Origin of the sequence: Streptomyces sp. NPDC126499 (genome assembly GCF_040302485.1) — a bacterium.
GTDB lineage: Bacteria > Actinomycetota > Actinomycetes > Streptomycetales > Streptomycetaceae > Streptomyces.
In genome coordinates this window covers 1-56,750 of the sequence record NZ_JBEOUO010000020.1, presented here as the reverse complement: position 1 = coordinate 56,750, position 56,750 = coordinate 1, and the positions used below count along the sequence as shown (strand labels likewise).

The window sequence follows — 56,750 nt, the reverse complement described above, 5'->3', positions numbered from 1 at the left end:
CTTGGTGGCGCGTACCGTCTCGGCCCGGGCCTCGTCCTCCGTGCACTCCCCCGCGAGCGCCGCGAGCACCTGCTGGTAGCCGAGCGCGCGGGCGGCCGTGCGCCCCTCGCGCAGGCCGCGCGCCTCCAGGGCACGGACCTCGTCGACGAGTCCGGCCTCCCACATGCGGTCGACCCGGGTGGTGATGCGCTCGTCGAGCTCGGGGCGGGCGACGTCGACGCCGATCTGCACGGTGTCGTAGACGGAGTCGTGGCCGGGGAGGTTCGCCGTGAACGGCTTGCCGGTGATCTCGATGACCTCCAGGGCGCGGACGATGCGCCGGCCGTTGCTGGGCAGGATCGCGCGGGCGGCCTCGGGGTCGGCGGCGGCGAGCCGGGCGTGCAGGACGCCGGAGCCGCGCTCCTCCAGCTCGGCCTCCAGACGGGCCCGGACGTCCGGGTCGGTGCCGGGGAAGTCCAGGACGTCGATGGCACCGCGGACGTACAGGCCGGAGCCGCCGACGAGGACCGGGGTGCGGCCCTCGGCGAGCAGCCGGTCGATCTCGGCACGGGCGAGGCGCTGGTACTCGGCGACGCTGGCGGCCTCGGTCACGTCCCAGATGTCGAGGAGGTGGTGCGGGACGCCGCCGCGCTCCTCCAGCGTCAGTTTGGCGGTGCCGATGTCCATCCCTCGGTAGAGCTGCATCGAGTCGGCGTTGACGACCTCGCCGCCCAGCTGCTGGGCCAGAAAAACACCCAGATCGGACTTTCCGGCCGCTGTGGGACCGACGACGGCGATGACCCGCGGGGCGGGAGCTGCACTTCTCACTTCCCCAGTCTCGCAAACCTCGCGGCGCGTCCCCGAATGAGCTACGTGACGGCCCTCGTCCGACTTCGTTGCCTGTTGCGGAATTCCGACCCTGAGTACGCTAGGGAGCAGATATGGGTGTTTTCGCATTGTTTCGCCGGAAGAGCAAGGAATCGGAAACGGTCGAGACCACGGTCGTGACGGAGGAGACGGAGGCCGCCGCGGGTACGGCGGAAGCGCCGGAGTCCTCGGCGCCGGAGCCGGAGTCCTCGGAGCCCAGGGCAGCCGGATCCGGCGAGGCCACCGGGACCGGCGAGACCACTGCCGGTACCGCCACCGCCGACACCGACACCGCCCCCGACACGGCGGCGAAGGGCGAGACCGTGGAGATTCCGAAGCAGCAGTCGGCGGAGGAGGCCGCGGACAACGAGGCCGGCGAAGGCGCCCGCGCGTAGGAACAGGCACGGAAGCGTTCGGTACGGGACAAGAACGGTACGGGCCCCACAGGTCCGTCGGAGGGATGGTGACCCCATGGGTCTCCTGGATTCACTGAAGGCCAAGCTCGCTCCCGCCAAGGACAAGGTCTCCGACCTCGCCAAGGAGCACGGGGGCAAGGTGGAGCACGGCCTGGAGAAGGCCGCGCGGGTGGTCGACGAGAAGACCAAGGGCAAGTACAGCGACAAGATCGAGTCCGGTACGGGCAAGGCCAAGGACGCCATCGAGCGGCTGGCCCACAAGGACGAGGGCACGCCCCCGACTCCTCCCCCGGCCTCGCCGCCGCCGGCCGCCTGACCGACGCCCGGTGTCACCCACGGTCCCTTCGCAACGGCGGACGGCCGCGGAGCAACGCGCTCCGCGGCCGTCCGCCGTTTGCGTCCCCCAGTGGTCGTGTACGGGGCGTACGTCTCAGCTCCAGGCGGCGACGAAGTACCCGACGCCGTACGGGGCGTCCTCGTAGAGCAGCCGTCCCGCCAGGCCCGCGCCCTCCGCGGCGCCCGCGAGCACCTGCCAGGGCGCGCGGCCGGCCGCCTTCAGATCGTGCGCCAGGCCCTCGTCCAGGGCGAGCAGCGCCGCCGGATCCGCCGCGCCGAGGGCACGGGCGGCCTCGGCGTCGAAGGGCTCGGCGCGCTCGTCCAGATAGCCCGGGGCCTTCACGGTGCGGCAGGCGCTGCCGTCACCCATCACGAGCAGGGCGACCCGCTGTGCCGAGGCGGCGATCTCCCGGCCGGTCCCGGCGCAGCGGGCGGCGTCCAGCGTCTCGTCGACCCCGAGGCCCTCGATCGGCGCGTCCGCCCAGCGGGTGTGCTCCAGGAGCCAGGCGCCCACGGCGAGGGAGGCGGGCAGCGGCCGGTCGCCGCCGGGCCCGCTGCCCAGCCGTACGGTGAGGTCGACGCCGAACCCGGCGAAGGACCCGGCCGTACCGCCCGGGTGGACGCCCCGGGCGCCTTCTTCCGCCGGTCCGACGACGACGAGCCGGTCGGGCCGGGAGGCGGCCAGCACGGCGAGCGCGTCGGAACAGGCCGTACGCGCGTCGGCGAGCTCGGACGCGGCACCGGCCGCGACGGCGGGCACGAGCAGCGGGGGGCAGGGGCAGACGGCTGCGGCGACAAGCATGATCCGCAGCCTACTGCCCGGCGGGCGGACCCTCCGGGACGGCGGCTTCCTCGGCGGAGGGGCCGCCGGAGGGGCCGGCGGGCGGGTCCTCCGGGACCGTGGCTCCCTGGCCGGAAGGGAGCCTACTGCCCGGCGGGCGGACCCTCCGGGACGGCGGCTCCCTCGGCGGAAGGGCCGGCGGCGGAGTCGTGGACCAGCTCGGCCAGGCTCAGCACGGTGTCCGTCTCGGACATCAGCCCGTTCACCCGCACGAGATAGCTGTCGCCCCCGGCGAGCCGGTACACCCGGCGGCGCTTCTCACGCACGGGCTCCCGGTAGGAGAGGGCGGCCTTCCACAGCGCGTCCCTCGCCTGCTCCCGGGTGCCGGTCACCTCCCGGACCACCCGGGTCCGGTGGTTCTCCCCGGCGTCGTACTGGGCTATGACGGCCCACTCCCCCATGTTTCCCCCTGTGTCGTTGTCGGTCAGTGGCTCCCGCAGGCCGGCGCGTCCGCGACCGGCAGCGGCTCGGGGACGCCGATCTTCGGCAGTCCGAGCATCACGCCGGCCGGCTTCGCGGCCGCCGCGGCGGTGCGCTTCTCCCAGGCGTCACCCGCGCGCGTGCGGCGCACGGAGGTGGTCGGGCCCTCGGCGAGCAGGTGGTGGGGGGCCGCGTAGGTGATGTCGACGGTCACCACGTCGCCGGGCCGGACGTCCTCGTCGGGCTTGGTGAAGTGGACGAGCCGGTTGTCGGGGGCGCGGCCGGACAGGCGGTGGGTCTCGCCGTCCTTGCGGCCCTCGCCCTCGGCGACCATGACCTCCAGGGTGCGGCCGACCTGCTTCTTGTTCTCCTCCCAGGAGATCTCCTCCTGGAGGGCGACGAGACGCTCGTAGCGCGCCTGCACGACCTCCTTGGGGATCTGGCCCTCCATGGTGGCCGCCGGGGTGCCGGGGCGCTTGGAGTACTGGAAGGTGAAGGCGTTGGCGAAGCGGGCCTCGCGTACCACGTGCATGGTCTGCTCGAAGTCCTCCTCGGTCTCACCGGGGAAGCCCACGATGATGTCGGTGGAGATGGCGGCGTGCGGGATGGCGGCGCGCACCTTCTCGATGATCCCGAGGAAACGCTCCTGCCGGTACGAGCGGCGCATCGCCTTCAGGATCGTGTCCGAACCGGACTGCAGGGGCATGTGCAGCTGCGGCATCACGTTCGGCGTCTCGGCCATGGCGGCGATGACGTCGTCCGTGAAGTCGCGGGGGTGCGGGGAGGTGAAGCGGACCCGCTCCAGGCCCTCGATCTCGCCGCAGGCGCGCAGCAGCTTGCTGAAGGCCTCGCGGTCGCCGAGATCGGAGCCGTACGCGTTGACGTTCTGGCCGAGCAGGGTGATCTCGGAGACGCCCTCGGCGACCAGCGCCTCGATCTCGGCGAGGATGTCGCCGGGGCGCCGGTCCTCCTCCTTGCCGCGCAGCGCGGGGACGATGCAGAAGGTGCAGGTGTTGTTGCAGCCGACGGAGATGGAGACCCACGCGGCGTACGCGGACTCGCGCCGGGTCGGCAGCGTCGAGGGGAAGGCCTCCAGGGACTCCGCGATCTCGACCTGCGCCTCCTCCTGCACGCGGGCGCGCTCCAGGAGGACCGGCAGCTTGCCGATGTTGTGCGTGCCGAAGACCACGTCGACCCAGGGGGCCTTCTTGACGATGGTGTCGCGGTCCTTCTGGGCCAGGCAGCCGCCGACGGCGATCTGCATGCCCGGGCGGGCGGCCTTCTTCGGCGCGAGGTGGCCGAGGTTGCCGTACAGCTTGTTGTCGGCGTTCTCGCGGACCGCGCAGGTGTTGAAGACCACGACGTCGGCGTCGCCGTTGGAGCCCTCGGGGGCGCGGACGTAGCCGGCGTCCTCCAGGAGACCGGAGAGCCGCTCGGAGTCGTGGACGTTCATCTGACACCCGTAGGTGCGCACTTCGTAGGTTCGCGTCACGACGTCCTGCTCGGCCACGGCTCCGGTCCCGTCTTTGCTGCTGGTCACCTGACAAGGGTAAGGGGGCCGTGGGGCTGCCCGGCCACCTCCGCCCGCCGCCGGTCGGCGCTAGCGCGGGCCGCCGCTCGCTTCGAGGACCGCCGTGAGCTGGGCGGCGAGGGTGCCGGCGTCCGGGCGGAGGGCGCCCGCGAAGGCCGCGGAGCCGACGGTGAAGGCGTCCGCCCCGGCCTCGGCCAGGGCCTGGATCTGGGCCGGGGTGCTCAGCGAACCGGCCACGACGAGCCGGCCCGTCGTGGCGGCGCGGGCGGCGCGGACCAGGTCGAGCGGATCGGCCTCGGTGGCGCGGTGGGCGAGCAGGTCGACGCCCGCGCACCCGGCGGCCTCGGCCCGGCGGCAGTCCTCGGCGATACGGGCGGGGCTGCCAGCCAGCCGGGTGGGATGGCCCGTCGGCTCGCCCGCGAAGGGCAGGTAGCGGACGCCGGTGCCGTCGAGGAGGGCGAGGGTCTCCTCGATCCAGGTGCCTCCGAGCAGCCAGTCGACACCGAGGTCGACGGCCGTCCGTACGGAGTCGAGCGCCTGGGCGCGGCCGGTGGAGACGACCTCCAGGTGGCTGGTGGCGCCGAGTTCCCTGATCTGCTCGTGGAGCCGGTGCAGGGTCGCGGTGTCGACGCCGACGTCCTTGAAGCCGATGTGGGTGATGCCCAGCTCGCGGACGGAGTCGAGGACGCGGAGGCAGTCGGTGACGGTCCGGTCGTCGCGGGTGAGCATGAAGATGAAGTCCACGGGGATTCCCCTCACGGGTGTCGCGGGGCCAGTTCGTCGGCGTGGTGCAGGGCGGTGAGCAGGCTGGTGTGGTCGGCGGTGCCGGTGCCGGCGAGGTCGAAGGCGGTGCCGTGGTCGACGCTGGTGCGGACGAACGGCAGGCCGAGGGTGATGTTGACCCCGTGTTCCAGGCCCAGGTACTTGACCGGGATGAGTCCCTGGTCGTGGTACTGGGCGACGACGGCGTCGAACTCGCCCGCCCGGGCCCGCATGAAGACGGTGTCGGCGGGCCAGGGCCCGCTCGCGTCGATGCCCTCGGCGCGGGCGGCGCGCACGGCGGGGGCGATGACGTCGAGGTCCTCGCGGCCGAAGAGGCCGTTCTCGCCGGCGTGCGGGTTGAGGGCGGCGACGGCGATCCGGGGGCGAGCCGGCGCCGTGGCGCGCAGCGCGCGGTGGGTGAGGCGGATGGTGTCGAGCTCCCGGTCGACGGTGAGCGCGTCGATCGCGGTGCGCAGCGACTGGTGGACGGTGACGAGGACGGTCCGCAGCTCGTCGTTGGCCATCATCATCGCGTAGCGCCGGGTGCCGGAGAGCTCGGCCAGGACCTCGGTGTGGCCGGGGTGGGGCACCCCCGCGAGGCGCAGGGCCTCCTTGTTCACGGGGGCGGTGGTGAGCGCCCGGACGCGGCCCGCGAGGGCGAGCTCGACGCCCTTGCGCACGTACGCGTACGAGGCCGCGCCCGCCTCGGCGGCGACGGTGCCGAGGGCGAGGCCGGCGGCGTGCAGGGCGGGGCCTTCCGCGAGGACGTCGAGGACTCCGGGAGTGCGGCCGGCGGTCTCCACGACGTCCGTGGCGTCCACGGCGTCCACGGCCTCAGCCGGCAGGGCGCGCACGCGGAGGTCGGTGCCGGTGGTCCGGCAGGCGCGTTCGAGGGTGCCGGGGTCGCCGATGACGACGACGGGGGCGCGGCGGCGTGGGTCGGCGCAGGCTCTGACGGTGATCTCGGGGCCGATGCCGTGCGGGTCGCCCATGGTGACGGCGATGGGGCGGGTCACCGGGCGCCGCCCGCCGCGAGGAGGGCGTGGAGGCGGACGAGGGTGCCGTCGTCGCCGAAGCCCCCGGCCTTGACGAGTACGGGGAGCCGGGGCGCCGCGGGGCCGTGCAGGATGCCGCGGGCGATGCCGGGCTCGGGCTCGTCGTACAGCTCGATGCCGGTGCCGCCGAGCGCGCCCAGGACGGCGGCCGCGGTCTCCCCGCCGGTGAGGACGAGTCCGTCGGCCCGGCCGTCCTCCGTCCGCCCCCGGGTCTCCTCGGCGAGCCGGCGGATCAGCGCGGCGGGGCCGGCGGGGTCGGCGGTCCGCTCCTTAGGGGTGTGGAGGGCGGCGAGGGGTTCGCCGGTGAACCGCTCGCGCAGGGCGGCGAGCTGGCGGCGGCTCGCGGGGTTGGCGCTGCCGACGACGGTCAGCGGGTGCCGTACGGCGGGGAGTTCGGGGAGGGCGTCGGCAGGCTGCCGGGCGTGGCGGCGGGCCAGGGCGTCGGCGAGGCCCGGTGAGCCGACCCACAGGACGTCCTGGGGGCGGGGGACGGCGGCGACGACGGCGTCCAGGTCGGCGTCGGTGGCCGCCGAGCAGACGAGGATCCCACCGGCCTCGACCAGGCGCGGCAGTTCGGTGAGCTGCTCCGGTACGGGGGCGGGGCGGGGCTCGGGGCCGGGGCCGGGGACGGGGGCGGGGGCGGGGCGGGGCTCACGGCCGGGGCGCGGTTCGGGGCCGGGGACGGGGCCGAGAGCAGGGACAGGGCCGAGAGCGGGGCCGCGGCCGAGAGCAGGGACAGGGCCGAGAGCGGGGACAGGGCCGAGAGCAGGGACAGGGCCGAGTGCGGGGACAGGGCCGGGGACGGGATCACGGACGGGCTCGGGGACGGGGGCAGCAGGGCCGCGGGCGGGCTCGGGAACGCGGGCCGGGCCAGGGCCGAGGACGACGGCGTCCGGCAGGAGGCGGGCGAGGTCGGCCGAGCGGACCGGGTGGGCCGGGTCGCGGGCGAACTCGCTCGCGTCGACCCGTACGCCCCTGACGTACTGGACGCCCCGGACCGTCGTACGGCCCTCGGAGGGGAAGGCCGGGGCGAGGATCGCCGTGCGGCGGCCGGAACCGGCGAGCGCGGCCCGCAGTTCGGCGGCCACATGGCCGCGCAGGGTCGAGTCGACGGTCTTGATCAGGAGGTCCGCGCCGGCGTACGCGGCGGCCGCCTCGCGCGTCCGGGCGGCCGCGTCCGCCTCTCCCCGCAGCCGGGTGCCGAGGTCGACGGCGGTGACGCCGAGCTCGGGGGCGGCGCCCCCGGGAGCGAAGAGGACCCGTGCGCGGTGGCCGTTCCTGCGGAAGGGGGCGGCGCCGTCGGCGGCGCTGGTGAGGTCGTCGGCGAGGACGACGACGGTGGATGGCGGCATGCTGGGCGGCCCCTCTTTCAAGGAAGGAGGCGGAACAGGTGACGGGTGACCGCGCTCGCCTGACGGCCGCGAGGCCGTCGGCGCGTGACGGGATCAACCCTCGCCGCCGCGAACCCGCAGGACAAGCGATTCCTTCTCACGCGACCTGTGAGGGAATCTCACCGATAGATTCCCCTCATGCCCAGGCCCTCCCTGCCGCCCCTCGCCACCCTCCTCCCCTTCGAGGCGACCGTGCGCCACGCGAGCATGACCGGAGCCGCGCGGGAGCTCCACGTCACGCACGGCGCGGTCAGCCGCCAGGTGCAGAACCTGGAGAAGGCCCTCGGGACGACCCTGTTCGAGCGCGGCGCGCGCTCCCTGCGGCCCACCCCGCAGGCCCGGCGGCTGGCCGCCGCCGTGCGGGAGGCGCTCGACCTGATCGAGGCGGCCGCCGCGGAGGTCTCCGGCCGGGACCCGGGCGGCCCGCTCGCCCTGTCCTGCGAGCCCACGCTCCTGATGCGCTGGCTCATCCCGCGTCTTCCCGACCTCGCGGCGCGGCACCCCGGCCTGACCGTGCACCTGTCGGCGGGCGGCGGCCCGCCGGACTTCGCGCGGGACACGGTGGACGTGGCCCTGCGCCGGGACGACTTCCCGGTGCCCGAGGGGGTGAGCCGGGTGCCGCTCTTCGAGGAGTGGATCGGCCCGGTCTGCCGCCCCGAACTGGCCGAGCGGCTGCTGACCGGCGGCTTCGAGGGCGTCACCCTGCTGCACACCGGCACCCGGCCGGCCGCCTGGGACGACTGGCGGCGGCTGACCGGGCACGCCGTGGCGGCCGGCGGCGCGCCGCAGCAGACCTTCGAGCACTTCTACCTGGCGCTCCAGGCGGCCGTCGCGGGCGTGGGCGTGGCCGTCGGGCCGTACGCGCTGGTCCGGGACGATCTCGTACGGGGGCAGCTGGCCGCCCCGTACGGGTTCGTGGCGGACGGCACCGGCTACGGACTGCTCAGCCCTCGTCCGCCGGCGCGGGACGCGCGGATCGCGACGCTGCTGGGCTGGCTGCGGCAGCAGGCGGCTTCCCTGACCCCGCCACCGTGAGGGTCTCCATCGCCATCTCCACCACCATCGTGAGGACCGCCCACCGGCACCGTGTGGACCGCCACCACCACCGTGAGGACCGGCACCGCCCACCCGTCCGCCCTGGCCAGGACGCCCGACCAGCTGGCAGGATCGCGCCATGCCCGCCGCACTCTCCCGCACCGCCCGCCGCCGCGCCCTCCAGGTCTCGGCAGCGCTCCTGGCGCTGGCCGGAGTCCTGGTGTGGTGGCTGGTTCCGTTCGGCACGAAGGCGCCCAGCGGGCACATCACCTTCAGCACCGGGGTGCCCTCGGGCGTCTACCAGCGGTACGGGGCGCTGCTCCAGCAGGCCCTGGCCCGCGACCTCCCGGACGTCTCGATAACGCTGAGGAACAGCGAGGGATCCCAGCAGAACCTGGCCAGGCTCGCCTCCGGCGAGGCCGACTTCACGGTGGCGACGGCGGACGCCGTGGCCCAGTACCAGCGGGACCGCAGGCCCGGCTTCGAGCGGCTGCGCGGCTGCGCCCGGCTCTACGACGACTACGTCCAGCTGGTCGTGCCCAAGGGTTCGACCGTGCAGTCGGTGGCCGATCTGCGCGGTCGGCGCGTCGGCGTCGGCCAGGCCGGCTCGGGCGTGCGGCTGATCGCCGACCGGGTGCTCGCGGCGGCCGGGCTGACCCCGGACGTCGACATCGTCCCGGTCTCGGCCGGCATCGACACGATGCCGGGGCTCCTGGAGCGGCACCAGCTGGACGCCTTCTTCTGGTCGGGCGGCCTGCCCACCCAGGCCGTCCAGGACCTCTCCGAGCGGCTGCCGATCCGGCTGGTGTCGCTGGACGAGGCGCTGATCGAGAGCCTGCACGACGTGGGCGAGTCCACCCGCCACTACCGCTCGGCGACGATCCCGGCCGACGCCTACAGCCGGGCGCAGGACGGCAACCCGGTGGACACCCTGGCGGTGGCGAACATCCTGGTCACCACGGCCGCCGCCGACCCGGACCTGGTGGAGGGCTTCACCCGTACGGTGATCGGCAGCCGCGACCGGATCGGCAGCCAGGTCCACCCCGCCCAGCTGGTCGACCTGCGGACCGCGATCTACACCGACCCGCTGCCCCTGCACGAGGGCGCCCGGCGCTACTACCGCTCGGTGAAGCCCTGACCCCGACCATCCCGACCGGTGAAACCCTGATTCCGACCGGTGAAGCCCTGACCCCCGTGCGTGAAACCCTGATCTCCGCCTGCCCCGCCTGATCGGGTCGCGCCCCGCGGGCCGCCGTCCGAGGCCGGTCGCGGCTCGTCCCGCGGCACGGTGACGGTCACCTTGAGGCCGTGCGGCTCGTTGCGGGCGTAGGCGATGGTGCCGCCGCCCGCGGCGAGCAGGACCCGGGCGATGGACAGACCGAGGCCCGAGCCCTTGACGTTCTGGTGCCGGTTCGAGCGCCAGAAGCGGTCGCCGACCCGCTCCAGCTCCTCGTCCGTGAGGCCGGGGCCGTGGTCGGCGACCTCCACGGCGACGGTCCGGCCGCCGGGGCTCAGGAAGACCCGTACGGAGACGTCCTCGCCCGCCGGGGTGAACTTCAGGGCGTTGTCGATCACCGCGTCGAGCGCGCTGGACAGCGCCACCGGGTCCGCCCAGGCAGTGACGGCGGCGGTGTCGGCGACGATCGCCACGCCCTTGTCGTCGCCGACCGGCCGCCAGGAGGCCACGCGCTCGGCGGTGAGCGCGCCGATGTCGGTGAGCCGCAGGTCGGCGGCGGTGTGTTCGGCGAGCGCGAGGTCGAGCAGGTCGTCGAGGACCTGGGCGAGCCGCTTGCCCTCGGTGCGGACGGAGGCGATCTCCTCGTTGTCCTCGGGGAGTTCGAGGGCGAGCAGTTCGATCCGCAGCAGCAGCGCGGCGAGCGGGTTGCGCAGCTGGTGGGAGGCGTCGGCGACGAAGGCCCGCTGCTGTTCGAGGACGTCCTCGACGTTGTCGGCCATCTCGTTGAAGGAGCGGGCGAGACGGCGCAGTTCGGGCGGTCCGCCGGCGGCGGCGACCCGGGACTTCATGCGGCCGGTGGCGATGTCGTGGGTGACGGCGTCGAGGACCCGTACGGGCCGCAGCACCCAGCCGGTGAGCCGGAAGGCGGCGCCGACCGCGAGCAGCATGGCGGCGGCCTCGCCGGCGAAGATCAGCAGCCAGTCGCGCAGGATGCGGGAGCGGAGCTGTCCGGTGGGCGAGTCGGTGACCACGACGGCGACGACGTCGCCGTCCCGGACGACCGGGGAGGCGATGGTGAGCCGAGCGTCCCGCTGCCAGGGCCACACCTGCGGCGGGTCGTGGCTGCGGCGGCCGAGCAGGGCCTCGTTGAAGGCGCGCCGGCCCTCCCCCTCGTACGGGACGACCCAGTCCTCGGGGGCGGCGGCCATGGCACGGTTGTCGCGGAAGAAGATGCCGGCGCGGATCTCGTAGACGTCGTGGTAGCTGGCGAGCTCGCCGCTGAGGGTGGAGCGCCGTTCGTCGCGGCCGAAGCTGCTCTCCTCGACGAACTGCGCGAGGGCGGCGAAGCGGGCCGCGTCGTCGAGCCGGTCGACGACCACCCGCTGCTGCTCGGAGGCGGCGGTGCTGGCAGCCAGCGGGAAGCCGAGGGCGAGCAGCACGCCGGCCATCAGGACGATCAGGAGCGGGAGGAGGCGGGTGCGCACGGGCGGGCGGGCCTTGTGACTACGCGGTCGGCGCGACCAGGCGGTAGCCGACGCCCCGCACGGTCTCGATCAGGGCGGGCATCCGCAACTTCGAACGCAGGGAGGCCACGTGGACCTCCAGGGTGCGCCCCGTGCCCTCCCAGTTGGTGCGCCAGACCTCGCTGATGATCTGCTCGCGGCGGAAGACCACTCCGGGCCGCTGGGCCAGCAGGGCGAGCAGGTCGAACTCCTTGCGGGTGAGGGGTACGGCGTCGCCGTCGACGCTGACCCGGCGGGTGGGCAGCTCGATGGTGACGGAGCCGAGGCGCAGGGTGCTGTCCTCGCCGGAGCCGGTCTGCTCGTCGCCCGCGGCGCTGCGCCGGCTGACGGCGTGGATGCGGGCCAGCAGCTCACCCGTGTCGTAGGGCTTGACGACGTAGTCGTCGGCCCCGAGGTTGAGGCCGTGGATCCGGGAGCGTACGTCGGCGCGCGCCGTCACCATGATCACGGGGGTGGTGGTGAGCTTCCGGATGCGTCCGCAGACCTGGTAGCCGTCCTGGTCGGGCAGGCCGAGGTCGAGCAGGATCACCCCGTACGAGGGGCGCTCGCCGTGGGCGGCGGGCAGGACGGCCTGGAGCGCCTCCTCGCCGTTGCGGGCGTGGGTGACGGTGAAGCCGTGCCGGGCGAGGATCGCGGAGAGCGCGGCGGCGACGTGGTCGTCGTCCTCGACGAGCAGCAGTCTCATGGCCCTCCTCCGTGATCTCTCGGCGTCTCTCGACGGTGACTCCGCAGGGGGTCCGGCCTGCGGTGGCGTGGGGTTCGCGCGGTGCCCGCGGCGTTCGCGCGGCGCGGGTGATGACTATCTGTGTACCAGGGCATGAACGCCGATGGTCACGGTCACAGTCAAGTGTCCCCCCGTCACTCTCCCGTTTTTCGTTATCCACCCGGTACGGCGGTACGCACCCCCTTCACGCAGAGTGTCCGGTTGCGACCGGATCGTTATGCTCAAACTTCGCTCAGATGTGATGACGCTTCTCGCACCCGGTCTCTAGTGTCCTCCCCAACCGAGCAGGACGGAGCGAGATGCCGATGAGCGGAGTGTCAGTGACCAAGGGTTCGGAGGGCGCCGTGCCGGCCGCGGACGACCTGGTCGTGCTGTCCGACGTGAACAAGCACTTCGGCGCGCTGCACGTGCTCCAGGACATCGACCTGACGATTCACCGCGGCGAGGTCGTGGTCGTCATCGGACCGTCCGGGTCGGGCAAGTCCACGCTGTGCCGCACGATCAACCGGCTGGAGACGATCGACTCCGGCAGCATCACCATCGACGGGAAGCCCCTGCCCCAGGAGGGCAAGGAGCTGGCGCGGCTGCGGTCCGACGTCGGCATGGTCTTCCAGTCCTTCAACCTCTTCGCGCACAAGACGGTGCTCGAGAACGTGATGCTGGGTCAGGTCAAGGTCCGCAAGACCGAGAAGAAGGCGGCGGAGGCAAAGGCCCGCGCCCTGCTGGACCGGGTCGGGGTGGGCACGCAGGCCGACAAGTACCCGGCGCAGCTGTCCGGCGGCCAGCAGCAGCGCGTGGCGATCGCCCGCGCGCTCGCGATGGACCCGAAGGTCATCCTGTTCGACGAGCCGACCTCCGCGCTCGACCCGGAGATGATCAACGAGGTCCTGGAGGTCATGCAGCAGCTGGCCCGGGACGGCATGACGATGGTGGTCGTCACCCACGAGATGGGCTTCGCCCGGTCCGCCGCCAACCGCGTGGTCTTCATGGCGGACGGCCGGATCGTGGAGCAGGCCACGCCCGACGAGTTCTTCAGCAACCCGCGCAGCGACCGCGCCAAGGACTTCCTGTCGAAGATCCTGCACCACTGACGGGTGCCGCCGGCGCCCCGCCGCGGCAACTCCTGAGACTCCACAGCCGACGTGCTGCACACTGACGATCAACTACCCACGACCTGAGGGATGTTCACGATGAAGCTCCGCAAGACCGCGGCCGTGGCCGTTGCCGTGCTCGCGCTGACCGCGACCGCCTGTGGCGGCAAGGAGGGCTCGGCCGGCGACAAGCCCGCCACGAAGCCCGGCGACGCCAGCGCCCCCAAGCTCCCCACGTACACCGTCGCGAGCGGCGTCGACCTGAACTCGCCGACCTTCAAGAAGGCCAAGCAGCGCGGCAAGCTGATCATCGGCTCCAAGGCCGACCAGCCGTACCTGGGCTTCGAGGACCAGGCGACCAAGAAGCGTTCCGGCTTCGACATCGAGATCGCCAAGATGATCGCCGCCGACCTGGGCTTCTCCGAGGACCAGATCGAGTGGAAGACGGTCGACTCCAAGCTCCGCGAGACCGCGATCTCCACGGGCCAGGTCGACTACTACGTCGGCACCTACACGATCAACGACAAGCGCAAGGCGCAGGTCGGCTTCGCCGGCCCGTACTACCAGGCCGGCGCCGACCTCCTGGTCCGCAAGGACGAGACCGCGATCACCGGCCCGGAGTCCGTCAAGGGCAAGAAGGTCTGCTCGATCACGGGCTCCACCCCGCTCCAGGAGATCAAGAAGCCGCAGTACGGCGCGGAGACCGTCGAGCTCGGCAAGTACTCCGACTGCGTCCAGCAGCTGCTGACCAAGCAGGTCGACGCCGTCACCACCGACGACTCCATCCTCAAGGGCTACGCCGCCGCCAACGCCGGCAAGCTCAAGGTCGTCGGCAAGCCGTTCACCAAGGAGCCGTACGGCGTCGGCATCAACAAGGACGACAAGGTCCTCCGCGACAAGGTGAACGACATCCTCGAGAAGTACGTGGGCGACGGCACCTACAAGAAGATCTACGAGGCCACCCTCGGCCTCTCCGGCTCGGCCTACACCGCGCCGCCGGCGGTCGTCCGCTACTGATCCGCCTCCGCGTGAGCGCCCCGTACGCCCTGTGCGCTACGGGGCGCCCCGCCCCCTGCCCGTACACCTGCCGCTGACTGCCGACGCGGAGTCCTCATGAACGTACTGCTCGACCATTTCCCGGAGTTCCGCAACGGATTCATAGGAACCGTGTCGATCACCGCCGTCAGCTCGGTCATCGCCCTGGTCCTCGGCATCGTCATCGCCGGCTTCCGTGTCTCGCCCGTCCCGCCGCTGCGCCTCTTCGGCACGGCGTGGGTGACCCTGCTGCGCAACACGCCGCTGACGCTGCTCTTCCTGGTCTTCTTCTTCGTCGTCCCGGAGATCCTCTTCCCGGGCATGAGCCCCTTCGTGCTCGCCTCGCTGGCGCTCGGCTTCTACACCTCCTCGTTCATCTGTGAGGCGGTCCGCTCCGGCATCAGCACGGTGCCGCTGGGCCAGGCCGAGGCCGCCCGCTCGCTCGGGTTCACCTTCTCGCAGACGCTGCGCCTGATCGTGCTGCCGCAGGCCACCCGTACGGTGCTGCCGCCGCTGAGCTCGATCTTCATCGCCCTGACCAAGAACTCGGCCATCGCCGGCGCCTTCAGCGTCACCGAGCTCTTCGGCTGGCAGACGCTGATGAGCGAGCAGGGCTACGCGATCATCCCGATCTTCTGCTGGGTCGCCGTCGCCTACCTCGTCATCACCTTCGCCATCAGCGGACTCTTCCGTCTCCTTGAGCGCAACCTGGAGGTCGCCCGATGAGCGCCAGCGTTCTCTTCGACGCCCCCGGCCCCAAGGCGAAGATCCGCAACCGGATCTACGCCGTCGTCGGCAGCCTCGTCATCCTCGCCCTGCTCGCGGTCAGCGTGCTGCGGCTCGCCGAGAAGGGGCACCTCGCCCCCGAGATGTGGGACATCTTCAACTACGCGGGCATCCGGCAGAACATCGCCGACGCGCTGCTCGCCACCCTGAAGGCCTTCGCGCTCGCCGCCGTCGGCTCCCTCGTCCTCGGCGTGCTGCTCGCCGTCGCCCGGCTCTCCGACCACAAGGCGATCAGCTGGCCGGCCACCGCCTTCATCGAGGTCTTCCGCTCCCTGCCGCTGCTCATCACCATCTACGCGGTGTGGGTCGCCTTCCTCACCGACTACTCGATGTGGGCGCTCGCGATCGGCCTGTCCATCTACAACGGCTGCGTCCAGGCCGAGGTGCTGCGCGCCGGCGTCAACTCCGTCCCGCGCGGACAGCGCGAGGCCGCGTACGCGCTCGGCATGACCAAGACCCAGGTGATGACCACCGTCCTGCTGCCGCAGGCGGTCCGGGCCATGCTGCCCACGATCATCAGCCAGCTGGTGGTCACCCTGAAGGACACCTCCTTCGGCTTCGTCATCCTCTACCCCGAGCTGCTCTACTCGGCCCGCCTGATCGCCTCCAACACGCTGGTCAACGGCTCGTACCCGTACGTCTCCGTGATCGTGGTCTTCGGCGCCATCTACATCGCGCTGTGTCTGGCGCTGTCCGCGCTCGCCACCTGGATCGAGAAGCGCGGCCGCCGCTCGAAGACCGGCGTCGTCGCCCCCGGCACCGACGCGCAGGCCGTCGTGGGCGCCACCGAGGCGGGCACCGCCGGTGGGACGGCCGGGACCGCCGGCGGCGGCTCCGACGGCCCTGGCATCACGAAGAACTGACGGCATGTGACATCATCCGGGGGCAGTGGCGACGCCGCTGCCCCCGTCACTTGACGCACGCACCCCCAGTGGGTTGCATACGTTCTGTGATCAAGCTCCGGGCCCGCGCCACACCCCGCTGTGCTTCCCGCACGACCGTACGGCCTCGCACGCCCTCAGGAGCCGCGCCGTGGACCCGGTGATCATCGTGGGCGCGGGGCCGGTCGGCCTCGCGCTCTCCCTCGCCCTGGCCGCCCAGGACGTGCCCAGCGTCGTCCTCGACGAGAGCGCGGGCAAGGAGGAGCCGCGCCCCGCGCGCACCGTCGTGCTGCGCGCGGACATGGCCGCCCTGGTGGAGCGGCTCGGCTGTGCCACGCTCCGTGACGAGGGCGTCCGCTGGGTCGGCTGGCGCTCGATGCGCCGCCGGCAGCAGATGCGGCACATCCCGCTGGACCTCGGCCTGTCCGGGGACGCCGGCGCGGAGGGCGGCGCCGCGGTGCCGGCGGCCCCGCTGCACATCCCGCAGCACGCCCTGGCCCGCGGGCTGCGCGACGCCATCGCACGCCAGGACCTCGTCACCCTGGTCACCGACTCCCGGGTCGACACCGTCGAGCAGGACGCCCGCGGTGTCAGCGCCCACACCCGCGGCCCGGACGGCACCTGGTGGCGCGGCAGCCATCTCGTCGGCTGTGACGGCGCGCGTTCCACCGTGCGCAAGCTGCTCGGTGTCCGCTTCCCCGGGCGTACGGCGGTGGAACGGCACGCGGTCGCCGCGCTGCGCACCGAACTCCCCTGGGCCGGCGAGGCCCTGCTGCACCGTCAGCCGCCGTGGCGCACCGGCGGCGAGGAGGTCGCGGCCCGGCCGCTGCCCGACGGCGTGTGGCGGATCGACTGGCTGCTGCCGCCGCGCGGCGAACTGGTCACCCCCGACGCGCTCGTCACCCGCATCCGCGAGACCCTGGCCGGCTGGTGCGAGGGGGTGACCCCGCCGTACGACCTGATCGACACCGGCGTCCACACCGTGCACCACCGGCTCGCCCGGCGCTGGCGGGTGGACCGGGTCTTCCTCGCCGGGGACGCGGCGCACCTGCTGGGCGCGGTCGGCACCCAGGGGCTCGACGAGGGCCTGCGGGACATCGACAACCTGGCCTGGAAGCTGGCCTTCGCCTGGCACCACCGCGACGCCCCGGACACCCTCCTCGACAGTTACCAGAGCGAGCGCCGGGCGGCCGTCGCCGGGCTGCTGCGTGCGGCCGACCAGGTGCTGCCCGTGCTGCGCGGCGGCAGGGGCCTGCGTACGTATCTGCCGGGCGGCGGTCGCGGCCACGACGCCCTGCTGACCGACGGGCACCTCGGGCGCGGCCCGCTGGGCGCGCTTCCCGCGTTCCCGCACTCCCCGTTGGCGCCGGAGCCCTCCGAGGGCCGCATCCCGGTGGCCACGCCGGACGGCGCGCCGGTCGACGACGTCCGGGTGACGGCGCCCGACGGCACGACCGTACGGCTGCGCGACCGGCTCGGCTGGGGCCGGCTCCTGGTGCTGCTCGTGGCCCCGGGCACCGGGGTCTGGGACCGGCGGCACTGGGTGAGCGCGGGGGTGATGCCCCGGCTCGCCGAGGCCGTGGACGGGCTGCCCGCACCGGCCGAGCTCCTGGTGACCGAGGCCTATCCGGGCGCCCCGGCCCACGCGGTGCTCCTCGTCCGCCCGGACGGCCATCTGGCCGCGGCGTTCGCCGGTGTGCGGCCGGAGGAACTGCACGCGGCGGCGGAGGCGGTACGGGGCGGGGTGCCGGCGCCGGACGCGGAGGGGGACCCGGGGGCGGGCGCGAAGGCGGACGCGAAGGGGAAGCAGGCCACCGCTCCGGGGGCGGAGCCGGTGCCAAAGGACGTGGCCGCGGAGGTCAACTGAGGGCCGATTGACCGCCACCGGCGTCCATGGTGTACTCCGGAACGTGACCGGCACCGATCTGCGCCTGTGGCGGAGGGTCCATATGGACCTCGTCCGCTACGCGGGCTGCGTGTGTCGCCCGTCCTGCTGAATTCGCCCCCCTTTTTCCAGCGCGCGCTTCGCCGTGCGCTCTTTCGCGAACCTCAGGACGGTCACCCGTGCCCCAGACGCAGCACGTCCTCTCGCCCGTTTCCGGCCCCTCCCCCTCCCCCGCCTCCCCCGCCTCCCCCACCACCGCCTCTCCTACGGAGGCCGATCTGCTGGACTTCGTCCGGCGCACGGCCGCCGATTCCGCACTGATCGCCTCGCTGCCCCTGGATCCCGAGGGCCGCACCTGGGTACGGCTCGACGGACCGGGCGGCAGTGAGGCCTGGCTCATCGGCTGGCCGCCCGGGACGGGGACCGGCTGGCACGACCACGCCGAGTCGCTCGGCGCCTTCGCCACCGCGCGCGGCACCCTGCGGGAGAACTCCCTCGCGGTGCGGCTCCCGGCGAGCGGCTGGAAGACCCTGGAGCTGGCCGACGGCGTCGACCGCGGTCGCGAGCTCCCGGCCGGCCGGGGCCGGGCCTTCGGCCGGTACCACGTGCACGAGGTGCTCAACGAGTCCCGCGCCGAGCACGCGGTCTCGGTGCACGCCTACTATCCCCCGCTCCCGCTGATCCGGCGCTTCAGCCGGACGGGCGCGGTGCTCCGCCTGGAGCAGGTCGAGCGCCCGGAGGACTGGCAGTGAGCGCGGAACGCGAGGACGAGGGTGCCGGTGTGGGTGGCGATGTGACGGTGGGTGCCGGTGTCGGTGTGGGTGGCGATGTGACTGTGGGTGCCGGTGTCGGCGTCGGTGTCGGCGAGCGGGTCGGCATCGACGTGTTGTTGGAGCGGGTGCGGGCCGGCCTCGACCGGATCGACGCCCGGACCGCGTACGAGGCCTACGAGGCCGGTGACGCCCTGCTGGTCGACACCCGCTACGCCGCCCTGCGCGAACGGGACGGTCTGATCCCCGGCGCGCTGGTCGTGGAACGCAACGAGCTGGAGTGGCGGCTCGACCCCCTGGGCAGCCATCGCGCTCCGCAGGCCGACAGCCACGATCTGCGGGTGGTGGTGCTCTGCGACGAGGGCTACGCCTCCTCGCTCGCCGCCGCCTCCCTGCGCCGACTGGGCCTGCACCGCGCGACGGACGTGATCGGCGGCTTCCAGGCCTGGAGGGCGGCGGGCCTCCCGATCCTGCTGCCGGCGAAGCGCCCGTCGCCGGGAGCCGGCCCTGCGGCGGGGTCGGCGGGAGGCTAGAAGGGCTCGTCCAGCCCCTCGGTGTCCTCGCCCTCTTCCTCCAGGGCCTGGCGGACCACCCGCAGGGCCATGCCCTCCGGGTATCCCTTGCGGGCGAGCATGCCGGCGAGTCTGCGCAGCCGCCGGTCGCGGTCGAGGCCGCGGGTGGCGCGCAGCTTGCGGTCGACGAGCTCGCGGGCGCGCGACTCCTCCTGGTCGGAGTCGAGCCGGTCGACCGCCTCCTGGATCAGGGTGGGGTCGACCCCCTTGGTCCGCAGCTCGCGGGCGAGGGCCCGGCGGGCGAGGCCCCGGCCGTGGTGGCGGGACTCGACCCAGGCGCCGGCGAAGGCGGCGTCGTCGATGAGCCCGACGTCCTCGAACCGGGAGAGCACCTCGTCGGCGACCTCGTCCGGGATCTCCCGCTTGCGCAGGGCGTCGGCGAGCTGCTTGCGGGTGCGGGGGGTCCCGGTGAGCAGGCGCAGGCAGATCGCCCGCGCCCGCTCACCCGGATCCTGGGACGACAGCTCCTTCTCGGCCCTCGACGAGTCGGGGCTGCCGTCCGGCCATTCGGTGCGACCGGTCACCGGGTCAGCTCTTGGCCGCCGTGGCCTTGGTCGCCTTGGCGGCCTTGGCCGGGGCCGGGACGGACTTGGCCGCCTCGTCCGCGCCCGCCGCACCCGCGGCGCCCGCCGCGTCCGTGCCGCTCGCCGCGTCCGCTCCCGGCTCGGCCGAGGGCTCCTCGGGCCGGACGCCGACGCCCAGCTTCTCCTTGATCTTCTTCTCGATCTCGTTGGCGAGGTCGGGGTTGTCCTTGAGGAAGTTGCGGGCGTTCTCCTTGCCCTGGCCGAGCTGGTCGCCCTCGTAGGTGTACCAGGCGCCGGCCTTGCGGACGAAGCCGTGCTCCACGCCCATGTCGATCAGGCCGCCCTCGCGGCTGATGCCCTGGCCGTAGAGGATGTCGAACTCGGCCTGCTTGAAGGGGGGCGCGACCTTGTTCTTGACGACCTTGCAGCGGGTGCGGTTGCCGACCGCCTCGGTGCCGTCCTTCAGGGTCTCGATGCGGCGGATGTCGATGCGCACGGAGGCGTAGAACTTCAGGGCGCGGCCACCGGTCGTGGTCTCCGGCGAGCCGAACATCACGCCGATCTTCTCGCGGAGCTGGTTGATGAAGATCGCGGTGGTCTTGGACTGGTTGAGCGCGCTGGTGATCTTCCGCAGGGCCTGGCTCATCAGGCGGGCCTGGAGGCCGACGTGGGAGTCGCCCATCTCGCCCTCGATCTCCGCGCGCGGGACGAGCGCGGCGACGGAGTCGATGACGATCAGGTCGAGGGCGCCGGAGCGGACCAGCATGTCGACGATCTCGAGGGCCTGCTCGCCGTTGTCCGGCTGGGACAGGATGAGGTTGTCGATGTCGACGCCCAGCTTGCGGGCGTACTCGGGGTCGAGGGCGTGCTCGGCGTCCACGAAGGCGACCTGGCCGCCGGCCTTCTGCGCGTTGGCGACGGCGTGCAGGGTCAGGGTCGTCTTGCCGGAGGACTCCGGTCCGTAGATCTCCACGACACGGCCGCGCGGCAGGCCGCCGACGCCGAGGGCGACGTCGAGGGCGGTCGACCCGGTCGGGATGACCTCGATCGGCTCCCTCGAGCGCTCGCCCATGCGCATGACGGCACCCTTGCCGAACTGCCGTTCAATCTGTGCGAGCGCGGCGTCGAGCGCCTTCTCGCGGTCGGTTCCTGCCATGGGTTCCACCCGGTTTGCTTGAGTCGATCGCTTCATGTGAAAGACGCTAACCCCTGCCACTGACAATGGGCCCCGGCGTCCCTTCCGACCTGTGGATAACTCGGCGACAACCCCGTGATCCCAAGGCCTGGCCCTCCCATGAGAATGGATGTTCGATTTTCGTGTCAAGCGCACCACGCCGGGCCCGCCCCGGTCAGGTCGCGGCGGCCGACCCGGTGCGGACGACGGCCTGATCGCCCTGCGGGCCGAAGAGGTGGAGGATCTCCACCGCCTGGTCGCCGGCGGGGCCGAACCAGTGCGGTTCGGCGGTGTCGAACTCGGCGATCTCACCGGGGCGGAGCGTGTACTCGCGGGCGCCGAGCACGAGGCGGAGCTCGCCGGCGAGCACGTACAGCCACTCGTATCCGGCGTGGGTGACCAACTTCGGTTCGCGGCGGGACAGCACCTGCTTGAAGACCTGGACCCGGCCCGGGTACTGCGTCAGCGGCACGAGCACGCTGCCGTGCCTGCCGCGGTGGGGGCGCAGGTGGACGCGCGGGTCGCCGGTGGCGGGCGCCGCCACCAGCTGGTCCAGGGCGACGCGGTGCGCCCGCGCGAGCGGGATGAGCAGGTCGAGCGTCGGGCGCCGTTTGCCCGATTCCAGGCGGGACAGCGTGCTCAGCGAGATGCCGGTCTCCTCGGCGAGCGCTTCGAGGGTGAGCCCTCGGTCGTGGCGCAGCGCCCGCAGCCGCGGGCCTATGCCGTCGAGAATCTGAGCGAGGTCGGCGTCCATGGCCCCCATTTTGCGGTCTCCGCAAAAGCGCTGGGCCGCCGCCGACGGCCGGTTCGAGCATGACGGGACGAGATCCGGTCCGCACGACGACAGAAGGCGCACCTCATGAACACCCCGGCAGCCACGCCACCCGTCACCCCCGCAGCCACCACCGCGCCCCCGGCCGGCGAACCCCTCGGCCCCCGCCGGAGATGGACGATCCTGGCCGTCTGCGCCCTGAGCATGTTCCTCGTCGGCCTCGACACGACCATCGTCAACGTGGCCCTGCCCGAGATCGGGCGCGGCCTGGGCGTGGACACCAGGGGCCTGGAATGGATCGTGGACGCGTACACCGTGGTCCTGGCCGGCTTCCTCGTCGTCTCCGGCGCTCTCGCCGACCGCTTCGGACGCCGCCGGGTCTTCCGGTGCGGCCTCGTCGTCTTCGGTCTGGCGTCCCTGGCCTGCGCCCTGGCGCCCTCGCTCGGCCTGCTCGTCGCGGCACGGGCCGTCCAGGGCATCGGCGCCTCCATGCTGAGCCCCGTGGCCCTGGCGATCGTCGTGAACGCCATGCCCGACCCGAGGGAGCGGGCCCGCGCCATCGGCATATGGGCCTCGGTCTTCGGCCTCAGCATGGCGGCGGGGCCGGTCACCGGCGGCGCCCTCGTCGAGGCGTTCGGGTGGCGATCGGTGTTCTGGGTCAACGCCCCCGTGATCGGCACCGCCCTCGTCCTCGTCGCGGTCTTCGTGCCCGAGTCCCGCGGCGGGCGCGCCCGGCGGCTCGACCCGGCCGGGCAGGTCCTCCTCACCCTGGCTCTCGGCGTCACCGTCGCCGTCCTCATCGAAGCGCCCCGCATCGGCTGGACCTCGCCGCTCACCCTGGCCGGCTGCGCCGTGGCCGCCGCGTCGACCGCCGCGTTCGTCCTGGTGGAGCTGCGCCGGCCCGAACCGCTCATGGACCTCGGCCTCTTCCGGCGGCCGGTCTTCACGATGGCGGTGCTCGGCGCGGTCGCGGTGTTCGTCGCGCTGAACGTGAGCCTCCTGCTCACCACGCTCTACCTCCAGCACTCCCGCGGTTGGACCCCGCTCGCGGCGGGCGCGGCGACCCTGCCCATGGCCCTCGGGGCCACCCTGTGCGCGCCGCGGGCCGGCAGCCTGACCGGCCGGGTCGGGCCACGCCGCCCGCTCCTGATCGCCGGCGCCTTCACCGCCGCCGGCGGCCTGTGCCTGGTGAACCTGGACCAGGACACCGGTCTCCCGCAGCTCCTGACGGCGTATCTCCTGATCGGGATCGGCTTCGGCTTCGCCAACGCCCCGCTCACCAACACCGCGGTCAGCGGTCTGCCGCCCGCCCGCGCCGGGGTCGCCGGAGCCATCACCTCCACCGCGCGCCAGCTCGGCGCCGCCGTCGGCATCGCCGTCGCCGGAGCCCTGGTCGCCCACGTCTCCGACGACCGTCTGGCGCAGGCGTCGAGGCCCGGCTGGCTCCTCGTGACGTGCTGCGGCCTCTTCCTCCTGCTCGTCGCGCGCGCCTCGCGGACGGCCGCTCCCCGAACGCCCTCGCCCCGGCCCGCGTGACGGAGACGGGGTGCCCTTCCGGCCGGGCAGGGCCGCCGGCCCGTGCACGCGCGCGTGGGGTGCCTTGGGCGGGCCCCGGGGCCTGGCGCTCGTCCGCGGCCCGTGCACGCTCGCGTGGGGGGGGCGCGTGCGCGGGCCGCCACGCGCGCGTGGGGGGGGAACCACGGGAGACGCGGAACGAGAACCCCGGAGAACGCGGGACCGTGCCTATCCTTCCTGCCATGGCCCTCCCCCTCCGCGTCCGCGATCCCGGCGTGGCGCTCCTGGTGCTGCTCGTCGTGACGGTCTGGACCCTGGTCTCGGCCCACTACGCCGAGGAGCCGGCCTCCCGCACCGTGCTCGGCTGGCTGCTGATCCTGGTCGGCTGCGGGGCCCTGTGCTTCCGCCGCCGGCAGCCGGTGGCGGTGGCCGTGGTGACGCTCCTCGCCTGCGCCGTGTACTACCCGCTGTCCGCGCAGGACGGACCGCTCCTGATCGCCTTCGCGCTCGCGCTGTACACCACGGCCGCCGAGGGCCGGTTCGCCGCCGCCGTCGCCCTGGCGGCCGTGACGCTCCTCGCGGTCGGCCTCGGCGAGATCGGACACCAGCCGGGCCGCCGGCAGATCGACGACACCTCGCTCGCGATGATGGCCGGCTGGTTGATCAGCCTGGTCGCCGTCGGCCGCGCCCAGCGCAACCGGGTCGCCTATCTGTACGAGGTGGAGCAGCGCGCCCTCGCCGCCGAGCGGGAGCAGGAGGCCAGGGCCCGGCAGAGCGCCACCGAGGAGCGGCTGCGGATCGCCCGTGAGCTGCACGACATCCTCGGGCACAGCATCTCGCTGATCAATGTCCAGTCCGGCGCCGCGCTGCACCGGCTCGGCAAGAAGCCCGCCCCCGAGCTCGCCCTCGCCACGGCGCGGGACGCGCTGCAGGCCGTACGGGACACGAGCAAGGAGGCGCTGCGCGAGCTGCGGGCCACGCTCGGGGTGCTGCGGCGGGCCGACGAGGCCGCTCCGACCGCCCCGTCGTCCGGCCTCGCGCTGCTGCCCGAACTGGTGGAGCGGGCCGCGAGCACCGGTCTCGACGTACGGACCCGGGTCGACGGCACGCCCGTACCGCTGCCGCCGCCGCTCGACCTCGCCGCGTACCGGATCGTGCAGGAGTCGCTGACCAACGTGACCCGGCACGCGCGCGCGTGCTCGGCGCTCGTGGCGCTGGAGTGGGGTGCGGACGAGCTGCGGCTGCGGATCGAGGACGACGGCGGGGGCGCGCCGGAGGACGGGCCGGAGGGCAGCGGCATCCGGGGCATGGCCGAGCGGGCCCGCGCGTTCGGCGGGGAGCTGACGGCGCGTAACGTTCCCGGCGGCTTCCGGGTCGACGCCCGGCTGCCCTTCACCGCCCCGACCGCCCCGACCGCCCCCGCCTCCGAGGGAGATCCCGCATGATCCGTGTCGTGCTCGCCGACGACCAGACCCTGGTCCGGGCCGGCTTCCGCTCGATCCTGACCGACGAGGACGACATCGAGGTGGTCGGCGAGGCGGCGGACGGGGAGCAGGCGGTGGCACTCGCCCGCGAGCTGCGGCCGGACGTCGTCCTGATGGACGTCCGGATGCCGGTCCTCGACGGCCTGGAGGCGACCCGCCGCATCACCGGCGACACCCGCCTCGACGGGGTGCGGGTGGTCATCCTCACCACCTTCGACGTCGACGACTACGTGTACGGGGCGCTGCGCGCCGGCGCGAGCGGCTTCCTGGTGAAGGACACCGAGCCGATGGAGCTGCTCCACGGGATCCGGGTCGTGGCACGCGGCGACGCGCTGATCGCCCCGGCGGTGACCCGGCGGCTGATCGCCGAGTTCGCGGGCCGGGCCGCCCGGCAGCCGGACCCGAGCCCGCGGCTCAACGCGCTGACGGAGCGCGAGCGGGAGGTGATGGGCCTGGTGGGGGCGGGGCTGTCCAACGACGAGATCGCCCAGCGGCTCGTGCTGTCGCCGGCGACGGCGAAGACCCATGTCAGCCGGATCATGACCAAGCTGGACGTCCGGGACCGGGCGCAGCTGGTGATCCTCGCGTACGAGTCGGGGATGATCACTCCGGGCTGGCTGGCCTGACCCCTCGCCGGGCCTCGCCCTCGCCCCTTGGCCGGCCTGCCCCTTAGGGGGTGGGGCGGGCCGGACGCAACTCCCGGTGTACGCGGGCGGGGCCCGGCGCAACCGCTGGGGTAGGGCAGGTGTCCACCACGGGCCGACGCCCCGCCCAGGGCCGTACACCGACGCTTACGGCGTGAATCCCGACGTCCTCGATCTCGCGCGGCTGCAGTTCGCCCTCACGGCGGGCGGCCACTTCCTCTTCGTCGCCCTCACCCTGGGGCTCGCGACCGTCGTCGCGGTGCTCCAGACCCGGGCGACCGTCTCCCGCTCACCGCTGGACGCCCGCCAGGTGCGGTTCTGGGGCCAGCTGTACGTCATCAACTACGCGGTCGGGATCGTCACCGGCATCGTGATGGAGTTCCAGTTCGGCATGAGCTGGAGCGGGCTCACCCACTACGCGGGCAACGTCTTCGGCGCCTCGCTCGCGGTCGAGACGATCGTGGCCTTCTTCGTCGAGTCGACGTTCCTCGGACTGTGGATCTTCGGCTGGAACCGGCTGAACCGCTGGGCGCACCTGGCGGCGATCTGGATCGTGACCCTCACGGCGTATCTCTCGGCCTACTGGATCCTGGTCTCCAACGGCTTCCTCAACCACCCCGTGGGGCACCGCGCCGAGGGCGGGAAGCTGGTCCTGGACGACCCGGTGGCCGTGCTCACCAACCCCTCCGCGCTGCTGGCCTTCGGGCACATCGTGGCCGGGGCCCTGCTCACGGCGGGGTTCTTCATCGCCGGGGTGAGCGCCTACCACCTGTTCCGGCGCACGCCCGAGTGGGAGTTCTTCGGGCGCGCCCTGCGGATCGGGGTGTTCCTGTCCTTTCCCGCGCTGATGGTGACGGCGGTCTTCGGTGGAATCCAGTTCGCGAGCCTGCGCACCCTCCAGCCCATGAAATCGGCCGTGTTCAGTCAGAAGACCGCCGAAATCGCGCAGATCCAGGCGGAGATGGTCGCCCGGTTCGGTCCGGGGGACTATGTGCCGTCGATCGCCCTGACCCGCGGGGCGGGTCTGGTCATGCTCATCTGCTTCGCCCTGATGATGTACTTCAGCTTCGCCGGCGTGATCCTCGCCTGCTTCAAGAAGGCCGTCTTCCGCTTCCGGCTCTGGCACCTCGCCCTGATGGCCGCCGTCCCGCTCCCGTACCTCGCGATGATCAGCGGCTGGGTCTTCCGGGAGGCCGGCCGCCAGCCCTGGGTGGTCTACGGGCTGCTGAAGACCGAGGACGCGGTCTCCGGCCTCTCCCCCGGCACCATGCGCCTCTCGCTCGCCGTCTTCACCACCCTCTTCGCCCTCCTGGCCGTCCTCAACGCCTGGCTGCTCGCCCGGCACGCCCGCCAAGGGCCGGTCGACGCCGGACTCGGCCACGACGACCGGGCGGCGGTCGCGGACGGGCCCGACCCGGCCGCCGCCCTTCCCGTCCCGCGCTACTGACCCGGCCCTGCCCGCGCCCTTCCCCTGACCGCCCCCGCCACTGCCCGCGCCCTTCCCCTGGCCGGGCCCTTCCCCCGCCCTGCCCCCGCCCTGCCCGCGTCCCGCCACTGCCCCGCAGAGGAGCCGACCGACCGTGGACACCCTCGCCCTCGCCCTGCTGGCCTTCTTCGCCACCGGCTGGTTCGTGCTCGCCGGCGCGGACGTCGGCACCGGCATGCTCACCCCGTACCTCGGCCGCACCGACCACGAACGGCGGCTCGTCCTCGCCTCCTTCGCGCCCTTCTTCCTGGGCAACGAGGTGTGGCTGATCGCCACCGCCGGCGTGCTCGCCGGCTGTTTCCCGGAGCTGGAAGGCACCCTGCTGACCGGCCAGCTCCCGGTCCTCCTGCCGCTCCTCACCGGCTGGATCGTGCGGGACGTCGGGCTGTGGACGCGCGGACGCGGGCCGGGGCCGCGCTGGCGGGCGCTGTGCGACGGCGCCGTGACGGCCGGCAGCTGGATGCTGGCCCTGGCGACGGGCTGGCTGCTCGCTGCGCTCCTCACCGGTCGCCCGTACGAGCCGGCCACCGGGCCCACCGCCGTCCTCGCCGCCCTCGCGGTGGCCGCGCTCTTCGCCGCGCACGGCCTCGGCTTCGCCACTCTGCGCCTGACCGGGCTGCCGTACGAGCGCGCCCGCCGGCTCGTCGGGCGGGCCCGCCGCCCCTGGCACTCCTTCGCCCTCACCGCCGTGCTGCTCGGCGCCCTCCCGCTCGCCGGAGGCAGCGCGCTGGCGCCCGGCTCCCACACCGCCGACCCGGGCACCCTCGGGCTGCTCGTGCCGGCCCTGCTCGCGGTCACCGTGCCGCTCGTGGGCGTCCAGGCGTGGATCTGGCACGCCTTCCGGCACCGGGTGAGCGGCCCGTCCTACCTCTGACCGTCGCTCACGCGGCCGTCGCTCACGCGGCCGTCGGCGGCGCGCTAATCACGCCCCGGCCCCTGGTCGTGCCGCCGTGCCTGCCGCTCCGCCTCCTGCTTGCCCTCCTTCTCCTTCTTGTGGTGCAGCGCCTTGTGGAGCCGGGCGACGACGGCCTCCCCGTACCGCCGGTGGCCGTGGACGCGCGGGTCGTCGGTCACGTCGTACCGCTTCACATACGCGCCGAGGAAGGCCTGGAGGGTCGCCACGGCGGGAATGGCGATCAGGGCACCGACCGCGCCGAGCAGCGCGGTGCCGGCGATGACGGAGCCGAAGGCCACCGCCGGATGGATGTGGACGGTCTTGGAGGTCAGCTTCGGCTGCAGGACGTAGTTCTCGAACTGCTGGTAGACCACGACGAAGCCGAGCACCCACAGCGCGTACCAGGGGTCCACGGTGAAGGCGATCAGCATCGGCAGGGCCCCGGCCAGATACGTGCCGATCGTCGGGATGAACTGCGAGACCAGACCGACCCAGACCGCCAGCGCGGGCGCGTAGGGCACGCCCAGGATCTCGAAGAGCACGAAGTGCGCCACGCCGGAGATCAGCGCCATCAGGCCGCGCGAGTAGAGGTAGCCGCCGGTCTTGTCGACGGCGATCTCCCAGGCGCGCAGCACCTCGGTCTGCCGGGCGGGCGGCAGCACCGAGCACAGCGCGCGGCGCAGCCGGGGCCCGTCGGCGGCGAAGTAGAAGGCGAAAAGGAAGATCGTCAGCAGCTTGAAAAGACCGCCGAGGAGCGTGGCGGACACGTCCAGGACTCCGGCCGCGCTGTTCTGCACGTACTTCTGCAGCCAGTCGGAGCGCAGCACGCTGTCCTGGACCGCGACCCGGGACAACTCGGTGCGGAAGTGCTGGTTGATCCAGTTGATCAGCGAGTCGAGGTACTTCGGGAAGTTCTCGAACATGTCGACGATCTGGCCGGCGAGCATCGAGCCGAGGAGCACGACGAAGCCGACGCCGATCGCCAGGACGGCGAAGAAGACGATGAAGGTGGCGAGCCCCCGGCGCATCCCACGCGCCGCCATGCGGCCCACGGCCGGCTCGATGGCGAGCGCCAGGAAGAAGGCGAGCAGGATGTTGACGAGGAGCCCGATGAGCTGGTGGAAGGCCCAGCTGCCCAGCTGGAAGCAGGCGTAGAGGGCGAGGGCGAGCACCAGGGCCCGGGGCAGCCACCGTGGCATCCGGGCGGCCGGGGGGACGGCCTCGGAGGGGCCGACGGGGCCGGTCGGGCCGGAGGGCCCGGAGGGTCCGGTCGGCCCGGACGGGCCAACGGGTCCGGTCGGACCGGAAGGGCCTGCGGCGTCGGAAGGGCCTGCAGCGTCGGAGGGGCCTACGGGTTGGGTGGGGCCGGTGGGGCTGGTGGGGCCGGTGGGCGAGGGTTGCGGGGCCGGGGCGGCCTGCCCGGAGGCCGGCGTCCTCCGGCCGTCGTCGTCTTCGGTGCCATCGGTCTCGTCGTGCGCGTCAATCGGGGCCACCCCGCCAGTCTCGCTCACCGCGCGGACATTCCGGTCCGGACCCGTCAGGTCATCGCTTCTCGGCCGGTACCCCGACGGCCGCGCAGACCGCCCGCCACACGTCCTTGGCCTCCCAGCCCGCGTCCAGCGCCTGGTGCACCGTCCGTCCCCCGAGCTCGGTCATCACATGGTCCCGCGCGAAGGTCTCGGCGTAGGCCGCACCGAAGTGCTCCGTCATCCGTTCCCAGAAAATCGTCAACCGCATGACCCCAGTATCCCGCCCTGAGGAGTGCACCCGGGCCGTAGACCTTGTCAGACGCGCTTTCCCGCCTACGGTCGGAACATGGCCGGAAAACCAGCAGAAACCCCCGATCCGTCCGCGTCACCCCTCGCGCGTGCCGAGCACTTCGTGTGGCTGACCGCCCGGGTGCTCGAACAGCGCCGGTTCGCGTACCACTTCCTGCGCGGCGGGGCGGATCCCGTCGAGGCCGCGCTCTCCGCGTACCTCAACGAGGACGGCGGCTACGGCCACGCCCTCGAACCCGATCTGCGCGGACCGGTCAGCCAGCCGCTGCACACCGCGCACGCGCTGCGGGTCCTCGACTCCATCGGCCGCTGCGGCGGCCTGCGGGTCGAGCGGATCTGCCGCTATCTGACGGAGGTGTCGACCCACGACGGCGCGCTGCCCGCCGTCCACCCCTCGCAACGCCCCTACCCGGCGGCGCCCTTCGTGCCCGTCGTCGACGATCCGCCCAGCGAGCTGCTGTCCACCGGCCCGGTGGTCGGCCTGCTGCACCGCAACCAGGTCTGGCACGCCTGGCTGTTCCGGGCCACCGAGTTCTGCTGGGCGGCCGTGGAGGCGCTGGAGAAGTCCCATCCGTACGAGGTCCAGGCCGCCGTCGCGTTCCTCGACGGGGTCCCCGACCGCGCCCGCGCCCAGGCGGCGAGCGACCGGCTGGGGCGCCTGGTGCGCGAGCAGGGGCTCGCCGTGCTCGATCCGGACCGGCCGGAGGACTACCCGGTCGCGGAGGGATACGCGCCGGGCGAGCTCCACTATCCGCACGACTACGCGCGCGTGCCGGACTCGCTGGCGCGCCGCTGGTTCACGGACGAGGAGATGGCCCGGTCCCTGGACCACCTCGCGGCCTCCCAGGAGGAGGACGGCGGCTGGCCGATCACCTGGCGGCAGTGGGCGCCGGGCCCGGCCCTGGAGAGCCGCCCGATCGTCACCGTGGAGGCGCTGCGCACGCTGCGCGCGCATGGACGGGCGATCGGCTGACGATCGGCTGACCGGCGGCTCCCCGGAAAGCACGGGGCCTGGGCGAGCTCAGCCGCCCAGGGCCCTGACTCCCGCCGTGACGAGGACGGCCGCGCCGACGACCACCAGGAACGGAGCCCTGACGACCAGCGCGAGGGCCGCGGCGGTGAGCCCGGCGGCGCGGGCGTCGACCGTGAGGGCGGCCTGGGTGCTGAAGGTCTGCTGGGCCGTGAGCGCGGCCAGCAGGGCGACCGGGACCAGGGCCGCGAGCCGCTGGACGAGGGGGCGCTCCAGGGTGTCGGCGGGGACGAGCAGGCCGAGGAGTTTCACCAGGTAGCAGCCGGCGGCGGTCAGCGCGATGGCGAGCCAGACGTTCATCGGGCGTCCTCCTCCGGGTGGTCGGAGCGGCGGTCGGCGGCCGGGGGCTCACCGGAGCGGCCGTCCGCGGCCGGGAACTCACCGGAGCGGCCGTCCGCGGCGGGGAGCTCGCCGGCGCCGCCGTCCGTGGAACGGCCCTCACCCGAACGGCGCTCACCGGCCTCGGCCTCGGCCCGGCCGCCCCGGAGGCGACGGCCGTGGACCCACAGGACGGCCGGTGCGGCGAGGGCGGCGGCCAGGACGGGGACGCCGGCCGGCAGGACGGGGAGCAGACCGAGGCCGAGCAGGACCGCGAGCGCGGCGGTGGCGCGCTCGGTGGTGCTCTTCAGCATGGGCGCGAGCAGGGCGAGGAAGACCGCGGGCCCGGCCGCGTCCAGGCCCCACGCGCGCGTGTCGCCGAGGGCCTCGGCGCCGAGCGCGCCGAGCAGCGTGGTGACGTTCCACAGCACGTACAGGGTCAGTCCGGTGACCGTGAAACCGATGCGGGCGGCCCTGCGGTCCGGCTGGGCGAGGGCGACGGCCGTGGTCTCGTCGATCACCGCTTGCGCGGCGAGCGGCCGCACGAGCGGGCGCAGGGCGAGCAGCTGGGAGAGCCGCAGGCCGTAGAAGGCGTTGCGGGTGCCGACGAAGAAGGCCCCGGCGGCGGCGGTGAACGGGTTCCCGCCCGCCGCGAGGGCGCCCACCAGCGCGAACTGCGAGGCGCCGGTGAACACCAGCAGGCTGAGCGCGCAGGTCTGGAGCAGGGTGAGGCCGGATCCGGCCGAGGTCACGCCGAAGGCGAAGCCGGAGAGCCCGACGGCGATGCCGACGCCGAGGGCGTCACGCACGACGGCCCCGTCGCTCCTGGGCGCCGCTGCCGGTTCGCCTCCTCGTACGGAGCTTGCGGAGGGGGATGCTGTCTGGTGTGCCACGCCGGGGACGTTACGGGGCCGGTCCGCGGCCGGTCTTGTACGTTCTTGCGGCCCTGGCCCGCTGGTAGGCGCCCGGGGGCACGCCCACGCTGCGGGTGAAGTGCCGGTTCAGGTGGGGCTGGTCGGTGAAGCCGACCGCGACGGCGGCCTCGGCCGGGGGCGTGCCCGCGTCCAGGAGCCGGCGGGCCCGCCGTACCCGGGCGTCGGTGAGCCAGGTGTGCGGCGGCATCCCGTACGCGGCGCGGAAGGCCCGCAGCAGCGCGAAGGGGCTGGTGCCGAGCTCGGCGGCGAGCCGCTCCAGGGTCGGCGGGTCGGCCATCCGCTCCTCCAGGAGGGCACGCGCGCGTGCCGCGTCCCGCGCCCCGGCCGCGAGGGGCGCCCGCGACCGCACCCGTCCGCCGTGGCTGCGCAGCATCCGCGCGGTGACCAGCCGCAGCAGGCTGTCGGCGGCGAGCGCGTTGCCCTCCTCGGCGGCGCGGTGGACGCCGATGACGAGCTGGGCGGCGTACGGGTCGTCGACGACGGGGGACGTGAAGCCGATGTCGCCGCGCAGCGCGATGGTGTCGGCGGCGATGGACCGGATCAGCTCGGCGTCGGGGTAGATGGTGCGGTACGTCCATCCCTCGGGCACCCCGGCGTGCCCGGTGTGCGGGGTGTCGGGGTTGACCAGCGCGATCTGGCCGGGGCCGGCGTGGACGAGGTCGCTTCCGTAGTGGAAGGCCTCGACGCCCTCGGTGATGGCGGCGAAGACGAAGCTCTCGTGGGTGTGCCGGGAGAAGGACTTCCGTATGTAGTGCGCGTGCAGCAGATCCACGCCGGGCAGCTCGCCGTACCGCCAGTACCGTGCCCGCTCACCACCCGACCTGCCGATACCGCCGATTCCGCCGATAGAGCCGGTATCGCCGATGCCGCCGATGCCGCCACCGTTCGCCGTGAGGCCGCCCCCGGACCCGCGAGCCGCGGGGCCGGCTCCCAGGACTTCGGTCTCGGCCTCGGTCGGCGCCCCGCTCCGGTCGCCCTCGGTGACGGCGTGCCCCCGCGGCCGTCCGCCCCTGCCCGGCCCGGCCGGGCCGGCGCCCGCCCGGGTCCCGCCGGCACCGCCGGCTCGGGGCGTCTGGTCCGGGCCCGTTCCGCCCGCGCGTCCGTTCTCCGCGCCGCCGCTCGCCATGTCTTCGATTGTGCGCCACGTCCGGGGCCGCCACGAGCCGGTTTCCCCAGGTCCGGGCGGTTGTCAGTGGCGGGGTGCACGATGGGGGGCATGGCCAGGTCCGCACTCGACTCGTTCTCCCCCGCCACCCGCAGCTGGTTCACCGGGGCCTTCACCGCGCCCACCGCGGCGCAGGAGGGTGCCTGGCGGGCGATCGGCGCGGGCTCGGACGTGCTCGTCGTCGCGCCGACCGGTTCCGGCAAGACCCTCGCCGCCTTCCTCGCCTCCCTCGACCGACTGGCGGCCACTCCCCCGCCCGCCGACGCCAAGAAGCGCTGCCGGGTGCTGTACGTGTCTCCGCTGAAGGCGCTCGCGGTCGACGTCGAGCGCAATCTGCGCTCCCCGCTGACCGGCATCCGCCAGGAGTCGGTCCGGCTCGGGCTGCCCGAGCCGGACGTGAAGGTGGGCATCCGCTCCGGTGACACCCCGCCCGCCGAGCGACGGGCCCTCGCGACCCGGCCGCCGGACATCCTGATCACCACGCCCGAGTCGTTGTTCCTGATGCTGACCTCGGCCACGCGCGACGCGCTCGCGGGCGTGGAGACGGTCATCCTCGACGAGGTGCACGCCGTCGCCGGGACGAAGCGCGGCGCGCACCTGGCGCTCTCCCTGGAGCGCCTTGACGAGCTGCTGCCCCGCCCGGCGCGCCGGATCGGCCTGTCGGCGACGGTGCGGCCGGTGGAGGAGGTGGCCCGCTATCTCTCCCCGCAGCGGAAGGTGGAGATCGTCCAGCCTCCGTCGGGCAAGGAGTTCGACCTCTCCGTGGTCGTGCCGGTGGAGGACATGGGCGAGCTGGGCGGTTCCCCGGCCTCGGCGGGCACCGAGGGGGGCGACCGGCCGTCGATCTGGCCGCATGTGGAGGAGCGGATCGCCGACCTGGTGCAGGCGCACCGCTCGACCATCGTCTTCGCCAACTCCCGCCGCCTCGCCGAGCGGCTGTGCAACCGGCTCAACGAGATCGCGTACGAGCGGGCCACCGGCGAGGCCCTGCCCGACGGTGCCCCACCCGCCGAGATCATGGCCCAGTCGGGGGCCGCGCAGGGCGCCCCGCCGCTCCTGGCCCGGGCGCACCACGGCTCGGTCTCCAAGGAGCAGCGCGCCCAGGTCGAGGAGGACCTGAAGGCGGGCCGGCTGCCCGCCGTGGTGGCCACGTCCAGCCTGGAGCTGGGCATCGACATGGGCGCGGTGGACCTGGTCGTGCAGGTGGAGTCGCCGCCGTCGGTCGCCTCCGGGCTCCAGCGCGTGGGCCGCGCGGGGCACCAGGTGGGGGCGGTCTCCACCGGTGTGGTCTTCCCGAAGTACCGGGGCGACCTGGTGCAGTCGGCGGTGGTCACCGAGCGGATGCGCAGCGGCTCCATCGAGTCGCTGCGGGTGCCGGCGAACCCGCTGGACGTGCTCGCCCAGCAGCTGGTGGCGATGGTCGCCCTGGACAGCTGGCAGGTGGACGACCTGCTGGCGACGGTCCGCCGGGCGGCCCCGTTCGCGGCGCTCCCCGAGTCGGCGTTCACGGCGGTCCTGGACATGCTGGCCGGGCGCTATCCCTCCGACGCGTTCGCCGAGCTGCGCCCGCGCGTGGTGTGGGACCGGGTCACGGGGACGGTCACGGGCCGGCCCGGCGCGCAGCGCCTCGCCGTCACCTCGGGCGGCACGATCCCCGACCGGGGCCTGTTCGGGGTGTTCCTGGCGGGCTCGGACCCGAAGAAGGGCGGCGGCCGGGTCGGCGAGCTCGACGAGGAGATGGTGTACGAGTCGCGGGTCGGCGACGTCTTCACGCTAGGCACGACGTCCTGGCGGATCGAGGACATCACCCGGGACCGGGTGCTGGTGTCGCCCGCGCCGGGCGTGCCGGGGCGGCTGCCGTTCTGGAAGGGCGACCAGCTGGGGCGGCCGCTGGAGCTGGGCCGCGCGGTGGGCGCGTTCCTCCGGGAAGTGGGGGCGCTCGCGCCCGACGACGCCCGCCTGAGGCTGCTGGCCGCCGGGCTCGACGCGTGGGCGGCGGAGAACGTGGTGGCGTATCTCGCCGAGCAGCGCGAGGCCTGCGGCCATGTGCCGGACGACCGGACGATCCTGGTGGAGCGGTTCCGCGACGAGCTCGGCGACTGGCGGGTCGTCATCCACTCCCCGTTCGGTGCGCAGGTCCATGCCCCGTGGGCGCTGGCGCTCGGCGCCCGGCTCGCCGAGCGCTACGGGATGGACGCCCAGGTCATGCACGCCGACGACGGGATCGTGCTGCGGCTGCCGGACGCGGACCTGATGGGCCTGGACCTGCTCGACCACGACCCCGTGGACCCGGGCCGGTTCGCCGACACCACGTACGACAGCGAACAGGCGCCGATCGGCGCGGCCGACGTCGCCTTCGACCGGGGTGAGATCGAGCAGATCGTCACCGACCAGGTCGGCGGCTCCGCCCTGTTCGCCTCCCGGTTCCGCGAGTGCGCGGCGCGCGCCCTGCTGCTGCCCAAGCGCAATCCCGGCAAGCGCACCCCGCTGTGGCAGCAGCGGCAGCGGGCGGCGCAGCTGCTCCAGGTGGCGAGCGAGTTCGGTTCCTTCCCGATCGTCCTGGAGGCGGTCCGCGAGTGCCTCCAGGACGTCTTCGACGTGCCGGGCCTGCGGGAGCTCATGGGGGACATCGAGTCCCGCCGGGTGCGGCTCGTGGAGGTCACCACTCCCGAACCGTCCCCGTTCGCCCGTTCCCTGCTCTTCGGCTATGTCGCGCAGTTCCTGTACGAGGGCGACTCGCCGCTCGCCGAGCGGCGGGCGGCGGCGCTGTCCCTGGACTCGCGGCTGCTGGCCGAGCTGCTCGGGCAGGCAGAGCTGCGGGAGCTGCTCGACGCGGACGTCCTCGCCGAGCTGGAGCGGGAGCTGCAGTGGCTGACCGAGGACCGGCGGGTCAAGGACGTGGAGGGCGTCGCCGACGTGCTGCGGGTCCTCGGGCCGCTGACCGACGCGGAGCTGGCCGCGCGGGGCGCCGAGGCCGGCTGGGCCGAGGAGCTGGCCCGAGCCCGGCGGGCGATCCGGGTGCGGATCGCGGGCGCCGACCACTGGGCGGCGATCGAGGACGCGGGCCGGCTGCGGGACGCCCTCGGCACGGCGCTGCCGGTGGGCGTGCCGGAGGCGTTCACAGAGCCGGTGAAGGACCCGCTGGGCGATCTGCTCGCCCGCTACGCCCGTACCCACGGCCCGTTCACCTCCTCCCAGGCCGCGGCCCGCTTCGGCCTGGGGGCGGCGGTCACGGACGGGGCGCTGCACCGGCTGGCCGGTGCCGGGCGGGTCGTGCAGGGCGAGTTCCACCCGTCGGGGATCGGCCAGGAGTGGTGCGACGCCGCCGTCCTGCGCCGGCTGCGCCGCCGCTCCCTCGCGGCCCTGCGGCACGAGCTGGAGCCGGTGCCGCCGGCCGCGCTCGCCACCTTCCTGCCCCAGTGGCAGCACCTGGGCGGCAACAGCCTGCGCGGGATCGACGGTCTGGCCCGGGCGATCGAGCAGCTCCAGGGCGCACCGGTGCCGGCCTCGGCCCTGGAGAAGCTCGTCCTGCCCTCGCGGGTGCGGGACTACTCCCCCGCGCTCCTGGACGAGCTGACCACGACCGGCGAGGTGATCTGGGCGGGCGCCGGGGCGCTGCCCGGCAAGGACGGCTGGATCTCGCTCTATCTGGCCGACGCGGCGCCGCTGCTCCTGCCCCCGGCACATCCCCTGGAGCTCACCGGGCTGCACGAGTCCGTCCTGACGACCCTGTCCGGCGGATACGGGCTGTTCTTCCGCCAGATCGCCGACCAGGTGCGGGCCACGACCCACCCGGACGCCACGGATCCGCAGCTGGCGGACGCGCTGTGGGACCTGGCCTGGTCGGGTCGTCTCACCAACGACACGCTGGCCCCGCTGCGCTCCCTCCTGGGCTCGGGCCGTACGGCCGGCTCCACGGCGCACCGCGCCCGCCGCACGGTCCCGCGCGGCCGGTACGGGACGCTGAGCGCCGCCGCCCGCACGGCCTCCCGCACGGGGCCGCCCACGGTGAGCGGCCGCTGGTCGCTGCTGCCCCCGCTGGAGCCGGAGCCCACCCACCGGGCGCACGCCCTGGCCCGCACGCTCCTGGACCGGCACGGGGTGGTCACCCGGGGCGCGGTGGCGGCCGAGGGCGTCGAGGGCGGCTTCTCCGCGACGTACCGGATCCTGTCCGCCTTCGAGGACAGCGGTCAGGCCCGCCGTGGCTATGTGGTGGAGGGCCTCGGCGCGGCCCAGTTCGCCATGGACGGGGCGGTGGACCGGCTGCGCGCGGCGGCGAACGCCCGGGACCGGGGCGCCGAGGAGGGCGTCGGTCCCCGGGCGGTGGTCCTGGCGGCGGCCGACCCGGCGAACGCGTACGGGGCCGCCCTGCCCTGGCCCGAGCCGCCGACGGACGCCGGGCACAAGCCGGGACGCAAGGCGGGTGCCCTGGTCGTCCTGGTCGATGGCGAGCTCACGCTCTACATGGAGCGGGGCGGCAAGACGCTGCTGTCCTGGCCGGCCGACCCGGAGTCCCCGGCGCTGCGGGCGGCGGCGGAGGCCCTGGCGGCAGCGGCGTCGGCGGGCTCGCTCGGCACGGTCACGGTGGAGCGGATCAACGGGACGACCGCCCTCACCTCCCCGCTCGCCCGCTCCCTGGAGGCCGCCGGCTTCCACGCCACCCCCCGCGGCCTACGCCTGCGGGCCTGACCATCCGCGGGCCGCCACCGCCGTCGCCCCGCCCGCCTGTCGCGCCGACCCTCCGACGGGCGCGGCAGGCGGGGCGGGGCCTGCCGTCCCACCGGTCCCGCAGCCACGCGGCGCCACTCCCGCCTCCGCCGCGCCCCGCCCCAACCCACCGCATCCCCGCCCCCGCACGGCATCATGGCCCCATGCCCGAAGGTGACACCGTCTGGTACGAGGCCCACCGGCTGGACTCGGCGCTGGCCGGGCGGGTGCTGACGCGGTTCGATCTGCGGGTGCCCCGGTTCGCGACCGCTGACCTGACCGGGCGGCGGGTGCTCGACGTCACCCCGCGCGGCAAGCACCTGCTGACCCGAATCGAGGGCGGGTTCACGCTGCACTCGCATCTGCGGATGGACGGGGCGTGGCGGGTGTACGCCACCGGGGAGCGTCCGCGCGGAGGGCCCGCGCACCAGATCCGGGCGATCCTCGGGAACGCGGAGTTCACCGCGTACGGCTACCGTCTGCCGGTCCTGGAGCTGATCCGTACCGCCGAGGAAGCCACGGTGGTGGGCCATCTCGGGCCGGATCTGCTCGGGCCGGACTGGGACCCGTCGGAGGCGGTGCGCCGTCTCGGCGCCGACCCGGGGCGAACGCTCGGTGAGGCGCTGCTCGACCAGCGGAACCTGGCCGGGATCGGCAATGTCTACAAGTCGGAGCTGGCCTTCCTGGCCGCCGTCACGCCCTGGCTGCCGGTGGGTGAGCTCGGGCCGGGCGTCCCGGAGCGGCTGGTGGCGACCGCGCACCGCCTCCTGGAGGCGAACAAGGACAGTCCCGGCATGCGCACGACCACCCGCCACCGCCCTGGCGAGCGTCTGTACGTCTACGGCCGTGAGGGCCGCCCCTGTCGGCGCTGCGGCACCGCGATCCGCAAGGCGGAGCTCGGCGACCGGGTGACGTACTGGTGCCCCGGCTGCCAGAAGGGCCCGCAGGGCGAACCCGTACCCTGACCGCTTCCGCCTCCGATTGACGGTCGGTCAGTTCTCATCGGACGGTCCGCGCACGGGCCTCGGCGCGTACGACCTCACCGGCCGCACGGCCTTCGTCACCGGAGCCGCGAGCGGCATCGGCCGTGCGACCGCCGCGCCGCCTCGTCGTTCACGACGGGGCGGACCCTCCGCCCCAACGGCGGCGTGCCGATGCCCTGCTGACCGACCGCCAGAGGTCCGCGAGCCGCGCCGCTTCCGAAGGCGGCCCGGACCGTCCCGGCCGACCTGGACCATCCGGCCCGCCGCCGCGCCGTCGGCCGGAAGAGGCGGCCACGTGCACCGGCAGCAGGCTCAGCCCCCAGCCGCCCGCGGCCACCGCCCCCTCGACCGGTCCGGTCTCCCCCGGCACCAGCAGCAGGCGTGCCACCGCCCACCACCAGAGCCCACCGACCGCCAGTCCGGCCGCGACCAGCATGAGCGTCACCAGCGGAACCCGTCGCCGTACCATGGCCGCCTCCTCCGGTCGACGCTAGACCGGCAGGATCACCCGGCGGGAGGGCGCACTAGAGGCAACCCCGGCGCACGGGACGCATATCGCCACACCGTCAGCCACGGTCAGGCGCTCTCCGCCTGGAACATCCAGGCGTGCTTCTCGAGGTCGGCCGTCAGCCCGATGAGGATGTCCTGCGTCACGGGGTCCGGCTCCTCGGTCACGGCGATCCGCTCGCGCATCCGCGTCACCACCGCGGCCAGCGCGTCGACGAGGATCCGCACCGCGTCGGTGTCCTTGATCCAGCCTTCCGGCACGGAGCCGATCGCGCTCCCGGACGCCACCGTGGCCGCCCGTCCGTCCGGGTTCACGCCGATCGCCGAGGCGCGTTCGGCCACCGTGTCGGAGTGCGTCCGGGCCGTGGCCACCACGTCGTCGAGCTGGAGGTGGACGGACCGGAAGCGGGGGCCGACCACGTTCCAGTGGACCTGCTTGGCCACCAGGGCGAGGTCGACCAGGTCGACCAGCGCACCCTGCAGGGCGTTGCCGACCGTCTTCAGATCGGCATCGGACAGGGAGCTCTTCACGACAGTCATGCGCACTCTCCAACTTCGGTCGTACGGTTCCCCCAACGATGTCACGCATCACCCGAATCCGGCATCTCAAACGTAATCAACCGATTACCGGACCTACGACCGAGGGTCGCGGGACCGAAGTCCCGTCCGGGCATGAGGAAAGCCCCGGCCGGCACCCTGAACAGGGCACCGACCGGGGCTTCACCCCGCTTCGTTCTTCTCAGGCGGCGACGACGTCCACGGCCTCCGCGGGCGCCTTGATGGTCACCCGCTCGGTGGGCACACCGGGCACCGACGTCACCGACACCGAATTGAGCATCGGCCGTACCGGCGCCGGCACCGGTTCGCTCGCCCTTGCCGACTCGGCAAGTTCGGCCAGCGACAGCTCGTCACTCACTTCGCGCATGAGCTCGGACATCCGTACGTCCAACGCGTCGCAGATCGCGGAGAGCAGTTCGGAGGAAGCCTCCTTCTGCCCCCGCTCCACCTCGGAGAGATAGCCGAGTGAGACTCGGGCGGAGGAGGAGACTTCGCGCAGAGTACGGCCCTGGCGCTGGCGCTGCCGACGCAGCACGTCACCCAACAGGCGACGGAGCAGAATCATCGGTGGCTCCCTCCTCGGACCGCGTAGCCGCATCCTTCACGCCCCACCGTACCGCCTCGCGCCGCGGCCGTGCGGGGAGCGATGTCGTGTTCACTCATGGCTGCAAACATCAATCTCCCCCGTTCTGTTCCGTATCCTGTGCCCGCGCATTTTCCGAGCGTTCGTCGGCGAGCAGTTCACTCAGCAATTCGAGCACGCTCCGTACACTCTCTCTACGGATTTCCGCTCGATCGCCGTTCAACCGCAGCGCGGCCACCTTCCGCGCCGCAGTAGCCCCGTCGAGCCCTCCCGAAGGGCCCGCGACGGCCACGTACACCGTTCCCACGGGCTGTCCGTCCTGCGGATCGGGGCCCGCGACACCGGTCGTCGCCAGCCCCCAGTCGGCGCCCAGTCTGGCCCGCACACCGGCCGCCATCTGCAGCGCGACCTCCGGGTCCACCGCCCCGCGCTCCGCCAGGAGGGTCCCGTCCACGCCGAGCAGCAGCTCCTTCAGGGGCGTGGCATAGGCCGTGACGGACCCGCGGAAGGTCTTGGAGGCACCGGGTACCCCGGTGAGCTCCGCGGCCACCAGACCGCCCGTGAGGGACTCCGCGACGGCCAGCGTATGACCACGTTCCGCGAGCAGCGCCAGCACCCGGGCGGCTTCGTTCATCGTGCCCCGGCCCCCGAACCGGCCTCCGAGCCGGTTTCCGCCGCCGCGGCCGCCCGCTCCTCGGCGAGCCCGCGACGGCGCAGCACGACCGCCTGCCGGACGTAGTCCAGACCGGTGACGACCGTCAGCACGACGGCCACCGCCATCACCCAGAAGCGCAGGGTGGCGAGTGGACCGGTGAGCATCAGCACGTACATGCCGACCGCGGTGCCCTGGGCGAGCGTCTTCATCTTGCCGCCGCGACTGGCCGGAATCACTCCGTGCCGGATCACCCAGAACCGCATCAGCGTGATGCCGAGCTCCCGCGCGAGGATCACCGCCGTGACCCACCACGGCAGGTCGCCGAGCGCGGACAGGGAGATCAGGCCGGCCGCCATGATCGCCTTGTCGGCGATCGGGTCGGCGATCTTCCCGAAGTCCGTGACCAGGTTGTACGCCCTGGCCAGGTGCCCGTCGAAGATGTCCGTGATCATGGCGACGGCGAACGCCGCCCACGCCCAGGCACGCCAGGCGGGGTCGTGCCCGCCGTCCTGGAGCAGCAGCACCACGAAGCCGGGCACGAGCACGAGCCGGATCATGGTGAGGATGTTGGCGATGTTCCAGAGGCTGGCCTGATTGACGGCCGCCGCGCCCAGCTTGCCGCGCGGCGCCGGCCTTCCGGACCCGCCCGTCGCGGATGCCGGGACTCCGGTCATCTGCCCGCCTCCTCGGCCTCGGGGGCCTGGGGGACGCTCCCCAGGTCGGCGCGGCACTCGGCCACCAGGTCGACGCCCTCGGTGTCGACCACCTCGGCCCTGACCATACGGCCCGGGGCCAGGTCGAGGCCGTCGGCCGAGTCCGCGGGGAGGAGCACCTGGCCGTCGGTCTCGGGCGCCTGGTGGGCGGCCCGGCCGATCCAGCCGTCCTCCTCCTCGTCGAAGGACTCGACCAGTACTTCCAGAATCTCGCCGATCCGCTCCTCCGCACGCTGGGCGGTGAGCTCCTCCGCGAGCCGGGACAGGTGCGCGAGGCGCTCGTCGACCAGGTCCTGGGGCAGCTTGTGCTCGTACGTGGCGGCCTCGGTACCGTCCTCGTCGGAGTAGCCGAAGACGCCGATGGCGTCGAGGCGGGCGTGGGTGACGAAGCGTTCCAGCTCGGCGAAGTCCGCCTCGGTCTCGCCGGGGAAGCCGACGATGAAGTTGGAGCGGGCACCGGCGGTCGGGGCCTTGGAGCGGATGGTCTCCAGCAGCTCCAGGAACCGGTCGGTGTCGCCGAAGCGGCGCATGGCCCGCAGCACGTCCGGGGCGCTGTGCTGGAACGACAGGTCGAAGTAGGGGGCGACCTTCTCGGTGGAGGTGAGCACGTCGATCAGGCCGGGGCGCATCTCGGCGGGCTGCAGGTAGCTGACCCGGACCCGCTCGATGCCGTCGACCGCCGCCAGCTCGGGCAGCAGGCTCTCCAGGAGGCGGATGTCGCCGAGGTCCTTGCCGTACGAGGTGTTGTTCTCGGAGACCAGCATGATCTCCTTCACGCCCTGCTCGGCGAGCCAGCGCGTCTCGTTGAGCACGTCCGAGGGGCGGCGGGAGACGAAGGAGCCGCGGAAGGACGGGATGGCGCAGAAGGTGCAGCGCCGGTCGCAGCCGGAGGCCAGCTTCACGGAGGCGACGGGGCTGGTGTCCAGGCGGCGGCGCAGCGGCGCGCGGGGCCCGGAGGCGGGCGCGAGGCCCTCGGGGAGGTCCGTGAGGTCGGCGGCGGGCGCGTCCGCGGGGGTCTTGGCGGTCGGGGCGGCGCCGTCGCCGTGTCCGGGCAGGGCCACGCCGGCCGCGGCCTTCTGCCGCTCCACCGGGGACAGCGGCAGCAGCTTGCGGCGGTCGCGCGGCGCGTGCGCCTCGACGCTGCCGCCGCTGAGGATGGTCTGGAGGCGGTTGGAGATGTCGGCGTAGTCGTCGAAGCCGAGCACGCCGTCGGCCTCGGGCAGCGCGTCGGCGAGCTCCTTGCCGTAGCGCTCGGCCATGCAGCCGACGGCGACGACGGCCTGGGTGCGGCCGTGGTCCTTCAGGTCATTGGCTTCGAGGAGGGCGTCGACGGAGTCCTTCTTGGCGGCTTCGACGAAGCCGCAGGTGTTGACGACGGCGACGTCCGCTTCCTCGGCGTTCTCGACGAGCTCCCAGCCGTCCGCTGCCAAGCGGCCTGCGAGCTCCTCCGAGTCCACCTCGTTACGGGCGCAGCCGAGAGTGACAAGGGCGACGGTACGGCGTTCGGGCATGGACTCAAGACTACTTCGTCCCGGACGCACCTCCGTCGCGCAGGGTTCACCTGCGCGACGGTCGTCACATCCGGTCGTCCGGCCGCCGTCCGGCCGTTGTCCGGCCCCGGGCGGGGGCCGGACGGTCAGCCGGCCTGGGGGTCGCCCTTGGTGTAGGACAGGCGCTCGACCTGGCCCGACTCGAACGAGTCCTCGATCTTCTTGCCGTTGACGAAGAGCTCGATCGGCCCGGCGTTGCCGAGGATGAGATCGATGCGCTCGTCGTCCTGGAAGGTCTTGGACTCACCCGCGAGGAGCAGCCCGTCGAAGAGCAGCTTGCCGTCGTGGGCCTTGGCCGAGATCCAGCTCTTGTCGTCGACGGCGGTCAGTTTGACCGTGACCTTGTCCTGCGGGACCGCCGCGATGGCGCTCTCGGAGGGCCGGGGGGCCGGCTTCACGGGCTTGGGCTTGGCGGGGGCGGTGGTCTTGACGGGGGCGGGCCCCTCCGCGACCGCGCCGGGCCCGGCCTGGCCGTCGGTGCCGTTGAACATGGTGAAGCCGACGAAGCCGACGACGGCCACGATGGCCGCGACCATGGCGGCGGTCCAGTTGGGGCGGCGGGGCTCGGGGCGGATGCGTTCCGCCTCGAAGAGGGGGGCGGCCGGGGTGGGCGAGGGCCGTCCGCCGTGCTCGGCGTCGTACTGCTCGACCAGCGGAGCCGGATCGAGCCCCACGGCGCGCGCGAGCGTGCGGACGTGCCCGCGGGCGTAGACGTCGCCGCCGCAGCGCGAGAAGTCGTCCTCCTCGATGGCGTGCACGATCGGCACGCGCACCCGGGTGGAGGCGCTGACCTCTTCGACGGTGAGACCGGCGGCGACACGGGCCTGCTGGAGGGCGCGACCGATCGAATCCCGGTCATCTGCCGGGAAGTTCCGGTCGTCCTCGGGGGATTCGGGGGAGTTGCCGATGGACACGAGAGCGCCTTTCGAGCGTGTAGCCACCTGCTGGACGTTCAGTCTATGGGTGGTACGAAAGGGTGGGGCAACCGGGCGGGCGTCGTTTGTACGCCATGAGGCTGGGACATGGTGCTTTCCCTCCCTCCAACTTGACGTACGCCCAAGGGAAACGGTTGCCCTTGTTCCCTTACGAGTGAGTCTCGGCCAGGTCTCGTTACGGCAGCGCCGGCCCGGAGGCCCCTCAGGCCCCGTCCTCCCCGCGGATGACGGCGAGCACCGCGTCGAGTTCGTCGGGCTTGACCAGCACGTCGCGGGCCTTCGAACCCTCGCTCGGTCCGACGATGTTGCGGGACTCCATCAGGTCCATCAGCCGGCCGGCCTTCGCGAAGCCGACGCGCAGCTTGCGCTGGAGCATCGAGGTGGAGCCGAACTGGGTGGAGACGACCAGCTCGGCGGCCTGGCACAGCAGGTCGAGGTCGTCGCCGATCTCCTCGTCGATCTCCTTCTTCTGCTTGGTGCCGACGGTGACGTCGTCCCGGAAGACGGGCGCCATCTGGTCCTTGCAGTGCTGGACGACGCCGGCCACCTCGTGCTCGGTGACGAAGGCGCCCTGCATGCGGATGGGCTTGTTGGCGCCCATCGGCAGGAAGAGTCCGTCACCTTTGCCGATCAGCTTCTCGGCGCCGGGCTGGTCGAGGATGACGCGGCTGTCGGCGAGCGAGGAGGTGGCGAAGGCGAGCCGGGAGGGCACGTTCGCCTTGATCAGGCCGGTGACGACGTCCACGGAGGGCCGCTGGGTGGCCAGCACCAGATGGATGCCGGCCGCGCGGGCCAACTGGGTGATGCGGACGATGGCGTCCTCGACGTCCCTCGGCGCGACCATCATCAGGTCGGCGAGCTCGTCGACGATCACCAGCAGGTACGGGTAGGGCGCCAGCTCGCGCTCGCTGCCCGGCGGCGGCTTGACCTTGCCGTCCCGGATCGCCTGGTTGAAGTCGTCGATGTGCCGGAAACCGAACGCGGCCAGGTCGTCGTAGCGCAGGTCCATCTCGCGCACGACCCACTGCAGCGCCTCGGCGGCCCGCTTGGGGTTGGTGATGATCGGGGTGATCAGGTGCGGGATGCCCTCGTACGCGGTGAGCTCGACCCGCTTGGGGTCGACGAGGACCATCCGGACGTCCTCCGGGGTCGCTCTTATCATCACCGAGGTGATCAGGCAGTTGATGCAGGAGGACTTGCCGGAGCCGGTGGCGCCCGCGACGAGGATGTGCGGCATCTTCGCCAGGTTGGCCATCACATAGCCGCCCTCGACGTCCTTGCCGAGCGCGACCAGCATCGGGTGGTCGTCCTCCGCCGCGTCGGCGAGGCGCAGCACGTCGCCGAGGTTGACCATCTCGCGGTCGGTGTTGGGGATCTCGATGCCGACCGCGGACTTCCCCGGGATCGGCGAGATGATCCGCACGTCGGGGCTGGCCACGGCGTACGCGATGTTCTTGGTGAGCGCGGTGATCTTCTCGACCTTGACGGCCGGGCCGAGCTCCACCTCGTAGCGGGTGACCGTCGGGCCGCGGGTGAAGCCGGTGACGGCCGCGTCGACCTTGAACTCGGCGAAGACGTTGGTGAGCGCCTCGACGATGGCGTCGTTGGCGGCGCTGCGGGTCTTGCCGGGCCCGCCGCGCTCCAGCAGGTCCAGGGAGGGCAGGGAGTACGTGATGTCGCCGGAGAGCTGGAGCTGCTCGGCCCGCGACGGCATCTCGGTCGGCTCGGGCACCGGCTTCGTCAGGTCGGGCACCGCGCCGGCGGGCCCACCGCCCTGCCGCTGCCCGGCGGCGCCCCGCGCGCCGGGGACCGGCGCGGCCGGGCGTGCGGGCGCGGTGTCGGGTGCCGCGTCGGCGGCGGCCGCGTCCACGGCGGCGGCCCGCTCGGCGGTGACGTCCCGGGTCAGGTCGGCGACCACCGGGGACGGCGGCATGCCGTTGAGGACGGCACCGTCGAGGGCGGCGGCCGCGGCGGCGGCCACGTCGACGGGGTCGAGGCCGCCGGTGTCGAAGGCGGACGCCGGCGGGGTACGGCGCCGGCGGCCGCGCCGCTCCAGGGCGGCGGCCTCCGCGCTGTCCGGGTCGTAGTCCGGCCCTGCGGCGGGGGCACGGCGGCGGACCGGGCGGGCGGGCCGCGGCTCGTCGTCGCGCCAGTCGTCGCCGTACGCGTCGCCGGCGGCCTCGTACGGGTCGTACGCCGGCTCGACGATGCCGAGCCGGGCGCCGAGGGCGCGCAGCCGCTGCGGGATGGCGTTGACGGGGGTCGCGGTGACCACGAGCAGACCGAAGACGGTGAGCAGCACCAGCATCGGCACCGCCAGGACCTCGCCCATCATGAAGACGAGCGGCTTGGAGGCGGCCCAGCCGATGAGCCCGCCCGCGTCCTGCATGGCCTCGGTGCCGTCGCCCCGGCCGGGCGAGCCGCACGCGATGTGGACCTGCCCGAGCACGCCGATGACCAGCGCGGACAGGCCGATCACGATCCGCCCGTTGGCCTCGGGCTTCTCCGGATACAGGATCAGCCGTACGCCGATCGCGCCGACCAGCAGCGGGACCAGCAGGTCGAGTCGCCCGAAGGAGCCGGTGACCAGCATCTCCACCAGGTCGCCGACCGGCCCGCGCAGATTCGACCAGGTCCCGGCGGCGACGATCAGGGCGACGCCGAGCAGCAGCAGCGCGAGTCCGTCCTTGCGGTGGACCGGGTCGAGCCCCTTGGCGCCGCGCCCTATGCCCCGGAACATCGCGCCGACCGCGTGGGCGAGGCCGAGCCAGAGCCCGCGCACCAGCCGGTAGACGCCCCCGGTCGGGGACGGAGCGGGGCGGGGCGCGGCCTTCTTCGCCGCGGTCTTGCGGGCGGGCGCGCGCTTGGCGGGCGCGGCCTTCTTCGCCGGCGCCTTCTTCGCGGGAGGTTTGGCGGGGGACTTCGCGGCCGCCGCCTTCTTCGCGGTGCCGGTCGTACGGCCGGCGCGCGGCTTCGCGGTGCCCGCCGTGCCCTGGGAACCCTTGCCGGACGTACGTGAGGCCATGATGACGAGGTTACCGGTGTACACCGCCGGGGATACAGCTCACCCGTTCGTGTCGCCCGTACGGGAGCGCGAAACTGACGCCCGCTCACGGCGGGCGCCGACCGGGTGACCGCGCGTCAGCTCGGTGCCGGCACTGGCGCTCAGTTCTGCGAGGGCAGGGACGGCGTTGCGCCGGTGCCGGGCTCCAGGGCGTCGAGGGCCCGGCGCAGTCCGGTGAGCTTGCGCTCCAGGTGCGCGGCGGTGGCGACGGCGGCCGCGTCGGCGGAGTCGTCGTCGAGCTGCTTGGACAGCGCCTCGGCCTGCTCCTCGACCGCGGCGAGCCGGGCCGACAGCTCGGCGAGCAGCCCGGCCGACTGGCTGCCCTGGCCGCCGTTCGCCCCGCCCTCCAGCTGGAGGCGCAGCAGCGCGGCCTGCTCGCGCAGCTGGCAGTTCTTCATGTACAGGTCGACGAAGACCGAGACCTTGGCACGCAGCACCCACGGGTCGAAGGGCTTGGAGATGTAGTCGACCGCGCCCGCCGCGTACCCCCGGAAGGTGTGGTGGGGGCCGTGGTTGATGGCGGTGAGGAAGATGATCGGGATGTCCCTGGTCCGCTCGCGCCGCTTGATGTGCGCGGCCGTCTCGAATCCGTCCATTCCCGGCATCTGGACGTCCAGCAGGATGACCGCGAAGTCGTCCGTCAGCAGCGCCTTGAGCGCTTCCTCCCCGGACGATGCCCGCACCAGCGTCTGATCGAGCGCGGAGAGAATGGCCTCCAGCGCCAGCAGATTCTCCGGCCGGTCATCGACCAGGAGGATCTTGGCCTTCTGCACCATGCCCCGTCCTCCTCGCCCCGGCACTGGCTCCCTCAGGCTCTGCGAGCCGGGGGAAGCACCGGGCGCCGCCCCAGAAGACGACTCCCATGCGCCGTCCGTCCTTGTGCCGGTCATCGTAGCCGCACCCCGCCCGTCGCCACACCCTGTCACCGCATTGTCACAGAGCACTCACTTGCGTGCCCCTACGTCGAACGCGGCGGGAGACCAGAAGGTTCCCCGTCCGGCGGGCTCTCACACCCGTGTGGCGACGGCCCGCCGGACGGCGCCCGGCCTCGTCAGCGGCCCTCCCCCCGCATCCACTGCTCCATCACCGTCAGCAGGTGGTCGGGGTCGACCGGCTTGGTGACGTAGTCGGAGGCACCCGACTCGATGGCCTTCTCCCGGTCGCCCTTCATCGCCTTGGCGGTCAGCGCGATGATCGGCAGCCCCGCGAACTGCGGCATCCGCCGGATCGCGGTGGTGGTGGCGTACCCGTCCATCTCCGGCATCATGATGTCCATCAGCACCACCGACACGTCGTCGTGCTGCTCCAGGACCTCGATGCCCTCGCGGCCGTTCTCCGCGTACAGCACCGCGAGGCCGTGCTGCTCCAGGACGCTGGTGAGCGCGAACACGTTGCGGATGTCGTCGTCGACGATCAGCACCTTCTCGCCCGCGAACGAGAACGTCGGACGCGGCTCGGGCTCCGCCCGCTCCTCGCCGGCGGCCTGGCCGTCCTTGCCCGGCTGCCCGGGCACCTGGGCCCGCGGCTCCACCGCCTTGCGGCGGTGCCGGAACAGCGCGCCGGCCCCGGACCTGGCCTCCGTGCGCGCCGGTGCGGGCGCGAAGTGCACCAGGCCCTCCCCGGTCTGTTCCTCCAGGCCGAGGCTGTCCTCCGCGTCCTGCTGCTCGGACCCCTGGCCCGACTGCGCGGGCTCATGGGGGCTCAGCGGCAGGTACAGGGTGAACGTCGAGCCACGGCCCGGCTCGCTCGCCGCGTAGATCTCGCCGCCGAGCAGCCGGGCGATCTCCCGGCTGATCGACAGGCCGAGCCCCGTACCGCCGTACTTGCGGCTGGTGGTGCCGTCGGCCTGCTTGAACGCCTCGAAGATCACCCGCATCTTGCCGGCCGCGATGCCGATGCCCGTGTCGGTCACCGAGAACGCGATCATCTCGGCCTCCGGGTCGCGCAGCGTCCCGGCCTCCAGGAGCTGCTCCCGGATCGACTGCGGCACGTCCGCGCCCGCCGGCCGGATCACCAGCTCCACGGCACCGGTGTCGGTGAACTTCACCGCGTTCGACAGCAGGTTGCGCAGCACCTGCAGCAGCCGCTGCTCGTCGGTGTGCAGGGTGGCCGGCAGCTCCGGCGAGACCCGCACCGAGAAGTCCAGCCCCTTCTCGGCGGTCAGCGGCCGGAAGGTGGCCTCCACGTAGTCGACCAGCTGCACCAGCGCGATCCGCGTCGGCGAGACGTCCATCTTGCCCGCCTCGACCTTCGACAGGTCCAGGATGTCGTTGATCAGCTGGAGCAGATCGGAACCGGCCCCGTGGATGGTCTCCGCGAACTCGACCTGCTTGGGCGTCAGATTCGCGTCCGCGTTGTCGGCGAGCAACTTGGCCAGGATCAGCAGCGAGTTGAGCGGCGTGCGCAGCTCGTGCGACATGTTGGCCAGGAACTCGGACTTGTAGCGCATGGACACGGCGAGCTGCTCCGCACGCTCCTCCAGGACCTGCCGGGCCTCCTCGATCTCGGTGTTCTTCACCTCGATGTCCCGGTTCTGACGGGCCAGCAGCTCCGCCTTCTCCTCCAGCTCGGCGTTGGAGTTCTGCAGCTCCTTCTGCCGGTGCTCCAGCTCCGCCGACCGCTCCCGCAGCTGCTCGGTGAGCTCCTGCGACTGCTGGAGCAGCACCTCGGTGCGGGTGTTGACGCTGATGGTGTTGACCGTGGTCGCGATCAGCTCCGCGATCTGGTTGAGGAAGTCCCGCTGGATCTGCGTGAACGGCTGGAACGAGGCCAGCTCGATCACCCCGAGGACCCGGCCCTCGAACAGCACCGGCAGCACGATCACATGGGCCGGCGCGGCCTCGCCGAGCCCGGAGGAGATCTTCAGATAGCCCGGCGGCACGTTGACCTGGATGGTCCGCTTCTCCTCCGCGGCCGTCCCGATGAGCGTCTCGCCCGGCCGGAACGAGGTCGGCATGGAACCGGCGGAGTAGCCGTAACTGCCGCGCATCCGCAGCTCGTACGAGCCCTCGCCCTCGCCCAGCGGCTCGCCGTCGGCGTTGGCGGAGCCGGTCGGCATCGCCACGAAGAAGGCACCGTGCTGCGCGGAGACCACCGGCGTGAGCTCGCTCATGATGAGGGAGGCCACGTCGTCGAGGTCCCGCCGGCCCTGCATCAGACCGGAGATGCGGGCCAGGTTGCCCTTCAGCCAGTCCTGCTCCTCGTTGGCGAGGGTGGTGTCCCGCAGGTTGGCGATCATGGTGTTGATGTTCTCCTGGAGGGCCTGGATCTCGCCCGCCGCGTCGACACCGTCGATCTTCAGATTGAGATCGCCGCGGGTCACCGCCGTGGCGACGGCCGCGATCGCCCGCACCTGCCGGGTCAGGTTCCCGGCCATCTCGTTCACCGACTCCGTCAGGTCCCGCCAGGTCCCGTCCACGTCCCGGACCCGCGCCTGACCGCCGAGCTGCCCGTCCGTGCCCACCTCGCGGGCCACGCGCGTGACCTCCTCGGCGAAGTTCGACAGCTGGTCGACCATCGTGTTGATGGTGCTCTTCAGCTCCTGGATCTCACCCCGGGCATCGATGTCGATCTTCTTGGTGAGGTCGCCCTTGGCGATGGCCGTGGTGACGGCCGCGATCTGCCGCACCTGACCGGTCAGGTTGTCGGCCATGCCGTTCACCGAGTCGGTGAGGTCCTTCCACGTGCCCGAGACACCCGGCACCCGCGCCTGGCCGCCCAGGATGCCGTCGGTGCCCACCTCACGGGCCACCCGCGTCACCTCGTCGGCGAACGACGACAGCGTCGTCACCATCGTGTTGACGGTGTCGGCGAGCTCGGCGACCTCGCCGCGCGCCTCGACGGTGACCTTCTTCGTCAGATCGCCGTTGGCGACCGCCGCCGACACCCGGGAGATGTTCCGCACCTGACTCGTCAGGTTGTTGGCCATCAGGTTGACGTTGTCGCTCAGGTCCTTCCAGATGCCGGTCACCCCGCGCACCCGGGCCTGGCCGCCGAGGATGCCCTCGGTGCCCACCTCGCGGGCCACCCGCGTCACCTCGTCGGCGAAGTTCGACAGCTGGTCGACCATCGTGTTGACGGTCGTCACCAGCTCCAGGATCTCGCCCTTGGCGTCGACGGTGATCTTCTTCGACAGGTCGCCGCGCGCCACCGCCGTGGTGACCTCGGCGATGTTGCGGACCTGGAAGGTCAGGTTGTTCGCCATCGAGTTCACCGACTGGGTCAGGTCCTTCCAGGTGCCGGAGACCCCCTGCACCTCGGCCTGGCCGCCGAGGATGCCCTCGGTGCCCACCTCGCGGGCCACCCGCGTCACCTGGTCCGCGAAGCTGGAGAGCTGGTCCACCATCGTGTTGAGGGTGTTCTTCAGCTCCAGGATCTCGCCGCGCGCGTCCACGTCGATCTTCTGCGACAGGTCACCGCGCGCCACCGCGGTCGCGACCTGCGCGATGTTGCGCACCTGCGCCGTCAGGTTCCCGGCCATCCCGTTCACCGAGTCGGTCAGGTCCCGCCACACGCCGGCGACACCCGGCACCTGCGCCTGGCCGCCGAGCCGCCCGTCCGTGCCCACCTCACGGGCCACCCGCGTCACCTGGTCGGCGAACGCGGACAGCTGGTCGACCATCGTGTTGATGGTGTTCTTCAGCTCCAGGATCTCACCGCGCGCGTCCACGTCGATCTTCTGCGACAGGTCACCGCGCGCCACGGCCGTCGTCACCTGCGCGATCTGCCGCACCTGCGAGGTCAGGTTGCCGGCCATGAAGTTCACCGAGTCGGTGAGCTCCCGCCACCGGCCGGACACGCCGTCCACCCGGGCCTGACCGCCGAGCCGGCCCTCGGTGCCCACGTCCCGCGCCATCCGCGTCACCTGGTCGGCGAACGACGACAGCTGCGACACCATCGTGTTGACGGTGTTCTTCAGCTCCAGCATCTCGCCGGCCACGTCCACCGTGACCTTCTGCGACAGGTCGCCGTTCGCCACCGCCGTCGTCACCTGCGCGATGTCCCGCACCTGACCCGTCAGGTTGCGGAACGCCGTGTTCACCGAGTCCGTGAGGTCCTTCCACGTACCCGCGGCGCCCGGCACCTCGGCCTGACCGCCCAGCAGACCCTCGACGCCGACCTCACGCGCCACCCGGGTCACCTCGGAACCGAACGCCGAGAGCTGGTCGACCATCGTGTTGACGGTGTTCTTCAGCTCCAGCATCTCGCCGGCCACGTCCACCGTGACCTTCTGCGACAGGTCGCCGTTCGCCACCGCCGTCGTCACCTGCGCGATGTCCCGCACCTGCGTGGTGATGTTCCGGAAGACGGTGTTGACCGAGTCCGTGAGGTCCTTCCACGTACCCGCCGCGCCCGGCACCTGCGCCTGACCGCCCAGCAGACCCTGCGCACCGACCTCACCGGACACCCGGGTCACCTCGTCGGCGAAGGTCCGCAGCGTCTCCGTCATCTGGTTGATGGTGTCCGCGAGCTGCGCGATCTCACCGCGCGCCGACACCCGCACCTTCTGCGACAGGTCACCGTTGGCCACCGCGGTGGTGACCTCCGCGATACCCCTCACCTGATTGGTGAGATTTCCCGCCATCGTGTTGACGGAATCGGTGAGGTCCTTCCACACACCGGCGACCCCGGCCACCTCGGCCTGACCGCCCAGCTCGCCCTCCGTGCCCACCTCACGGGCCACCCGGGTCACCTCGGAGGAGAACGAGGACAGCTGGTCCACCATCCGGTTGACGGTGTTCTTCAGCTCCAGCATCTCGCCGGCCACGTTCGCCGTGACCTTCTGCGACAGATCACCGTTGGCCACCGCCGTCGTGACCAGCGCGATGTCCCGCACCTGCGCCGTCAGTCGGTTCGCCATGGTGTTCACCGAGTCCGTGAGGTCCTTCCACGAACCGGACATTCCGCGCACCTGGGCCTGGCCGCCCAGAATGCCCTCCGTGCCCACCTCCAGGGCGACCCGGGTCACCTCGTCCGCGAACACCGACAGCTGGTCGACCAGGTTGTTCACGGTCCGCGCGACCTTCAGGAACTCCCCGCGCAACGGCCGCGTCGTCCCGTCCGCCCCTTCCGAGCGCAGCTCCATCCGCTGCCCCAGATCACCCTCGGCGACCGCCGACAGCACCCGGCCCACCTCGGACACCGGCCGCGCCAGCTCGTCCACCAGCGCGTTCGCCGCGTCGATGGCCGCCGCCCAGGCCCCCTCGGCCGCACCGGTCTCCAGCCGCTCGGACAGCTTGCCCTCACGGCCGACCACCCGGCGCACCCGGGACAGCTCACCCGTCAGATGCGTCTGCCGGTCCGCGACCTCGTTGAAGACGGCCGCGATCTCCGCCATCACCCCGTCGCCCGACACCGTCAGCCGCTTGCGGAAGTTCCCGTCCCGCATCGACACCAGTGCCGCCAGGAGGCGGTGCAGCGCGGCCGCGTCCACCTGCACCGTGCCCCCGCCCCTGGACCGGCCGCCGCCCTTCGCCCGCGAACCGCCACCGCGTCGCGTCGTCGTGCCAGACTCCACCGTGTCCCTCCCGAAGGGGTCGACCGTACCGATCGGTCTCTCGCTACCAGCCTGCCCAGTGTTTCACCGTGTCCGAACCAGGCGATAACAGTTCGGCAGCTTCGCACAACGTCCCCACGTCCGAGGGACGGAAACAGCGGAGACCGGCATCCGCTGGGACAGCGAAGGTAAGTAACCTGGCATCCGGCTGTCCAACCGCCCGGGCCGCCCGGCGGGGGCGGGACGGCGCGAAGAGAGCACGGACAGCGGGGAGGGGCAGACCGACCATGGCAGAGCCGGGCGTCGAAACGCGTACGAGGAGTTCAGTGATCACCGCGCGGGCGGCTGCCACTTTCGAACCCGTCGGGCGGTCCGTCGCGACCGCCCGCGCCTTCGTCCGGGACACCCTCCAGGGCTGGGGATACTCCGAGGTCGTCGACGACGCCGTCGTCCTCACCAGCGAACTCGTCACCAACGCCGTCATCCACGCCGGCACCGCCGCCGACGTCCTGTGCCTGCGCGGCGACGACGGCATCCGCATCGAGGTCGCCGACCGCTACCCCGAGCGTGAGATTCCCCTCCAGCACGGACGCTCCCTGGGCAGCCCCGACCGCGAGAACGGCCGGGGCCTTCTGCTCTGTTCCGCCCTCGCGACCCGCTGGGGCGTCGACTACAGCCCCACCCGCAAACACGTCTGGTTCCACCTCGACCTCCCCGAGCGGCCCGTCGGCACCCGCTCCGCCGGCCCCGTCCTGCCCGATCCGCTCCTGCCCCTGGCCGACAGCCGCGTCCGCGTCGCCGTCGTCCAGATCGACGGCAGCGGAGCCATCGCCGCCTGGAACGAGGACGCCGAAGAGCTCTTCGGATACGGCTCCGAGCAGGTCACCGGCAAACCGCTGGGCGACTTCGCCGCCTGGCCCCACACCCCCGGCATCGGCACCGGCCTCGCCGAGGCCCTCCGCCTCTCCCGCTGGGAGGGCAGCTACGGCATCCGCTGCGCCGACGGCCGCGTCGTCCCCGTCTACGCCTCGCACCTGCGCGTCCGCGACGCCCAGGGCGAGCCCTCCACGGTCTGTCTCCTCGTACGGGAGCACGAGCGCGCCGTCCTCCAGACCCCGCAACGCGCCGGCGCCTCGGAGTCCGGCCCGGAGAGCCGTGCCGCCGCCGATCCCTTCGAGGTCTTCATCGGCTCCCCGGCCCCCGACGACCTCGACGGCCTCCTCCAGCGCACCGTGGAACGCGCCCGTGACATGCTCGACGGGGACTCCGCCTTCCTGCTCCTCGCCACCGACGACGAGACGGAACTGGAGGTCCGGGCCACGACGGGCCTGCCCTCCGCCCGCCAGCGCTTCGCCCGCGTCCCCGTCGAGACCGGCGCCAGCCGCTACGGCTCCGCCCGCATGCCCGCCGTCCACGAGGACCTGGCCGCCGTACCCGGCGCCGTACCCCTCCTCGAAGGCACCGGCATGCGCTCGGTCGTCACGGTCCCGCTGAAGGTCGAGGGCCGGCTCACGGGCTCTCTCGGCGTCGCCGCCGAGACCGCCAACCGCTATTCCAACGAGGAGGCCCTGCGCCTCCAGTTCGCCGCGGACCGCATCGCCCTGGCCGTCGAGTCGGCCCGCCTCGGCGAGCTGGAACGGCTCCGCCGCGGCTCCCTCAGCTTCCTCGTCGAGGCCTCCGACCTGCTGGCCGGCACCCTCGACCGCGACCAGACGCTGGCCCTCATGGCCCAGATGACGGTCCCCACCCTGGCGACCTGGTGCGCGGTCTACACGATCGCCGACCAGTCCTCCGACCCGTACCTCTCCTATGTCCTGCACGAGGACGAGGACCTCATCGACGGACTGAAGGACCTGCTCTCGTCGATCGCGCCGCCCGATCCGGTGCCGACGCCCGGCGCCCGCGTCTGGACTGCGCCCGGAGAGGCCGCCCACCGTGCCGCGCTCGGCGCCTCCATGCGCGAGCTGGACGGCGCCGCGGGCCCGGTCTCCTCGGGCATCGGCCCGACCCTGGCGACGGCCGCGGCGGTAGGCGGCGAGACCGTGGTGCTGCCGCTGGTGGCCCGCAACCGGGTGATCGGCATGCTGACGCTGGGCAAGCCCACCGACGACCACTTCCGCCAGGAGATCCTGGAGCTCGCCGAGGACCTCTCCCGCCGCGCCGCCCTGGCCCTGGACAACGCCCGGCTCTACTCGGAGCGCACGGCGATCAGCCGCTCGCTCCAGCGCAGCCTGCTGCCGCCCGGCCTGCCGGACATCCCCGGCGTCGAGGTGGACGTCATCTACCGCGCGGCCGGCGAGGGCAACGAGGTCGGCGGCGACTTCTACGACCTCTTCCCCATCCGCGACGGCTCCTACGGCTTCGCCATCGGCGACGTCTGCGGTACGGGCCCGGAGGCGGCCGCCGTGACGGGCCTGGCCCGCCATGCCCTGCGCCTGCTCGCCCGTGAGGGCTTCGGCGGCCCCGCGGTCCTGGAGCGGCTGAACGCGGCGATCCTCGACGAGGGCGCCCGCAGCCGCTTCCTGACGCTGCTGTACGGCGAGATGCGTCCCCAGGAGGACGGCTCGGCCGTCCTGAAGGTGGTGTGCGCGGGGCATCCCCTGCCGCTCCGCCTGAGCCAGGACGGCACGGTCCGCCCGGCCGCCGACCCGCAGCCGCTCCTCGGCGTCATGGAGGACCTGGAGCTCTACGAGCAGACGGTCACCCTGGACCCGGGAGACGTCCTGCTGTGCGTCACGGACGGCGTGACGGAGCGCCGTGAGGGCACGCGCATGCTGGGCGACGACGGCCTCACCGAGGTCCTTCGGACGTGTACGGGCCTGACGGCCGGCGCGGTCGCCGCCCGTGTCCTGCGCGCGGTCGAGCGCTTCGCCCAGGAGCCGGCTTCCGACGACATGGCCATCCTGGCGCTGCGCATCCCGGAGCCGCACCACCAGTGAGCCACGGAAGGCCCCCTCGGGGGCCTTCCTTTCCCTGGTTCTGAAACGAAACGCAAAAAGGCCCCCGCCATGAGGCGGGGGCCTTTTCTCTGAGCCCTTTAACGGAATCGAACCGTTGACCTTCTCCTTACCATGGAGACGCTCTGCCGACTGAGCTAAAAGGGCGGGTTGTTCGGCGGCGTCCTACTCTCCCACAGGGTCCCCCCTGCAGTACCATCGGCGCTGAAAGGCTTAGCTTCCGGGTTCGGAATGTAACCGGGCGT

46 protein-coding genes, 1 tRNA gene, 1 rRNA gene and 3 pseudogenes (1 of these 51 running past the window's edge) are annotated in these 56,750 nt (G+C 73.0%); 22 read left to right on the top strand and 29 right to left on the bottom strand.

Annotated features, from left to right (window positions below):
• Positions 1-807, bottom strand: the 5' portion of a protein-coding gene (miaA, locus tag ABTZ91_RS25950) for a tRNA (adenosine(37)-N6)-dimethylallyltransferase MiaA (RefSeq protein ID WP_352079646.1). The gene continues 132 nt to the left of window position 1, outside the view; 807 of the gene's 939 nt are visible here — the first part of the coding sequence; it begins with the start codon at positions 805-807; the stop codon falls past the left edge of the window.
• A gap of 113 nt (positions 808-920) precedes the next feature.
• On the opposite strand from miaA, the gene ABTZ91_RS25945 reads away from it, so the two are divergent.
• Positions 921-1,241, top strand: a complete 321-nt coding sequence (locus tag ABTZ91_RS25945; RefSeq protein ID WP_352079645.1) for a hypothetical protein — start codon at positions 921-923, stop codon at positions 1,239-1,241.
• 76 nt (positions 1,242-1,317) lie between these two features.
• Entirely contained in the window at positions 1,318-1,578 is a 261-nt protein-coding gene (locus ABTZ91_RS25940) for an antitoxin (RefSeq protein WP_352079644.1), read from the top strand.
• A gap of 114 nt (positions 1,579-1,692) precedes the next feature.
• On the opposite strand, the gene ABTZ91_RS25935 is transcribed toward ABTZ91_RS25940, so the two are convergent.
• The 6 genes from ABTZ91_RS25935 to ABTZ91_RS25910 all read right to left on the bottom strand — a co-directional run bounded on the left by ABTZ91_RS25935 (position 1,693) and on the right by ABTZ91_RS25910 (position 7,559).
• Positions 1,693-2,400: a class III extradiol dioxygenase subunit B-like domain-containing protein gene (locus ABTZ91_RS25935; RefSeq protein ID WP_352079643.1), complete on the bottom strand. Its 708-nt coding sequence runs from the start codon at positions 2,398-2,400 to the stop codon at positions 1,693-1,695.
• Between the two features lie 122 nt (positions 2,401-2,522).
• A complete protein-coding gene (locus tag ABTZ91_RS25930; RefSeq protein WP_352079642.1) occupies positions 2,523-2,840 on the bottom strand; it encodes a hypothetical protein in 318 nt (105 codons plus the stop codon).
• Positions 2,841-2,863: 23 nt separating this feature from the next.
• A complete protein-coding gene (miaB, locus tag ABTZ91_RS25925; RefSeq protein WP_352079641.1) occupies positions 2,864-4,399 on the bottom strand; it encodes a tRNA (N6-isopentenyl adenosine(37)-C2)-methylthiotransferase MiaB in 1,536 nt (511 codons plus the stop codon).
• A gap of 60 nt (positions 4,400-4,459) precedes the next feature.
• Positions 4,460-5,134 carry a HisA/HisF-related TIM barrel protein gene (locus ABTZ91_RS25920; protein ID WP_352079640.1) on the bottom strand — a complete coding sequence of 225 codons (675 nt, stop codon included), beginning with the start codon at positions 5,132-5,134 and terminating at the stop codon, positions 4,460-4,462.
• A gap of 11 nt (positions 5,135-5,145) precedes the next feature.
• Positions 5,146-6,168, bottom strand: a complete 1,023-nt coding sequence (pdxA, locus tag ABTZ91_RS25915) for a 4-hydroxythreonine-4-phosphate dehydrogenase PdxA (RefSeq protein WP_352079639.1) — start codon at positions 6,166-6,168, stop codon at positions 5,146-5,148.
• Positions 6,165-7,559 (bottom strand): four-carbon acid sugar kinase family protein, encoded by a 1,395-nt coding sequence (locus tag ABTZ91_RS25910; RefSeq protein ID WP_352079638.1) that lies wholly within the window; start codon positions 7,557-7,559, stop codon positions 6,165-6,167. Before ABTZ91_RS25910 ends, pdxA begins: the two co-directional genes overlap by 4 nt.
• Positions 7,560-7,736: 177 nt before the next feature.
• Between ABTZ91_RS25910 and ABTZ91_RS25905 the strand changes: the two genes are divergently transcribed.
• The gene (locus ABTZ91_RS25905; protein ID WP_352079637.1) at positions 7,737-8,633 is read left to right on the top strand and encodes a LysR family transcriptional regulator; all 897 of its coding nucleotides are present in this window, start codon (positions 7,737-7,739) and stop codon (positions 8,631-8,633) included.
• Positions 8,634-8,772: 139 nt separating this feature from the next.
• Positions 8,773-9,771, top strand: a complete 999-nt coding sequence (locus ABTZ91_RS25900; protein WP_352079636.1) for a TAXI family TRAP transporter solute-binding subunit — start codon at positions 8,773-8,775, stop codon at positions 9,769-9,771.
• Here ABTZ91_RS25900 and ABTZ91_RS25895 read toward each other — a convergent pair.
• Together ABTZ91_RS25895 and ABTZ91_RS25890 are read right to left on the bottom strand one after the other, a co-directional pair.
• The gene (locus ABTZ91_RS25895; protein WP_352079635.1) at positions 9,750-11,294 is read right to left on the bottom strand and encodes a HAMP domain-containing sensor histidine kinase; all 1,545 of its coding nucleotides are present in this window, start codon (positions 11,292-11,294) and stop codon (positions 9,750-9,752) included. The genes ABTZ91_RS25900 and ABTZ91_RS25895 overlap by 22 nt on opposite strands.
• A gap of 19 nt (positions 11,295-11,313) precedes the next feature.
• The gene (locus tag ABTZ91_RS25890; protein ID WP_352079634.1) at positions 11,314-12,018 is read right to left on the bottom strand and encodes a response regulator transcription factor; all 705 of its coding nucleotides are present in this window, start codon (positions 12,016-12,018) and stop codon (positions 11,314-11,316) included.
• A gap of 344 nt (positions 12,019-12,362) precedes the next feature.
• On the opposite strand from ABTZ91_RS25890, the gene ABTZ91_RS25885 reads away from it, so the two are divergent.
• The 8 genes from ABTZ91_RS25885 (at position 12,363) to ABTZ91_RS25850 (ending at position 19,038) form a co-directional block, all read left to right on the top strand.
• The gene (locus ABTZ91_RS25885) at positions 12,363-13,148 is read left to right on the top strand and encodes an amino acid ABC transporter ATP-binding protein (protein WP_352079633.1); all 786 of its coding nucleotides are present in this window, start codon (positions 12,363-12,365) and stop codon (positions 13,146-13,148) included.
• Positions 13,149-13,247: 99 nt separating this feature from the next.
• On the top strand, positions 13,248-14,165 hold the full coding sequence (locus ABTZ91_RS25880) for a glutamate ABC transporter substrate-binding protein (protein WP_352079632.1): 918 nt from the start codon (positions 13,248-13,250) through the stop codon (positions 14,163-14,165).
• 96 nt (positions 14,166-14,261) lie between these two features.
• Positions 14,262-14,909 (top strand): amino acid ABC transporter permease, encoded by a 648-nt coding sequence (locus ABTZ91_RS25875; RefSeq protein ID WP_352079631.1) that lies wholly within the window; start codon positions 14,262-14,264, stop codon positions 14,907-14,909.
• Complete coding sequence (locus ABTZ91_RS25870) at positions 14,906-15,832, top strand: amino acid ABC transporter permease (RefSeq protein WP_352079630.1); 927 nt, start codon at positions 14,906-14,908, stop codon at positions 15,830-15,832. Before ABTZ91_RS25875 ends, ABTZ91_RS25870 begins: the two co-directional genes overlap by 4 nt.
• A gap of 169 nt (positions 15,833-16,001) precedes the next feature.
• Positions 16,002-17,717, top strand: a complete 1,716-nt coding sequence (locus tag ABTZ91_RS25865; protein WP_352079629.1) for an FAD-dependent monooxygenase — start codon at positions 16,002-16,004, stop codon at positions 17,715-17,717.
• Positions 17,718-17,760: 43 nt separating this feature from the next.
• On the top strand, positions 17,761-17,847 hold the full coding sequence (locus ABTZ91_RS25860) for a putative leader peptide (RefSeq protein ID WP_345492036.1): 87 nt from the start codon (positions 17,761-17,763) through the stop codon (positions 17,845-17,847).
• A gap of 67 nt (positions 17,848-17,914) precedes the next feature.
• Entirely contained in the window at positions 17,915-18,487 is a 573-nt protein-coding gene (locus tag ABTZ91_RS25855; RefSeq protein WP_352079628.1) for a cysteine dioxygenase, read from the top strand.
• 77 nt (positions 18,488-18,564) lie between these two features.
• Positions 18,565-19,038 carry a rhodanese-like domain-containing protein gene (locus tag ABTZ91_RS25850; RefSeq protein WP_352079627.1) on the top strand — a complete coding sequence of 158 codons (474 nt, stop codon included), beginning with the start codon at positions 18,565-18,567 and terminating at the stop codon, positions 19,036-19,038.
• Here ABTZ91_RS25850 and recX read toward each other — a convergent pair.
• From recX to ABTZ91_RS25835, 3 genes and pseudogenes are all read right to left on the bottom strand, one after another.
• Positions 19,035-19,748, bottom strand: a pseudogene (gene recX / locus ABTZ91_RS25845) (recombination regulator RecX); the annotation flags it as partial. The gene ABTZ91_RS25850 and the pseudogene recX sit on opposite strands and share 4 nt — an antisense overlap.
• Before the next feature lie 85 nt (positions 19,749-19,833).
• Positions 19,834-20,757 (bottom strand): annotated as a pseudogene (recA, locus tag ABTZ91_RS25840) (recombinase RecA); the annotation flags it as partial.
• Between the two features lie 193 nt (positions 20,758-20,950).
• The gene (locus tag ABTZ91_RS25835; protein ID WP_352079626.1) at positions 20,951-21,529 is read right to left on the bottom strand and encodes an XRE family transcriptional regulator; all 579 of its coding nucleotides are present in this window, start codon (positions 21,527-21,529) and stop codon (positions 20,951-20,953) included.
• Between the two features lie 105 nt (positions 21,530-21,634).
• On the opposite strand from ABTZ91_RS25835, the gene ABTZ91_RS25830 reads away from it, so the two are divergent.
• From ABTZ91_RS25830 to ABTZ91_RS25810, 5 genes are all read left to right on the top strand, one after another.
• Positions 21,635-23,083, top strand: coding sequence for an MFS transporter (locus tag ABTZ91_RS25830; protein ID WP_352079625.1), 1,449 nt, complete (start codon positions 21,635-21,637; stop codon positions 23,081-23,083).
• 221 nt (positions 23,084-23,304) lie between these two features.
• Positions 23,305-24,507 (top strand): sensor histidine kinase, encoded by a 1,203-nt coding sequence (locus ABTZ91_RS25825; RefSeq protein WP_352079624.1) that lies wholly within the window; start codon positions 23,305-23,307, stop codon positions 24,505-24,507.
• Positions 24,504-25,172 (top strand): response regulator transcription factor, encoded by a 669-nt coding sequence (locus ABTZ91_RS25820; protein WP_352079623.1) that lies wholly within the window; start codon positions 24,504-24,506, stop codon positions 25,170-25,172. Before ABTZ91_RS25825 ends, ABTZ91_RS25820 begins: the two co-directional genes overlap by 4 nt.
• Before the next feature lie 172 nt (positions 25,173-25,344).
• The gene (locus ABTZ91_RS25815) at positions 25,345-26,637 is read left to right on the top strand and encodes a cytochrome ubiquinol oxidase subunit I (protein ID WP_352079622.1); all 1,293 of its coding nucleotides are present in this window, start codon (positions 25,345-25,347) and stop codon (positions 26,635-26,637) included.
• Between the two features lie 133 nt (positions 26,638-26,770).
• A complete protein-coding gene (locus tag ABTZ91_RS25810; RefSeq protein ID WP_352079621.1) occupies positions 26,771-27,550 on the top strand; it encodes a cytochrome d ubiquinol oxidase subunit II in 780 nt (259 codons plus the stop codon).
• Positions 27,551-27,594: 44 nt separating this feature from the next.
• Here ABTZ91_RS25810 and ABTZ91_RS25805 read toward each other — a convergent pair whose 3' ends face one another.
• The gene (locus tag ABTZ91_RS25805; RefSeq protein WP_352079620.1) at positions 27,595-28,770 is read right to left on the bottom strand and encodes an AI-2E family transporter; all 1,176 of its coding nucleotides are present in this window, start codon (positions 28,768-28,770) and stop codon (positions 27,595-27,597) included.
• Positions 28,771-29,113: 343 nt separating this feature from the next.
• Entirely contained in the window at positions 29,114-29,308 is a 195-nt protein-coding gene (locus ABTZ91_RS25800; protein WP_352079619.1) for a DUF3046 domain-containing protein, read from the bottom strand.
• A gap of 78 nt (positions 29,309-29,386) precedes the next feature.
• On the opposite strand from ABTZ91_RS25800, the gene ABTZ91_RS25795 reads away from it, so the two are divergent.
• Positions 29,387-30,322: a hypothetical protein gene (locus ABTZ91_RS25795; RefSeq protein WP_352079618.1), complete on the top strand. Its 936-nt coding sequence runs from the start codon at positions 29,387-29,389 to the stop codon at positions 30,320-30,322.
• Between the two features lie 48 nt (positions 30,323-30,370).
• Here ABTZ91_RS25795 and ABTZ91_RS25790 read toward each other — a convergent pair whose 3' ends face one another.
• Genes ABTZ91_RS25790 through ABTZ91_RS25780 form a run of 3 tightly spaced genes read right to left on the bottom strand, consistent with a single transcriptional unit; the run spans position 30,371 to position 32,461 of the window.
• Entirely contained in the window at positions 30,371-30,679 is a 309-nt protein-coding gene (locus ABTZ91_RS25790; protein WP_352079617.1) for an AzlD domain-containing protein, read from the bottom strand.
• A complete protein-coding gene (locus ABTZ91_RS25785) occupies positions 30,676-31,590 on the bottom strand; it encodes an AzlC family ABC transporter permease (RefSeq protein ID WP_352079616.1) in 915 nt (304 codons plus the stop codon). Before ABTZ91_RS25785 ends, ABTZ91_RS25790 begins: the two co-directional genes overlap by 4 nt.
• Before the next feature lie 10 nt (positions 31,591-31,600).
• Complete coding sequence (locus ABTZ91_RS25780) at positions 31,601-32,461, bottom strand: AraC family transcriptional regulator (RefSeq protein ID WP_352079690.1); 861 nt, start codon at positions 32,459-32,461, stop codon at positions 31,601-31,603.
• A gap of 387 nt (positions 32,462-32,848) precedes the next feature.
• Here ABTZ91_RS25780 and ABTZ91_RS25775 point away from each other — a divergent pair, with 387 nt between their 5' ends.
• The 3 genes and pseudogenes from ABTZ91_RS25775 to ABTZ91_RS25765 form a co-directional block, all read left to right on the top strand.
• Complete coding sequence (locus tag ABTZ91_RS25775; protein ID WP_352079615.1) at positions 32,849-37,486, top strand: ATP-dependent helicase; 4,638 nt, start codon at positions 32,849-32,851, stop codon at positions 37,484-37,486.
• Between the two features lie 182 nt (positions 37,487-37,668).
• Positions 37,669-38,469 carry a DNA-formamidopyrimidine glycosylase family protein gene (locus tag ABTZ91_RS25770; protein WP_352079614.1) on the top strand — a complete coding sequence of 267 codons (801 nt, stop codon included), beginning with the start codon at positions 37,669-37,671 and terminating at the stop codon, positions 38,467-38,469.
• Positions 38,470-38,485: 16 nt separating this feature from the next.
• A pseudogene (locus tag ABTZ91_RS25765) lies at positions 38,486-38,602 on the top strand (3-oxoacyl-ACP reductase); the annotation flags it as partial.
• A gap of 15 nt (positions 38,603-38,617) precedes the next feature.
• Here the strand turns inward: ABTZ91_RS25765 and ABTZ91_RS25760 are convergent.
• From ABTZ91_RS25760 to ABTZ91_RS25715, 10 genes are all read right to left on the bottom strand, one after another.
• Positions 38,618-38,956, bottom strand: coding sequence for a hypothetical protein (locus ABTZ91_RS25760; protein WP_352079613.1), 339 nt, complete (start codon positions 38,954-38,956; stop codon positions 38,618-38,620).
• Positions 38,957-39,063: 107 nt separating this feature from the next.
• Complete coding sequence (locus ABTZ91_RS25755; RefSeq protein WP_352079612.1) at positions 39,064-39,534, bottom strand: DNA starvation/stationary phase protection protein; 471 nt, start codon at positions 39,532-39,534, stop codon at positions 39,064-39,066.
• Between the two features lie 199 nt (positions 39,535-39,733).
• The gene (locus ABTZ91_RS25750) at positions 39,734-40,117 is read right to left on the bottom strand and encodes a helix-turn-helix transcriptional regulator (protein ID WP_352079611.1); all 384 of its coding nucleotides are present in this window, start codon (positions 40,115-40,117) and stop codon (positions 39,734-39,736) included.
• 109 nt (positions 40,118-40,226) lie between these two features.
• Complete coding sequence (locus ABTZ91_RS25745; RefSeq protein WP_352079610.1) at positions 40,227-40,769, bottom strand: CinA family protein; 543 nt, start codon at positions 40,767-40,769, stop codon at positions 40,227-40,229.
• On the bottom strand, positions 40,766-41,464 hold the full coding sequence (gene pgsA / locus ABTZ91_RS25740) for a CDP-diacylglycerol--glycerol-3-phosphate 3-phosphatidyltransferase (protein WP_352079609.1): 699 nt from the start codon (positions 41,462-41,464) through the stop codon (positions 40,766-40,768). The genes ABTZ91_RS25745 and pgsA overlap by 4 nt, the downstream gene beginning before the upstream one ends.
• The gene (gene rimO, locus ABTZ91_RS25735) at positions 41,461-43,014 is read right to left on the bottom strand and encodes a 30S ribosomal protein S12 methylthiotransferase RimO (protein ID WP_352079608.1); all 1,554 of its coding nucleotides are present in this window, start codon (positions 43,012-43,014) and stop codon (positions 41,461-41,463) included. The genes pgsA and rimO overlap by 4 nt, the downstream gene beginning before the upstream one ends.
• 125 nt (positions 43,015-43,139) lie before the next feature.
• Positions 43,140-43,967 carry a RodZ domain-containing protein gene (locus ABTZ91_RS25730; RefSeq protein WP_352079607.1) on the bottom strand — a complete coding sequence of 276 codons (828 nt, stop codon included), beginning with the start codon at positions 43,965-43,967 and terminating at the stop codon, positions 43,140-43,142.
• Between the two features lie 223 nt (positions 43,968-44,190).
• Positions 44,191-47,013, bottom strand: coding sequence for a DNA translocase FtsK (locus ABTZ91_RS25725; RefSeq protein WP_352079606.1), 2,823 nt, complete (start codon positions 47,011-47,013; stop codon positions 44,191-44,193).
• Positions 47,014-47,153: 140 nt separating this feature from the next.
• A complete protein-coding gene (locus tag ABTZ91_RS25720; RefSeq protein WP_352079605.1) occupies positions 47,154-47,828 on the bottom strand; it encodes a response regulator in 675 nt (224 codons plus the stop codon).
• Between the two features lie 275 nt (positions 47,829-48,103).
• Positions 48,104-53,569 (bottom strand): HAMP domain-containing protein, encoded by a 5,466-nt coding sequence (locus tag ABTZ91_RS25715; protein ID WP_352079604.1) that lies wholly within the window; start codon positions 53,567-53,569, stop codon positions 48,104-48,106.
• Positions 53,570-53,835: 266 nt separating this feature from the next.
• On the opposite strand from ABTZ91_RS25715, the gene ABTZ91_RS25710 reads away from it, so the two are divergent.
• The gene (locus tag ABTZ91_RS25710) at positions 53,836-56,487 is read left to right on the top strand and encodes a SpoIIE family protein phosphatase (RefSeq protein WP_352079603.1); all 2,652 of its coding nucleotides are present in this window, start codon (positions 53,836-53,838) and stop codon (positions 56,485-56,487) included.
• 92 nt (positions 56,488-56,579) lie between these two features.
• Here the strand turns inward: ABTZ91_RS25710 and ABTZ91_RS25705 are convergent.
• Positions 56,580-56,652: transfer RNA gene (locus ABTZ91_RS25705), tRNA-Thr, on the bottom strand.
• A 5-nt stretch (positions 56,653-56,657) separates the two neighbouring features.
• Positions 56,658-56,750, bottom strand: a 5S ribosomal RNA gene (gene rrf / locus ABTZ91_RS25700); the annotation flags it as partial.

Bases quoted from the DNA above. Each gene is read 5' to 3' on its own strand.
- ABTZ91_RS25945 (WP_352079645.1), top strand. From the start codon at position 921: ATGGGTGTTTTCGCATTGTTTCGCCGGAAGAGCAAGGAATCGGAAACG.
- ABTZ91_RS25940 (WP_352079644.1), top strand. From the start codon at position 1,318: ATGGGTCTCCTGGATTCACTGAAGGCCAAGCTCGCTCCCGCCAAGGAC.
- ABTZ91_RS25935 (WP_352079643.1), bottom strand. From the start codon at position 2,400: ATGCTTGTCGCCGCAGCCGTCTGCCCCTGCCCCCCGCTGCTCGTGCCC.
- ABTZ91_RS25930 (WP_352079642.1), bottom strand. From the start codon at position 2,840: ATGGGGGAGTGGGCCGTCATAGCCCAGTACGACGCCGGGGAGAACCAC.
- ABTZ91_RS25910 (WP_352079638.1), bottom strand. From the start codon at position 7,559: ATGCCGCCATCCACCGTCGTCGTCCTCGCCGACGACCTCACCAGCGCC.
- ABTZ91_RS25905 (WP_352079637.1), top strand. From the start codon at position 7,737: ATGCCCAGGCCCTCCCTGCCGCCCCTCGCCACCCTCCTCCCCTTCGAG.
- ABTZ91_RS25900 (WP_352079636.1), top strand. From the start codon at position 8,773: ATGCCCGCCGCACTCTCCCGCACCGCCCGCCGCCGCGCCCTCCAGGTC.
- ABTZ91_RS25890 (WP_352079634.1), bottom strand. From the start codon at position 12,018: ATGAGACTGCTGCTCGTCGAGGACGACGACCACGTCGCCGCCGCGCTC.
- ABTZ91_RS25885 (WP_352079633.1), top strand. From the start codon at position 12,363: ATGAGCGGAGTGTCAGTGACCAAGGGTTCGGAGGGCGCCGTGCCGGCC.
- ABTZ91_RS25880 (WP_352079632.1), top strand. From the start codon at position 13,248: ATGAAGCTCCGCAAGACCGCGGCCGTGGCCGTTGCCGTGCTCGCGCTG.
- ABTZ91_RS25875 (WP_352079631.1), top strand. From the start codon at position 14,262: ATGAACGTACTGCTCGACCATTTCCCGGAGTTCCGCAACGGATTCATA.
- ABTZ91_RS25870 (WP_352079630.1), top strand. From the start codon at position 14,906: ATGAGCGCCAGCGTTCTCTTCGACGCCCCCGGCCCCAAGGCGAAGATC.
- ABTZ91_RS25835 (WP_352079626.1), bottom strand. From the start codon at position 21,529: ATGGACGCCGACCTCGCTCAGATTCTCGACGGCATAGGCCCGCGGCTG.
- ABTZ91_RS25830 (WP_352079625.1), top strand. From the start codon at position 21,635: ATGAACACCCCGGCAGCCACGCCACCCGTCACCCCCGCAGCCACCACC.
- ABTZ91_RS25825 (WP_352079624.1), top strand. From the start codon at position 23,305: ATGGCCCTCCCCCTCCGCGTCCGCGATCCCGGCGTGGCGCTCCTGGTG.
- ABTZ91_RS25820 (WP_352079623.1), top strand. From the start codon at position 24,504: ATGATCCGTGTCGTGCTCGCCGACGACCAGACCCTGGTCCGGGCCGGC.
- ABTZ91_RS25805 (WP_352079620.1), bottom strand. From the start codon at position 28,770: ATGCCACGGTGGCTGCCCCGGGCCCTGGTGCTCGCCCTCGCCCTCTAC.
- ABTZ91_RS25800 (WP_352079619.1), bottom strand. From the start codon at position 29,308: ATGCGGTTGACGATTTTCTGGGAACGGATGACGGAGCACTTCGGTGCG.
- ABTZ91_RS25795 (WP_352079618.1), top strand. From the start codon at position 29,387: ATGGCCGGAAAACCAGCAGAAACCCCCGATCCGTCCGCGTCACCCCTC.
- ABTZ91_RS25790 (WP_352079617.1), bottom strand. From the start codon at position 30,679: ATGAACGTCTGGCTCGCCATCGCGCTGACCGCCGCCGGCTGCTACCTG.
- ABTZ91_RS25775 (WP_352079615.1), top strand. From the start codon at position 32,849: ATGGCCAGGTCCGCACTCGACTCGTTCTCCCCCGCCACCCGCAGCTGG.
- ABTZ91_RS25770 (WP_352079614.1), top strand. From the start codon at position 37,669: ATGCCCGAAGGTGACACCGTCTGGTACGAGGCCCACCGGCTGGACTCG.
- ABTZ91_RS25760 (WP_352079613.1), bottom strand. From the start codon at position 38,956: ATGGTACGGCGACGGGTTCCGCTGGTGACGCTCATGCTGGTCGCGGCC.
- ABTZ91_RS25755 (WP_352079612.1), bottom strand. From the start codon at position 39,534: ATGACTGTCGTGAAGAGCTCCCTGTCCGATGCCGATCTGAAGACGGTC.
- ABTZ91_RS25750 (WP_352079611.1), bottom strand. From the start codon at position 40,117: ATGATTCTGCTCCGTCGCCTGTTGGGTGACGTGCTGCGTCGGCAGCGC.
- ABTZ91_RS25745 (WP_352079610.1), bottom strand. From the start codon at position 40,769: ATGAACGAAGCCGCCCGGGTGCTGGCGCTGCTCGCGGAACGTGGTCAT.
- pgsA (WP_352079609.1), bottom strand. From the start codon at position 41,464: ATGACCGGAGTCCCGGCATCCGCGACGGGCGGGTCCGGAAGGCCGGCG.
- rimO (WP_352079608.1), bottom strand. From the start codon at position 43,014: ATGCCCGAACGCCGTACCGTCGCCCTTGTCACTCTCGGCTGCGCCCGT.
- ABTZ91_RS25725 (WP_352079606.1), bottom strand. From the start codon at position 47,013: ATGGCCTCACGTACGTCCGGCAAGGGTTCCCAGGGCACGGCGGGCACC.
- ABTZ91_RS25720 (WP_352079605.1), bottom strand. From the start codon at position 47,828: ATGGTGCAGAAGGCCAAGATCCTCCTGGTCGATGACCGGCCGGAGAAT.
- ABTZ91_RS25710 (WP_352079603.1), top strand. From the start codon at position 53,836: ATGGCAGAGCCGGGCGTCGAAACGCGTACGAGGAGTTCAGTGATCACC.